We start from the raw sequence: 42,709 nt of genomic DNA on the forward strand, positions 1-42,709 counted from the left end.
ACCCCGGGTGGGGGGAGGGGGGAGAAAAGGGCTACTGATGGGTAGCCGCGCAGCGCCCGGCGCCGTAACCTCACCGGCATGACGGATTCGCCAAAGCCCGCAGCCGCGACCGCCGCGACCGCCGCGACCGCCGCGACCGCGACCCCCGCAGCCGCCGCAGGCGCGACCGCACCGCCCGGCGGGAACCCGGTCGCCCAGGCCGGCACCCGGGGGCCGCAGGACGTCGTCACGCCCGAGGTCCTCGCGCGGCTCACCCGCGGCCTCCGCGGCGAGGGGCGGACCGTGAGCCACACCCCGCTCACCGGCGACAGGCTCGCCGAATATCCCGAGGCCTCGCCCCAGGACGTGGCGGAAGCCTTCCGCGCGGCCCGCACGGCCCAGCGCGCCTGGGCCGCGACGCCGGCCCGCCGGCGGGCCGGCGTACTGCTGAGGTTCCACGACCTGATCGTGGCCCGCCAGAGCGACCTGCTGGACCTCATCCAGGTCGAGACGGGCAAAGCCCGCCTGCACGCGCACGAGGAATTGCAGGTCGTCGCGATGTCGGCCCGGCACTACGGGCGCAAGGCCCCGGCGTATCTGGCGCCGAAGCGCCACCAGGGCGCGATCCCGGCGCTCACCCGGACGGTGGAGCTGCGCCAGCCCCGCGGGGTCGTGGGGCAGATCGCCCCCTGGAACTACCCCTTCGAGCTGTCGGTGGGCGACGCCCTGCCCGCCCTGGCCGCGGGCAACGCCGTCGTGATGAAGCCGGACACCGAGACCGCGCTGACCGCCCTGTGGGCGCGCGAGCAGATGATCGAGGCGGGACTGCCGGAGGGCGTGTGGCAGATCGTGATCGGCGACGGGCCGGTCGTCGGCCCGGCGCTGGTCGACCTCGCCGACTACGTGTCCTTCACCGGCTCGACCCGTACGGGCCGCGAGGTGGCGCAGCGCGCCGCCGCCCGGCTGATCGGCGCGAGCCTGGAACTGGGCGGCAAGAACGCCCTGTTGGTGCTGCGGGACGCCGACCTCGACAAGGCCGCCGAGGGCGCGGTCCGCGCCTGCTTCGCGTCGGCCGGCCAACTGTGCATATCCGTCGAGCGGTTGTACGTGGACGAGTCGGTCGCCGACGCCTTCCTGGCCAGATTCACCGAGAGGACCCGGGCGCTGCGGCTCGGGACGGCGCTGGCTTACGGCGCGGGCATGGGATCCCTGGTGGGGCCGCGGCAGTTGGACGTGGTGACCCGCCATGTGGACGAGGCCAGGGAGAAGGGCGCCCAGGTGCTGGCGGGCGGCCGGGCGCGGCCCGACATCGGGCCCTACGTCTACGAGCCGACCGTCCTGGACGGCGTGGAGCCGCCGATGGCGGTGTGCGCCGAGGAGACCTTCGGCCCTGTCGTGTCGGTCTACCGCTTCCGCGACGAGGAGGAGGCCGTCGAGCGCGCCAACGCCACCGACTACGGCCTCAACTCCAGTGTCTGGACGAAGGACACCCGCCGCGGCGCCCGGATCGCGGCCCGGCTGCGCTCCGGCACGGTGAACGTGAACGAGGGGTACGCCGCCGCGTACGGCAGTGTGCGCGCGCCGATGGGCGGTATGAAGGACTCGGGGCTCGGCCGCAGGCACGGCTCCGAGGGCATCCTCAAGTTCACCGAGGCCCAGACCGTCGCCACCCAGCGGCTGCTTCCGCTGGCGCCGTCCTTCGGCATGGACGACGAGAAGTACGCGGCCTTCATGACCCGTTCGCTGCGGCTGCTGAAGACCCTGCGGATGCGCTGAGCCGGCCGGCCCACCCCACGGAGGACGATGTGTCAGAGGAAGACGGCTACGACTACGACGTCGTGGTGATCGGTTCCGGCTTCGGCGGTGCCGTCTCGGCGCTGCGGCTGACCGAGAAGGGTTACCGGGTCGGCGTGCTGGAGGCCGGCCGCCGCTTCGCCCGGGAGGAACTGCCGAAGAACTCCTGGGACTTCCGCAATTACCTGTGGGCACCCGCCCTCGGCCTCTACGGCATCCAGCGCATCCACGTGCTGGGCAATGTGCTCGTGCTGGCCGGCGCCGGGGTCGGCGGCGGTTCGCTGAACTACGCCAACACCCTCTACGTGCCGCCCGCCGCCTTCTTCCAGGACCCGCAGTGGGGCCGGATCACCGACTGGCAGGCGGAGTTGGCGCCGTACTACGACCAGGCCAAGCGCATGCTCGGGGTGCGGGTCAATCCGACGCTCACGCCCTCCGACGTCCACCTGCGGGACGCGGCCGAGGAGATGGGCGTCGGCGACACCTTCCACCTGGCCCCGGTCGGCGTCTTCTTCGGCGACGGAAAGGACGCGGAGGGCGCGGGATCCGCGGAGGGGGAGGGTACGCACAAGGCCGCGCCCGGCGAAGAGGTCCCCGACCCGTACTTCGGCGGGGCCGGCCCGGCCCGCAGGGCCTGCATCGAGTGCGGGGAGTGCATGACCGGCTGCCGGCACGGCGCCAAGAACACCCTCAACGAGAACTATCTGCACCTCGCGCAGAAGGCCGGCGCGGTGGTCCACCCGATGACCACCGTCGTGGACCTCACCGAGGACGCGCGGGGCGGCTACCAGGTCACCGCCGTCCCCACCGACCAGCGCAGGAAGGGCGGGCGGCAGGTGCTGCGCGCCCGCCAGGTGGTCGTCGCGGCGGGCACGTACGGAACGCAGACGCTGCTGCACGCGATGCGCGACGCGGGCCGGCTGCCCGGCATCTCGGCCCGGCTCGGCGAGCTGACCCGGACGAATTCCGAGGCCCTGGTCGGCGCCCAGACCTCGCCCGGCCGCTACCGCAAGAAGTACCCGGACCGCCCGCTGGACTTCACCCGGGGCGTGGCGATCACCTCGTCGGTGCACCCCAACGACCACACCCACATCGAACCGGTCCGCTACGGCCGCGGCTCCAACTCGATGGGCTCGATGTCGGTGCCGGCCGCGCCCTACGGCGGCAAGGCGCCGCGCTGGCTGGAGATCCTCGGCCACAACCTGCTGCACCCGGTGGTGACCTTCCGGTCGCTGTCGAACTACCGCTGGTCGGAGCGCACCATCATCGGCCTGGTCATGCAGACCAGCGACAATTCGCTGATCACATACCGCAGGACCAAGGGCCTGGGCAAGGGCCTGCTGACGGCGCGGCAAGGCCACGGCGAGCCGAACCCGGTGCACATTCCCGAGGGGGCGCAGGCGGCCCGGCTGATCGCCGCGCAGATCAACGGCTTCGCAGGCACCAACATCGGCGAGGCCACCCAGCGGCCGATGACCGCGCACTTCCTGGGCGGCTGCCCGATCGGCGAGGACGCCGAGCACGGCGTGATCGACCCGTACCACCGGCTGTTCGGGCATCCGGGCATCCATGTGGTGGACGGCGCGGCCGTGTCGGCGAATCTCGGCGTCAATCCGTCGCTGACGATCACCGCGCAGGCGGAGCGGGCGATGTCGCTGTGGCCGAACAAGGGCGAGGCGGACCCGCGGCCGGACCAGGGCGAGGCCTACCGCAGGATCGCCGCGGTCAGGCCGGCCGCCCCGGCGGTCCCGGAGGACGCCTTCGGCGGTCTGCGGCTGCCGCTGCTCCCGATCCCGGCGGTGCCGCCGGTGCGTACCGTTCCCGACGAATCGCTCTGAACAAGCTGTAATGTGTGCTTCGTGGCGCTCTCTTCGCAGAGCGGCCGGTTCCGGGCGTCCCCGGCACCGACCGCCTCATTAGAGTCGTGACCGGGCTGCTGTCCCCTGCTGTCCGGTCACCGGTACCGCTGCGAGGTCCCACGGCGGGCGCATTGCTGCGGCCCGCCTCATCGCACCGGTCACACCCCGCCCAGCTGCGTCTGGGCGGTGTCCTTTTCCACGCGTGGTGTGGGTCGACCGCTCCTGGCTGGCGCGGACACCACCTCCAACGAAAGGGCCGCTGGGCGGTCACGTGCCGTTTGGGTGATCCCCCTCGAAAGGGTCGTACACCCGCGTCACCCGCTGCCCCGGCACAGTTCGAGCAGCGTCATCGCCACCGATGTGCCGGGCCGGCCGAGCGCGTCGCCGTAGGTCATGGGGGCGAGTGCAGCGACGGTAGAATCAGAACTCGACCCCATCGCAGCAACCGCCGGAAGGCAGCCCGTGGCATCAGCGACCCCCGCCGCCCCCGACCGCAGCACCGAGTCGCCCGAGGACGGTACGGACACCGTTCTCGTGGTCGACTTCGGGGCGCAGTATGCCCAGCTCATCGCCCGCAGGGTGCGTGAGGCCCGGGTGTACAGCGAGATCGTGCCCTCGACCATGCCGGTCGCCGAGATGCTGGCGAAGGGCCCGAAGGCGATCATCCTGTCCGGCGGGCCCTCGTCGGTCTACGAGCCGGGCGCGCCGACCCTGGACCGGGCGCTGTTCGAGGCCGGGGTGCCGGTCTTCGGCATGTGCTACGGCTTCCAGCTGATGGCCACCACGCTCGGCGGCACCGTCGACAACACCGGGGCGCGCGAGTACGGCCGCACCGGCCTCACCGTGTCCAAGCCGGGCTCGACGCTCTTCGAGGGCACCCCCGCCGACCAGTCGGTGTGGATGTCGCACGGCGACGCGTGCTCGGCGGCGCCCGAGGGCTTCGCCGTGACCGCGTCCACCGGTGTCGTACCGGTCGCCGCGTTCGAGAACGACGAGCGGCGGCTCTACGGCGTGCAGTACCACCCCGAGGTGCTGCACACCACGCACGGCCAGCAGATCCTTGAGCACTTCCTCTACCGCGGCGCGGGCCTGGCCCCGACCTGGACCACCACCAACGTGGTGGACGAGCAGGTCGCCCTGATCCGCGCCCAGGTCGGCAGCAGCCGGGCGATCTGCGGCCTGTCCGGCGGCGTGGACTCCGCGGTCGCCGCCGCCCTGGTCCAAAAGGCCATCGGCAGCCAGCTGACCTGCGTCTACGTCGACCACGGGCTGATGCGCAAGGGTGAGACCGAGCAGGTCGAGAAGGACTTCGTGGCCGCGACCGGCGTGCAGCTCAAGGTCGTGGACGCCTCCGAGCGCTTCCTGGCCGCGCTGGACGGGGTGTCGGACCCGGAGCAGAAGCGCAAGATCATCGGCCGGGAGTTCATCCGGGTCTTCGAGCAGGCGCAGGCGGAGATCGTCGCCGAGGCCCCCGGCGACCACCCGGTGGAATTCCTGGTGCAGGGCACCCTCTACCCCGACGTGGTCGAGTCCGGCGGCGGCACCGGCACCGCCAACATCAAGTCGCACCACAATGTCGGCGGCCTCCCCGAGGACCTGGAATTCCAGCTGGTCGAGCCGCTGCGCAAGCTCTTCAAGGACGAGGTCCGGATGGTCGGCCAGGAGCTGGGCCTGCCCGAGGAGATCGTCCAGCGCCAGCCCTTCCCCGGCCCCGGTCTGGGCATCCGCATCGTCGGCGCGGTCACCCGCGAGCGCCTCGACCTGCTCCGCGAGGCCGACGCCATCGCCCGCGAGGAGCTGACCGCGGCCGGCCTCGACCGCGAGATCTGGCAGTGCCCGGTGGTCCTGCTCGCCGACGTCCGCTCGGTCGGCGTCCAGGGCGACGGCCGCACCTACGGCCACCCCATCGTGCTGCGCCCGGTCTCCTCCGAGGACGCGATGACGGCCGACTGGTCCCGGCTGCCCTACGACACGCTGGCCCGGATCTCCACCCGGATCACCAACGAGGTCAAGGACGTCAACCGGGTCACCCTGGACATCACGAGCAAGCCCCCGGGCACCATCGAGTGGGAGTGAGCGGTATCGGTCCGCGTCCCGTTGAGTCACAGCGTGCTGGTGTACGTATGACTCGCTGACGCCCGCGCACCGGAAGACAGCTTCCACCCCTCGACGCGCGCGGCGGGAGAGGCGGGAGACGATGCGCGACACGCTCGACATCTGGCGGGAGACCGCTCGGCGCCATGCGCTGCTGCCGTTGCGGATCTTTCTCGGCGTGACCTTCACCTACGCCGGGCTGGACAAGCTGACCAGCGACACCTTCTTCACCGACAGCGCCAACGGGTCGCTGGTGCAGATCCTGCACGGGTCGCACGACACGGCCGCGATCCCGGCGATGATCGACCTGGCGCTCAAGGCACCGCACCCGTTCGGGTACGCGATCGCGCTGGGCGAGCTGGCGGCCGGGCTCGGGACGCTGTTCGGGCTGCTGGGGCGGGTGGCGGCGGCCGGCGGCGCGGCGATCTCGCTGAGCCTGTGGCTGACGGTGAGCTGGTCCACGACGCCGTACTACTACGGCAACGACCTGGCGTATCTGATGGCGTGGCTGCCCCTGGTGCTGGCCGGGGCGCCCTCGCTGTCGCTGGACCGGTGGCTCAGGCGGCGCCGGGAGCCCGCCGCGGACGTGCCCGCCGCACGGACCGCCGCGGCTACGGGCGCCGCCGCGCACGGCGGGCCCGTGCGCTCCGTACCGCCTGCGTGACGATGCCCGCCGCGGCGGCCAGCACCAGGCCGCCGCCGGCCAGCGGCACCGAGCGGGACGGGCGCAGGTCCCACACACCGCCGGCGTCCAGCAGGAAGAAGACGGTCAGGGTGATCAGCACCAGGCCCATCACCAGGGCCGCGGGTTCGAAGCGGTGCCGCCTCATCGGACCACCTTCAGCTGGCCGACGCCGACTTCGACCCGCAGGTCGATGGTGCCCGCCGGCGAAGTGCCGGGGGCCGGGGCCAGGGTCACCGTGCGGTGCTGGCCGGTCTTGACGTCCACGCCGTCGTTCACCTTTCCCGGCAGCACGGTCTCGCCGACGCCGAGGTCGTAGTCGAGCACCACCGTGGCGCCCGGGGGCAGCAGCACCTCCGCCTGGCCCGCGCCCACCTTGAGGTGGGTGCGCACGGTGCCGCCGTCCAGCGTCAGCCCGCTCAGGTCGAGCAGGCCGCGGCCCGCGCCGCGTTCGTACAGCTGCTGCACGCCCGGCGCGCTCACCGGCCGCCAGGTGGTGCTGCCGAAGCCGTGGCCGGTCCTGGGCAGGGCGGTGGTGCCGACCAGGGCGGCCAGCGTCAGCACCGAGAAGAAGACCGTGCCGCCCTTGGCGCGCCCGGCGAAGGACGCGATCACGAAGGCGGTGCCGAGCACGCCGAGCACCGCGGCGAGCCCGATCTCCAGGCTGGCGCCCGCCGGTTGGTACGGCCAGGACATCCCGGTGCCGACCCCGAGCCCGGTCAGCGCCAGCAGGAGGACAGCGAGCGAGAAGGGCCACGACCGCTCCTGCCCCGCCTTGACCGCCTTCTTGCGCGCCCGCCACGCCTGCCGTTCGGGCTCGCCGTACGGGCCGTCGTCCGGACCCCACAGATACGCCGGCTCCTTCGACAGCGGGTCCCGCCACCAGGACGGCGAACCGCCCGGCTCGGGCGGCGCCTGGACCGCGGGCGGCGCGTCCGCGACCGCCGCGGCCGTGGCGGACGCGGCGGCCTCGCCCGGCGCCCGCCGGCGCTGCTGCGACCAGTAGACGGCGCCGGCCGTGGCGAACAGCAGGATCAGCGAGAAGGCCTGGTTGGCGCCGTTGCCGAGCATCGAGGCGTACAGGCCGCAGCCGACCAGGGCCATCAGCACCGCGGTCAGCGGCGCGCCCTCGATCCGCCCCGACATCAGCCGGTGCGCCTCGCTCTGGTCCTCGCCCTCCTGCGGGATGACCAGCCAGCCCATGCCGTAGATGATCAGACCGATGCCGCCGGTCAGCGACAGCACCGCCAGCACGATACGGAAGATCACCGGGTCGACGCCGAAGTAGCGGCCGGCGCCGTCGCAGACGCCGGCCAGCACCTTGTACTCCCGGCCCCGGGCGATACGCGGCCTCGCCACGTCGCCCCGGCCCCCCTCGCCGGGTGAGGGGGCGCGGGTCGCACCGGTCGGCGGCGGCTCGTCGTGCGGGTCTTCCGTCATACCCACCATGGTGGCCGCTCCCGGCGGCGCCCGGCACCCGCCCCGACCCTGGTCCGACCCTGATCCGACCCTGGGCCGTCACCCGGGGCAACCCTTGGGGGGCCGACCCTGATGCCTGCCCGGGGCCGTACGTGTGACGATCGGGGTATGTCAGCGAGCAGTGCCCCGCCCGGTGCGCCCCCGGGTGCCTCCACAGGCGCGTCCACCGGGGTGTCCACCGGTGCGTCCTTCCTCAAGCCGCCCGACCCCGCGCAGGCCGGTGTGCGCAAGCTCTACCGCAGCTCCGAGGGCCGGATGGTCGGCGGCGCGGCCCGCGGGCTGGCCGGGCACCTCGGACTGCCCGTGCTGTGGGTACGGGTGCTCTTCCTGGTGCTGGCCGCCTTCAACGGCATCGGCCTGCTGCTCTACGCCGTCTTCTGGTTCTTCGTGCCGCTGGGCATCGGCGGTGTCGCCGAGGCGAAGGAGCCGCGCGACGCCCGCTCCTGGCTGGCCGGGCGGCGGCCCGACAAGGGCCAGGTCATGGCGCTGATCGCGCTCGCGATCGGCACCGGCATCCTGATCGACAACCTCAACCTCGGCGCCGCCAACCGCGCGGTCTGGCCGCTGCTGGTCATCGCGCTCGGCGTGTCCCTGGTGTGGCGGCAGGCCGACAACGCCCGCAAGGCCCGCTGGGTCGAGATGAGCCACGGCAAGCGCTTCTGGCCGCTGGTACGGGCGGCCGGCGGCGTCGCGCTGGTCATCGCGGGCGTCACCGGCTTCATCGTGGTGCGCGGCACCGGCAGCCACCTCGGCGGCATCCTCCAGGCCGCGCTCGCCGTCCTGGTCGGGGTCGCGCTGATCGCCGGCCCCTACCTGGTGCGGATGACGCAGGACCTGTCGGCGGAGCGGCTGATGCGGATCCGCGCGCAGGAGCGGGCCGAGGTCGCCGCGCACGTGCACGACTCGGTGCTGCACACCTTGACCCTGATCCAGCGCAACGCGGACGACCCGCGCGAGGTCTCCCGGCTGGCCCGCGCCCAGGAACGCGAGCTGCGCGCCTGGCTCTACCGCCCCGAGGGCACCGGCCGCGACGATGAGCCGACGACGCTGGCCGCCGCCGTACGCGCCGCCGCCGCCGAGGTCGAGGACGCGCACGGGGTGCCGGTCGAGGTGGTCTGCGTCGGCGACTGCCCGCTCGACGACCCCCTCGTGGCGACGATGCAGGCCGCGCGGGAGGCCATGGTGAACGGCGCCAAGTACGGTGGCGGCGGGGCCGTCCAGGTCTACGCCGAGGTCGAGGACGGCAGGATCTTCGTGTCGGTACGCGACCACGGCCCCGGCTTCGACCTCGACGCGGTGCCGGACGACCGGATGGGCGTCAGAGAATCGATCATCGGCCGGATGCGGCGCAACGGCGGCGAGGCCAGGCTGCGCCCCGCGCCCGGCGGCGGCACGGAAGTCGAACTTGAGATGGAGAGGGCCACGACATGACGGACACAGGTTCGGCTTCGCCGGATTCGCCGAGGTTCACGGACCCGGCGCAGTCCCCCGAGAGCGGGCGGCGGGTACGGGTGGTGCTGGTGGACGACCACCGGATGTTCCGCACCGGAGTGCAGGCCGAGATCGGCACCACCGCGGAGACCGGCGTCGAGGTGGTCGGCGAGGCGGCCGATGTCGACCAGGCGGTCAGCGTCGTCACCGCGACCCGCCCCGAGGTCGTCCTGCTCGACGTCCACCTGCCCGGCGGCGGCGGTGTCGAGGTCCTGCGCCGCTGCGCGACCCTGGCCGCCGACCCCGACCAGCCGGTGCGCTTCCTCGCGCTGTCCGTCTCCGACGCGGCCGACGACGTCATCGGCGTCATCCGCGGCGGCGCCCGCGGCTATGTGACCAAGACCATCACGGGCCCGGACCTGATCAACTCCATCTTCCGGGTCCGCGACGGCGACGCCGTCTTCTCCCCCCGCCTGGCCGGCTTCGTCCTCGACGCCTTCGCCTCCACCGACGCCCCGCCGGTGGACGAGGACCTGGACCGCCTCACCCAGCGCGAGCGCGAGGTCCTGCGGCTGATCGCCCGCGGCTACGCGTACAAGGAGATCGCCAAGCAGCTCTTCATCTCGGTGAAGACCGTCGAGTCCCACGTCTCGGCGGTGCTGCGCAAGCTCCAGCTCTCCAACCGCCACGAACTCACCCGCTGGGCGACGGCCCGCCGCCTGGTGTAGCCGCGCTGCCCGGGACGGTCTCCGCGGTGGCCGCGCTGTCGGCGGAGTGCGTTGGGCGCAGGCTCTCGGCGTCGCTCCGGCGTCCGGTGGCGATGATGCGGTCCGAGCCGGCCGTCGGCTCCTCGGGGCGATGCCCCGCAGCCGGCCCGTCCGTCACCGTCCCAGGCCCCGCGATGACCGGTGCAGGAGGCCATTCAGGCAGGGAAAACGCAACTTCGACATGGCCCGCAGGGGCAGCTACCTTCACCTGGTCCTCGGCGATCGCCCACGGTCGCACGGGAGTTCTTTCATGCTGAGCCACCCACCAGGGAGAGACGCATGCCCCGACTCGCGCTGTACACATTCGGCGTCCTGAAATCACCTCTCGCCGATCCCGCACCCCTCACGCGCGAATTCCAGGACAGCGGCGGGCCCGTCTACCGGAAGATCAGCGGGCACCCCGGGTACCTCGGCCGTGCTGAACCGGCGGACGGCGGCCGGGGCACACTCTTCGACCTGGACTGGGGCGCGTGGGGGGAGTTCGCCGTACCGACCTGGTACGACAAGGGCCGTACGGTGGAGACCATCGCCCTGGCCGCGACCCTCTCGCTCTGGACCGACCTGCGCCCGGCCTTCGACGCCGTCTACACCGGTCTGCACCGTGAGGCGCTGAACAGGCGTCACGACTGGTTCGAGAGGACAGGACACCCCAGTCACGTGCTCTGGTGGGTCTCCGACAGCGCGATACCCACCTGGCAGGACGGGGTCTCCAGGCTGGAACACCTCCACGACCACGGCTCCACGCCGCACGCCTTCACCTTCCACCGGTCCTTCGACCCCGGTGGGGACTCCGACCAGGATTAACGACCCCGGGCGCGCGGCTCAGAGCCGTGGGGCTCCCGCACGCCCCTTGCGGCCTCACATATGACGTGCTGTCATCAAAACCACAGCAGTCACCTGGGCTCAGGGGGAAGCCATGGCCGGACGCCGCCGTCTCCGAGAAGAGATCCGTCAGGCCGAGCGGATGGCCCGCGCCATCCCGAACGCGCGGCAGAGGGCAGCCGCCCTGACCGACCTTGCCGTTCAGGTGGCCATAGGACCTGGCGACATCGCGGAGGCCGAACGCATCGCCAACTCCGTCACCTACGAGGACCAGGTCGTACGCAACGGCCGGGACTTCTCGGTCCGCGTCCTGGCTGAGCAGCTGGTCGCCGCCAACGCCGGTGAAGCCGAGCGCATCGCGCTGACCATCAGGACGGATTATGAACGGGACGGGGCGTTCGCCAACATGGCGAGGACGCTGGCGACGACGGACAAGCGCACCGCGAAGCGCCTGATCAAGCACATCGGCATGGCCCCTGTGAAGGAGAGCATGCTGGACGATCTCGCAAAGGGCCGCCTTTGAGCCTTCGCAACGAACGGGGAACTCATGGAGGACCAGACGGAACAGCTGTACTACGAAGCCGCCGAGGGCGGCGATCCGGACGCGATGATCCAGCTGGGGTGGCTGCTTAAGAAGCGGGAGGACCGCTCCGAAGCCGAGCGGTGGTATCGGCGGGCCGCCGACGCCGGGCACGCCGAGGGCATGGCCCGCCTCGGCGGGATGTTGCAGGAGCGCGGGGAGTCCGCCGAGGCCGAGCGCTGGAGTCGTCAGGCCGCCGATGCGGGGAACGTGCCCGCGATGGGCAACGTGGGATCCGTCCTGGAGAAGCGCGGCGAACTCGCCGGCGCCCAGGAGTGGTACCGCAAGGGGGCGGACCTTGGTGACGTCTTCTCGATGTGGCGCGGTGGGCTTCTGCTGGAGCGCAGCGGTCGTTTGGACGATGCGCGGGTCTGGTTGCGCAGAGCGGCGGACGCTACCGACGCGGGCCAGGTTCTGGCGCAGTGTGACGCGATGAGGGATCTCGCGCGCCTCGCGGTCCAGGGCGGTGACCCGGCGGAGGCGGAGCGGCTGCTGCGCAAAGGCGCCGCGATATTGACGAAGGCGGACGACCTGCCCGTGAAGCAGGGGTACGCGCTCATGGCCGATCTGCTGACCCTGCTCGCCTCGCTGCTGCGCGAGCGCGGAGAGCTGGCCGAGGCCGAGAGGTTCTTGCGATGGGGCGCGGACAACGGACACGTCCCCGCGATGCTCGAACTGGGCAGGTCGTTCGATGAGCAGGAACGGCTCGCTGAAGCCGAGGAATGGTACCGGCGGGGAGCCGAGACCGGACATCTCCGCTCCGCGCTGATGCTGGCGTCGCTGCTGGCGGAGCAGCGGCGTCCGGCCGAGGCGGAGCCGTGGTTCCGGCAGGCGGCCGAGGCGGGGGTGCCGACGGCAATGCACTTTCTGGGCACTCTGCTGGAAGAGCGGGGTGACGCGGCCGAGGCGGAACAGTGGTATCGGGAGGCCGCCGAGGCCCGGATCGACGATTCGATGCCCCGGCTGGCCTACCTGCTCGAAAAGCGCGGCGCCCTGGCCGACGCGCTGCACTGGTACCAGAAGTCCGCCGCCACCGGAAATGACTTGGCCATGGTCAGAGCGGGGGCGCTGGCCGCGCGGCAGGGTGACATGGACACAGCCGACCAGTGGTACGAACAAGCCGCCCGGGCAGGGAACGAATTCGGCATGTATCTGGTGGCTGCGTCGCGAATGAACCGCGGCGAGATGGAGGATGCCGAGATGTGGCTCCGTAGGGGATCCGCCGCAGGAAACGGCAGCTGTATGGCAATGCTCGGGATTCTCCTGGCCACGCAGGGGGACGTGGCGGCCGGGACGCAGTGGTGCAAGCGGGCGGTCGCCGCCGGGGTGGCCAACGCCGTGACAGACATGAAGGCCGTACTGGAAGCACAGCGTGGGCCCTCGGTCTGAACCGCGGATGTCCTGAATGGGAGAACGATGCAGGCACACATTCGGCTGAACGGCGAAACGGCCCAGACGGAGCTGAGCGCGCTGGCCGACTGGCTCTCGCGCGAGGATGAATTCCGCGGCCGCTCTGCCATGGAGCGGCCCGAGGCGCGCCCCGGCCACATGGGCGGGATCTCCGAAGTCGTGATCGTGGCACTCGGCGCACAGGGGGCCGGCACCGCACTGGCGGCCTCGCTGTCCGTGTGGATCAGGCACCGCCGCCCGTCGGCGGACATCGAGGTGACCGGCCCTGGCGGGGAGACGGTCAAGATCTCCTTGCGCAACGTCCCGGAGGCGGACCTGGAAACCGTGCTGCGACGCGTCCTGGAGCGATGAATGCGCCTCCCCGACCCGCTGCGGTCCCGGGCGGTGCTGCTGGGCTTCGATAAGTACACCGATCCCGACCTGCCCGGCCTGCCCGCTGTGGCACGGAACATCGATGACCTCGCCACGGCGCTCACCAGCCCGTGGGGGACAGCCCTCCCGGACAAACACTGCGTAAGGCGGCGCGAGGCGGCTCCCACCGTCGGCCTCGCTGACGCGCTGTCCATCGGAGCCCACTTGGGCGCTGCCGCCGAGGAGGCCGAGGACCTCTTGCTCGTCTACTACGCCGGTCACGGCCTCATCGGCCCGGACGGTGAGCTGTATCTGTCCCTACCCGGGACCTCTAGCAAACCGGATCTGGTCGCGTGGACGGGAATACCGTTCTCTCTGGTGCGCCGGACGCTGGCGAACGCGCGTGCGGGCAGCCGAGTTCTCATCCTGGACTGCTGTTTCTCCGGACTGGCCATCGACGCGATGGCCACCACTGCCTCCGTGGTGGCCGGCCAACTGGCTGTGGCCGGCACCTGCACTCTGGCGTCCTCGCCGGCGAATCGCCCTTCCAGCGCGCCTGTTGACGCAAGCTATACGGCCTACACCGGCGAACTGCTCGATCTCCTGCGGTACGGGACTGCCGACGCCGCGGAGTTCCTCACCCTGCAGACCATCCACGAGCACCTTTCCAGGGTCTTGCCCGGCAAGGGGCATCCGCGCCCCGAGCTGCGCAACACCCACACGGTCGGCCACCTCGCACTGGCCAGGAACCGGGTGCACTCGGGCATCTCCGATCCGGTCGCGATGGTGAGGGAGGCCGCGCGTCTGGATCGGCTCGGTGACAGTGCGGGCGCGGTGCGCTGGTATCGGGAGGCGGCTGGATCCGGGCGACCCGACGCCATGAGAGAGCTGGGCCGGTTGCTGGAACGGGACGGAAGCCGCGTGGAGGCGGGAATGTGGCGGCTCAGGGCCGCAGAATCCGGCGATCTCGCGGCCATGCACGAGCTGGGAGTCAGCTCATGGCACACCGGGAACCTCGCCCAGGCCGAGAGCTGGCTCAGCAGGGCCGCGGCTGCCGGACTGCCGGAGGCGGCAGAGGATCTGAAGAGGCTGCTGCGGCGCCGGAAGTGAGTACGGGCGCTCATGACGCCGGGCCTGGGGGCCGGGGAGGATGGGGGGATGGGGATGATCAGGTCGGGTGGGGTACGGGTCGTGGTGCTGGCCGTCGTCGCGCTGGCCCTCGCGGGGTGCGGGACGCGGCACGCGGGGGACGGCGCCGGCGGGCCCGGGGCCTCCGTGGTGACGCCGGGCAAGCCGGTGGACTTTCCGTGCCCGGGGGAGAGCGCGACCCCTGCGCCGCCGCCGACGACCGCGGACAGCACCGTGCCGCCCACCGACCACTACGCCGAGAACCACGGCTTCATGGTCCCCCTCCCGCTGCACGGCCAGAGCCGCTGCGACGGGCTCGCGGCCGTCGACCGCGTCACCTCCGCGCTCGAACCGCTGCGCCGGCGCGGCGACTTCGACCCCGCCAGCGCCCTCACCGCGCTCACCGCCCTCGGGTACGCCCCCGAGAAGGTGGGCGCCTACCAGAACGGCCCCACCGGGGTCAGCTTCCTCATCGACGCCACCCCCTTGTGCCTGGAGGGCACGATGGACCGCGACAGCACCGCCGCCGACGCCTTCGCCGGCTACCCCGACCACACCGGCTGCGACCGCCCCACCGGCGGCCACTGACGCGGCGGCGCGCCACCTTCTCGTCATCCTTTGCGTAGGAGTTTCGTAGTTCGCACTCATAATGCGTAGGTAAGCCCTTATCGTCGGTAGCTACGACGGGGTACGCCATCCTGCGTACCCCGCTCCACCACGAAGGGCGGTCCACGCTGATGACGTCGGACAATTCCCAGCCGCCGATCGGCTGGCGCTACTGCGGCAGTCAGTGCAAGTTGTGGCGCGAACGCGCCGGGGTGACGCGCGACGCGCTCGCCAAGGAAGCGAACTACGAGTACGAGACCGTCAAGTCCATGGAGCTGGGCCGCCGCAAGCCCAGCCAGCGGCTCCTTGAGATCGCCGACGACATGTGCGGCGCCAAAGGCATGCTGCTGGCGGCGGTGCCGTTCCTCAAGCCCGAGCCGTTCCCCTCGTACTCCCAGAACTTCATGCAGTACGAGGCCGAGGCAGTGGTGCTCAACTCCTACGAGCCGATGCTGGTACCCGGACTGCTCCAGACCGAGGAGACGGCCCGGGCACTGATCGGCGGCTCGTGGCCGCATCTCGACGACGAGACGGTCGAGGAGCGGGTAAGCGCGCGGATGGACCGCAAGGAACTGCTCGACATCCAGAACAAGCTGCTGAACTTCGTCGTCAACGAGGCCGCGCTGCGGATCGTGCTGGCGGACCGGGGTACGCACAAGCGGCAGCTGCTGGAACTCCTGGAGCAGGGCAGGCGGCGGAATGTCGCCATCCAGGTACTCCGGCAGCGCGGTCCGCAGGCGGCTTTGAACGGCCCCTTCGTCTTGCTCCAGATGCCCGACCACGAGAACCTGACGTACGAAGAGGGTCAGTCGTACGGCGTGCTCTCCGGCGACGCGGCGAAGGTCACCGCTGTCTCCCAGCGCTATGCGATGATCCTCCGAGCGGCCCTCAGCACCGAGGACTCCGCGGAATTCATCCGGAAGTTGGCGGAGGAACTATGAGCACCGGCCTGGCGTGGTTCAAGTCCAGCTACAGCAACGGCGAGGGTGGCGACTGCATCGAGGTCGCCGCCTCGTGGCACAAGTCGAGCTACAGCAACGGCGAGGGCGGCAACTGCGTCGAGGTCGCCGCGTGCCCCGGCACGGTCCACGTGCGGGACTCCAAGGACAAGTCCGGGCCGCAGCTCGCTTTCGAGCCCGCCGCGTGGGCGACCTTCGTGGAGTTCGCCGCAGCGCAGCCGCTGTCGGCCTGAGCACCGGGACGACGGTAGCGGACGACGGCAGCGGCGTGGTCCTCCACTGGTGGCCGCGCCGCGCCGTCGCGGCCTAAGCCCCGCACCTGCTGGCCGTGGCCTGACCTCGTACCACCCGGTCCGGGCCGTGGACCCAGACGAACTGCTCGGTGGCGGTCACCGTCATGCCGTGGTCGTAGACGTCGGGGCGGTCGGCGGCGAGCCACTGGTCCCAGGCGAGTTCCAGCTCGTCGGTCAGGCTGCGCGGGCCGCCCTCGTACGCCGTCGTGCGGCCCGTGTCGTGGACGGAGAACGCGGCCCAGGACGATCTGCCGTCGTGGAGCCAGGCGTTGACGCCGTCCGCGTCGGTCGCCGAGGAGACGCGCAGGTCCGGGAGCGCGACCCGGAGGGCGAACAGCAGATGCGTATCGTCCCGCAGCACGGTCAGATCGCGGGTGAACTCCCGCTGCCGTGTGGCCGGTTCCCGGCCGCGGACCGCCGCATAGCCGCTCTCGGCATACCCGGGCACGCCACGCGCGGGCATGAACTGCCCGAGCCCCTGCATCCAGCCCGAGGCGCTGCGGCCATCGGCGGCGACGGTGAGCGCGACATGGCCGAGCCTGCCCCACGGGGTGACGATCCGGCCGCCGGGCCGGGTCTGCTCGACCCAGGCCCAGGGGACCCGCTCCACGGCATAGGTCGCGATCACACGGTCATAGGCGGCGCCCGCGGGCCAGCCCTTCGTGCCGTCGCCGACCTCGACGTCCACGGCGGCGCCGACCGCCGCGAGCCGCGCCCGCGCCCGGTCGGCCAGCTCCGCGTCGACCTCGACGCTCACCACCCGCCCGGGGGCCGCGCGGCGGGCGAGCAGTGCCGCGTTCCAGCCGGTGCCGGCACCCAACTCGAGTACGGCATGGCCGGGTTCGAGCAGCAGCGAGTCGAGCATGTCGACCACCACACCCTGTGACGACAGGCTGGACGTCGCCACTCCGTCGCCGATCTGGGTGACGGCCGCCGCGTCGGGGTCCGCGTACACCTCGTCGGCCCACTGCTCCGCATCCGTGGCGCGGTCGACGGGCGTGTACGCGCCCCCGTCCCAGCGCCACAGCCGGTCCGGCGCGAACGCGTGGCGCGGCAGGGTGTCGACGGCCTCCCGAATCCACGGCGAACGCGCAGGCCAGGCCCCGCGTTTGTCCATGGTGTCGGCAAGCCGCTCCCGCTCTCTTTCGAACTCGGCCATGACGTCGCCTACTTCTTGTGCTTCCCGTCGGACGGCGGCGGTGGCGGCACCTGTCCGTCCGTGTTCCCGGGCGGCGGCTCGCCCTGTCCGGGATCCGCGGGCGGCTTCTCGTGCTCCCCCATCGGGTGCTCCTTTCCTCGTGACTCTCTGGAGTCATGCTGGCGCAAACTGTGAGGATTGTCCAGGCGCGCATGGAGGCGCCGCCCGCGCGGGAACCTGCCAGGGGCGGCGCCCCGGCTTGTCAGTGCCGGGTGGCATGCTCAGTGCCGCGGTGGCGGCTGATCCGGCCGCCGATCCAGTCGGCTGATCAAGGACTCACGCGGCGGAAGATCCTCGGTGTCGAACAACGTCCGCATCAATAACCCCCCCTGACGCAAGCACTACCTCGGGTGATAGTGCGAGGCTCCGCCTCCGCCCGGGCCGGGGCGCGCACTGCTGACCGCCGTCAGAGGCCCTGCGGACCGGCTCGGGGACCTTCCGGATCCGCGGCGGCGCGCCCGCTCCACCGCCGGGCCTCGCTCAGCCACTCCTCGGCGTCGGCGTCCCGGCCCTGGCGGCGGTAGAGGTCGGCGAGGGCGAGCATCGCCCGCCTCCTGGCCTCGTCGCGGACGTCGGTGGTCTCGATGACGTTCATGATGGCCAGCAGCGCGGTCTCGGCCCCGGCGAGGTCGCCGGACTCAAGGAGGGCGGCGCCGAGATGGAGCTGCCCGCGCGGGTCGAGCCCGTCCGCGGCCTTGCGGTACCAGGTGATCGCGGCCGGAAGATCGCCGCGCAGGCGGTGGACGTCGCCGAGGCGGGACATCGCGTCCGCGCGGCCGAGCCCGGCGGCGCGTTCGTACCAGCGTGCCGCGGCCGGGAGGTCGGCCACGTCGACGAGGCGGTCGGCGAACTCGCGCACGGTCTCGCCGCCGTCGCGGGTCTCCCGCACCCGCTCCCACCACTCGGCGAGGCCGACCGCGTCATGGCGCAGGTGCGCCATGAGCGCCGCCTCGGCCTCCGCCGGCCGCCAACCGCCCGCCGCGGCCCGGCGGAAGCAGTCCAGGGCCTCCTGCCAGCGGCCGACCAGCGGGCGCAACTGGACGCCCAGGTGGTACGCGCCCAGCGGATCGCCCGCGTCGTCGGCGGCGCGGAGGAGCGACTCGGCCCGCTCCCAGTCCCGGCCCTGCCGGCACAGCAGGACGCCCAGTTCGACCTGGGACGTCGGATCGCCGAGCGCGACGCCCCGTTCGTACCACCGCGCCGCCGCCCCGGTGTCGCCCTTCTGCGCGGCGAGCGACGCCAGGCCGGTGACCGCCGCGGCGCTGCCCGCCGCCGCGGCCCGCAGCAACAGGCGCTCGGCTTCCGCCGGCTGGCCGCGCCGGATCAGCTCGCCTGCGAAGCAGGTGATCACCGCTCCGCGGTCGGCGGCGATCGCGGCGTCCAGCCAGGTGCGCAGGTCGTCCGTCCTGCCCGCCTCGTGGAGCACCTGCGCGAGGTCGGCCGCCGCGCTGTCGTCACCGGCCGCCGCGGCCCGGCGCAGCCAGGCCTCGCCCTCCTCGGGGCGGTCGGTGCCGAGGAGCAGGGCCACGCCGAGGGCGGCCATCGCGCGCGTGTTTCCCGCCTCGACGTGCGGCCGGAGCCAGTGCTCGAAACGGGTTGACCAGTCCCAGCCGTCCTGCGCGCTGCCGGTGAACACGAAACTGTGGTTGGCCAGTTGCGCGATCTTGTCGAAGTCGGCCTCGCCGTCGGCTTCCCTGCCCAGGTGGGCGAGTGCGGCATCCATGACCGCGGGCCTGCCGGTGGTGATCGCGTCGCTCCAGGAAGCCCCGATGACGCTGGTGAGGTCGTCACCACTGGCGTGGACCAGCAGGCGGTCCCATACGTCCTCGGGCACCGGCGGCGCGGCCTCGTCCCGCTGGACGTGGTCGACCAGGTAGTCGAACGCCCCGAAGGTGTCGTCCCCGTAAGGGATCAGGCAGGAACTGGCGCCGCTGACCGGTTCCGCCGCCCACGCCGTGCTCGCGGCGAGGTCCGCGGCGCGGTGGACGTCCCGGGGGTCCAGGTAGTGCGCGCACAGCTCGCGCAGCAGGGCCAGCGGGACCGGGCGGTGGTAGCCGGCCCGGTGGCAGTCGACCGCGGCGGACACCAGCGCCGCCCCGACCAGGTCCTGGCCGTCCCGCCCGGCCAGCCAGCGGTCGACGGCGGCCGGGCCCGCCGCCAGATACTCGGCCAGTCCCGAGTCCCCGCCCCGGTCCAGCCACTGGGCGATACGGGGGTCGGCGCGCTGCTCCTCGGCCCGCTGCCTTTCCGCTGCACTCGGGTGGAAGGCGGGGCGTACGACGGTGGCCAGCCGCAGCAGGTCGCCGAACGCGCCCAGCCTCCCCAACTGGCGGCGCTCCTCGGACCGCAGGGTGGCCAGCACGACGACGTCGGAACGGCCGGGTGGCGCCAGCCGGTTGAACAGATGGGCGGTCAAGCCGCGCTCCGCCCAGAAGCGTTCGAGGTCGTCGAGCCACACGACGGCGTCGCGCAGGGCACCGGGCGGCCGGCGCGCGAGCGCGGCGAGCGAGGCGTTGTCCTCGGGGACGAGCAACTGGCGCCCTGCGGCGGTCCGTTGCATCGACTCGGCCGCAGCCCGCGACTTGCCCGCGGCGGACCTGCCCTCCACGATCACCAGACCGCCGGCGGCCACCGCCCGGTCCAGCTCGGCGTCGCAGTCCCGCGGTACGTACACCGGGAAGGCGCCGGTCGCGACGGTCCCGCCGTCGGCGGGCGCCTCGGGCACGGCGGCGGGATGCACCCGTAACGAGGCCAGGCCCAACTGCCCGACCCGCGGGACGCTCCCGTCGGGCATGAGCAGCAGGACGGCCGCGGCCGGCATGTCGCCGCCGGGCACGACGAAGGTGGCGTTGAGCTGTACGCCGATGCCGTCGCCCGTGACGGCGACGCCGATGTCGCCGCCGGCGGCGACGGCTCCGTCCCCGGAGGCGGCGATCCCGGGCGCGGTGGGCTCGACGGGGGAGGGCGGGTCCCGTGGCGCTTCGGAATGCGGCTTGCGGCGGCTGCGGGGCACGGGGCTCACGGCTCGGCCGGACCGGCGCCGGGCTCGCCCGTCACCGCGTAGCCGATGTGGCCGGCCGAGGCGACGGACCCGGCACCCGACGCGTCGACCGTCGTCTCCCGCGCGGCCGTGAAGGGCGGCATGGGGCCGGGCGCGGCCGGTACGGGGGCGCCGCCGGTCGAGACCACGCCGATGCCGCCGCCCGAGGCGATGGCGCCGCGCCCCGACGCCGTGACGGAGGCCCGCGCGGCGGCGGGCGGTACGGGTGGCGGGGACGCCGGGGGCGCAGTCCTTGGGCCGGCGAGCGCGTACATCGACGCGGAGAACGTACCCAGTGCCACGACGGCCCCCGCGATCCCGGACCACTGCCCTGCGGTGTCGAGGCCGGCGGTGAAGGCCGCCACCACGAGCGCGACCGATGCCGCCGCTCCCAGGCCGACCCCGCACCAGGCCACCGTTCTCGTCAGCGCCGCCATGGCGTCTCACCCCCTGTCGACCCACCCATCGTAGAAGCCGCATCCGACCGGACCAAGGGACTTCCCCGTGCGCCCGGGGCCGCGGGCGGCCGTCACCGCGGGCCTGGCCGCGCCTGTGGGCGTACGGGCTGTTCGGCGCCAGGGCGCAGGCCGCGGCGACCGGCAAGTACCGGGCGGCGGTGCCGGGCTCCGGCACCGCCCGAGGCGGGGTGACGCCGGAGCCGCCGCCGGGCTCCGGCTCAACAGGTCCGCCGCCGCGCCCCGGCTCAACCGGGACGTACCGCCCCCGCGAAAGGCATCTCGCTGATCGGGGCGATACGGACCGGGGAGCCGGGGTGCGGCGCGTGGATCATGTTGCCGCCGCCGATGTAGAGGCCGACATGGCTCACACCCGAGTAGAAGAACACCAGGTCGCCGGGCTGGAGTTCGGACCGGGAGACCCGGGTGCCGGCGTTGATCTGGGTGTAGGTGGTGCGGGGCAGTGACACCCCGGCGGACCGCCAGGCCGCCTGCGTCAGACCCGAGCAGTCGTACGCGTTCGGTCCCGTCGAGCCCCACACGTACGGCAGGCCGAGCGCGCGGTAGGCGAACGCCACCGCCTGGGCGGCGCGCGGGGACGGCGCCCCGATCGCGGCGAGCGGGACCCGTACGGTGTCCCGGGCGGCGGACGCGCCCGCCGGTGAGCCGGGGCCGTCGGAGGCCGCGACCGCCGCGCGCTGGGCCGTGGTCAGCCGGGCCAGCAGCGCCTGGGCGGCGGCGAGTTTCGCCTGGAGGGTGCGCTTGTGGTCGGCGACTTTGGCCTGCGCGGCCCGCAGGTCGGCGAGTCTGTCCGTGGCCTGGGCCCGGGTGCGGGCGATGTCCTGCTGCTGCGCGGCCAGTTGGGCCAGCGCGGCGCTCTGCTGGGTGCCCGCCTGGTTGAGGTACGACGCCCGCGCGAGATAGCTGTCGGGGTCGGAGCTGAGCGCGAGTTGCAGCAGCGGGTCGATGCCGCCCGAGCGGTACTGCGCGGCGGCGATACCGCCCAGCGCGTCCCTGGTGCTGTTCAGCGTCGCGGTCTTGCGGGCGAGTTCGTTTTGGAGGGCGGCGACCGCCGCGCTCGCGGTGTCGGCCTGCACCTTGGCTCCGTCGTAGTCCTCCGTGGCCTGCTCCGCCTGCTGGTAGAGCGCTGCCACCTTCGTACCGACCTGCGCCGGGGTGAGCTGCGGGTCGGCGTACCCGGTCTCGCCGAACAGCGAGACGGAGGCGGCGGACGCGAGCGCGAGCGTGACGCTGATCCGGACGGTCGTGCGGGCGCCGCGGGTGGCGCGGGTACTGCGGGTACTGCTGGTGGTGCTGGTGGTGCGCGTGCTGCCGGTGGTGCTGTCGCTTTCGGCCGGGCCGGTGGCTGAGCCGGTGCGCTTCTTGCGGTGGGCGGGAGTGCGGGCGGGACTGTGTGAGGCCATTGCGGGGCCGTCACTCCTTCCAGGGGACGGCCCGGCGGCGCCTGCACGGGGGAGCAGGACACCGCCGGGCCTTCGGCGGGGGTGACCGGTGCCGTCCTGACCGGGACGGCAAGGGGTGTCGGCCACCTGGGGAGCGACGCTAAACCTGCCGGGGGGCGCGCCGGGCGGCACTGACCGGGACTGCCCCCTATCGGCCGACCCCTGCAAGGAAACGACCGCCGTTCGACCGGTGACCGGGCCCTGGTGCGACCCAACCTGACCGATCGGCCGTTTTTCCGGCTGCCGGCCCGGCTGGCGGCCCCGCTGCCGCGACCCGTGGAAGCGGGCCGCGGTCAGGCCACGCGGCGGGCGGTGGCGAAGGGCATCCAGCTGAGCGGGGCGACCTCGACGAACGCGCCGGTGTGCGGGGCGTGCACGATCTGGCCGTTGCCCAGGTAGATGCCCACATGGGACAGCCCGGAGTAGAAGAAGACCAGGTCACCGGGCCGCAGGTCGGCCTTCGAGACGGCGACGCCCTGCTTGGCCTGGTCGTACGTGGTCCGCCCGAGGGTGACGCCCGCGGCGCGGTAGGCCGCCCCGGTCAGGCCCGAGCAGTCGTACGAGCCGGGACCCGTGGCGCCGTAGACGTACGGCTTGCCGCGCTGGGCGAGCGCGAAGCTGATCGCGGCGGCGGCGCGGCCGGAGGCGGGCCCGCTGTAGGTGTAACTCGTGGTCGAGGTCGAGCCCTTGTGGATGGTCGCGACCTTGGCGCGCTGCTCGGCGGTGAGGCTGTTCAGCAGCTTCTGAGCGGCGGCGAGCTTGGTCTGCACCGTGTTCTTCTGGGTGGTCAGCTGCTTTTGCGCGGTGGTGAGCTGGGTCAGGCTCGCGGTGGCCTGCGCCCGCTGGATCGAGGCCTGCTCCTGCTGGATCTGGAAGTTCTTGAGCGCGTCGGCCTGGGTCGCGGACAGCTGGCTGACCATGTGCGACTGGTTCAGGAACTGCTCGGGGTCGGCGGCGAGCAGCAGCTGCACGGTCTGGTCGATACCGCCGTCGCGGTACTGCTCGCTGGCGAACTGGCCCAGAACCCGGCGCGACTCGTTCATCTGCTGGGTCTTCTGGGCGACCTGCGCGAGCAGCTGGTTGGTCTTGTCGCGCTGGGTCTCGGTCTTTTCCTTGGCCTGGTCGTAATTCTGCGTGGCGACCTCGGCCTGCTGGTTCAGGGTGTCGATCTGCGCCTTGACCTCGGTGATCGAGGGCTTGGGCTTCGCGGGAGCCGCGCTCGCGCTTTCGCTGAGCAGGGTGACCGAGGCGATGGCCGCCGCGGTGACGCCGACCGCCGCACGGGGGGCGGTCGAGGCGAGTATCCGCGGACGCGGCTTGCGGTGCGACGCCACGAAGGCGACTCCTTCCGTGAACCGCCGACCGGGTTAGCTGACGGGTTCGGGCTGGGAAGGTAGCCCTACGGGTCGAACGCTTTCCGGCGTCTGTCCCGATTCACCCCAATGGCGCGTGGTGGGTCCCCGGTTCCGGCCTGGGCCGGATTGAGCGGAGGCGGCGCGGTGCCGGCATTTTCACCGGCGGGGAACGCACCACCTAGCGGGATACCGTACTCAACTTCTCCGAAAGTTGGGACGTTTGGATTGCAACGTGACCGAAATCGCTTTGTGATCTTACGGTTTGTGATCGGCCGGTACGGATTCCGTGCGGGATCAGTACGGACGAACCGCCGCATAGATCGGCATTTCGGTGATCGGGGCGACCTTGACGACCGTTCCCGTGTGCGGAGCGTGGATCATGTTGCCGCCGCCGATGTAGAGGCCGACGTGGCTGGCGTCGCTGTAGAAGAAGATCAGGTCGCCCGGCTCCAGGTCCGACTGCGACACCCGGGTGCCGACGTCCACCTGCTCGCCCGTGGTCCGCGGCAGCCGGATGCCGGCCGCCCTGTACGCCGCCTGCGTCAGGCCCGAGCAGTCGAAGGAGTCGGGCCCCGTCGCGCCCCACACGTACGGCTTGCCCAACTGGCCGCGCGCGAAGGCGATGGCCTTGGCCGACACCGACGCGTTCGCCGGGACGGTGTGCGCGGTCGTGCCCGCGGTCGTACCGGCCTTCTCCGCCGTCTCCGCCTTGGCCTTCTCCTGCGCCGCGATGGCGGCGGCCTTCCTCCTGGCCTCCGCCTCCTGCTGGGCCTGGAGCGCCGCGAGCCGGGCCTTCTCCTGCGCGGTGAGGCTGTTCAGCAGCGTCTGGGCCGCGCCCAGCTTGGTCTGCACATCGGCCTTGGCGGTACGCAGCTGCGCCTGCTGGGTGGTCAGCGTCGCCAGGCTCTTGGCCGCCTCGATGCGCTGCTGGGTGGCCGCCGCCTGCTGCACCCGGTAGGACTCGACGGCCGACTTCTGCCGCTTGCCCAGCAGGCTCGTCAGATGCGCCTGGTCCAGCAGGTCCTGCGGGTCGTCGGCCAGCAGGAAGCGCCCGGTCGAGTCGTCACCGCCCGAGCGGTACTGCGCGGCGGCGTACTGCCCGAGCAGCCGGCGCGAGTCGTTCAGCGCCTGCGTCTTCTGCGCCGCCTGCGCCAGCAGCTTGTTGACGGTGGCGTTCTGCTGGCTCGCCTTCTCCTTGGCGCCGTTGTAGTGCTCGGTCGCCACCTCCGCCTGGTGCGTCAGCGCGTCGACCTTCGCCTTCACCTGGGCGATCGACGGCTGCGGCGCGGGGGTCGCGGGCGCGGCGCCCGCGGTCTCGGAGAACAGGGTCACGGTGGCCAGGGCGGCCGTCGTCAGCCCCACGGCGGTGCGCGGGGCGGTGAGTATCGCGGTGCGGGCCTTACGGTGCGTCGCCATTGCCGGGCGGACTCCTTCCGGATGCTGCCTGGTGCGGCACCGTAGCCGCACGTCGGCGCCGCTGGGAAGAGCGGTGTCCGATAGGCCCGATACCTTTTCGTAATCAAGTCCGGATGTCACGGAGGGTGTAAAAGGTGCTACCGGCGGGGAAGCGGGCGCCACTGTCGGTGCGGGCCTCTAGACTCGGGAGGCGATGAGCAGCCTCTTTGACGACGACTTCCTGCCCGGTCTGCACGTGGCGCCGGAACCCGCCGACCCCGACGCACCGCCGCCCCCGGAGGACTGGGGCGCTGGCGGCGGCGGGCGCGACGCGTACTACCGCAACGGCGCCCCGCGCCCGGCCACCGACCCCGCCCAGCTGCTCGAAGGGCTCAACGAGCAGCAGCGCGCGGCCGTCGAGCACTCCGGCGGGCCGCTGCTCATCGTCGCCGGCGCCGGCTCGGGCAAGACCCGGGTCCTCACCCACCGCATCGCCCACCTGCTCGCCGCCCGCGACGCCCACCCCGGCTCGATCCTCGCGATCACCTTCACCAACAAGGCCGCGGGCGAGATGAAGGAGCGGGTCGAGGAGCTGGTGGGCCCGCGCGCGAAGGTGATGTGGGTCTCCACCTTCCACAGCGCCTGCGTGCGCATCCTGCGCCGCGAGTCGAAGGTGCTCGGCTTCACCTCGTCCTTCTCGATCTACGACGCCGCCGACTCCAAGCGGCTGATGGCCCTGGTCTGCCGGGACCTCGACCTCGACCCGAAGCAGTATCCGCCGAAGTCCTTCAGCGCGAAGGTCTCCAACCTCAAGAACGAGCTGATCGACGAGGAGACCTTCGCCGGACAGGCGGAGAACAGCTTCGAGAAGAAGCTCGCCGAGGCCTACGCGCTCTACCAGGCCCGGCTGCGCGAGGCCAACGCGCTGGACTTCGACGACATCATCATGACCACCGTCAACCTGCTCCAGGCCTTCCCGGACGTGGCCGAGCACTACCGGCGGCGCTTCCGGCACGTCCTGGTCGACGAGTACCAGGACACCAACCACGCCCAGTACACCCTGGTGCGCGAGCTGGTGGGCACCGGCGAGGACACGGCGGAGCTGTGCGTCGTCGGTGACGCCGACCAGTCCATCTACGCCTTCCGCGGCGCCACCATCCGCAACATCCTCCAGTTCGAGGAGGACTACCCGGACGCCCGCACCATCCTGCTGGAGCAGAACTACCGCTCCACGCAGACCATCCTGTCCGCCGCCAACGCCGTCATCGAGCGCAACGCCGGGCGGCGCGCGAAGAACCTGTGGACCGAGTCCGGCGACGGCCCGGTCATCATCGGCTACGCCGCCGACCAGGAGCACGACGAGGCGCAGTTCGTCGCCGACGAGATAGACCGCCTCACCGACGCCGGCGACGCCCGCCCCGGCGACGTCGCCGTCTTCTACCGCACCAACGCGCAGTCCCGTGTCTTCGAAGAGGTCTTCATCCGGGTCGGCCTGCCGTACAAGGTCGTCGGCGGCGTCCGCTTCTACGAGCGGCGCGAGGTCCGAGACGTGCTCGCGTACTTGCGGGTGCTGTCCAACCCCGAGGACGGCGTACCCCTGCGGCGGATCCTCAACGTGCCCAAGCGCGGCATCGGCGACCGGGCCGAGGCGATGATCGACGCCCTCGCGCTGCGCGAGAAGATCTCCTTCGCCGCCGCCCTGCGCCGGGTGGACGAGGCCTACGGCACGGCGGCGCGCTCGGCGAACGCGGTCCGGCGGTTCAACACCCTGATGGACGAGCTGCGCACGATCGTGGAGTCGGGCGCGGGTCCCGCGGTCGTCCTGGAGGCGGTGCTCGAACGCACCGGCTATCTGGCCGAGTTGCAGGCCTCCACCGACCCGCAGGACGAGACCCGGGTGGAGAACTTGCAGGAACTCGCGGCGGTGGCGATGGAATTCGAGCAGGAGCGCGGCGACGACGAGCCAGGCACCCTGTCCGACTTCCTGGAGCGCGTCGCCCTCGTGGCCGACTCCGACCAGATCCCCGACGACGACGCGGAGGCGAACGGCGTCATCACCCTGATGACCCTGCACACCGCCAAGGGCCTGGAATTCCCGGTCGTCTTCCTCACCGGCATGGAGGACGGCGTCTTCCCGCACATGCGGGCGCTGGGCGAGGTCAAGGAGCTGGAGGAGGAGCGGCGGCTGGCCTACGTCGGCATCACCCGCGCCCGCGAACGGCTCTATCTGACCCGCTCGATGATGCGCAGCGCCTGGGGCCAGCCCGCGTACAACCCGCCGTCGCGCTTCCTTGAGGAGATCCCGGCGACGCTGATCGAGTGGAAGCGCACCGGTTCGGCCGCCGGACCGGGCGGCGGCCCGGTGTCGAAGGCGGCGGCGTCACTGTCCACGACGCTGGGCGGCGGCGGGCGGCGGGGCGGTGCCTCCGGCGGCTTCGCGACCCGGCGGTCGGCCGGCGACCGGCCGGTCATCACGCTCAAGGTGGGCGACCGCGTCACCCACGACCAGTTCGGCCTGGGCACAGTCGTCTCGGTCACCGGGCAGCCGGGCGACGAGAAGGCGACGATCGACTTCGGTGACGAGCGGCCCAAGCAGTTGCTGCTGCGCTACGCGCCGGTGCAGAAGCTGTAGGCCGGTGCCGGTGCCGGTGCCGGCTTGGGCGCAGGACCGTGGCGCTGCGGGCTTTCGGGCTCGCCGGTGCTGCGGCCCACGTGCTTACCGCGGGTCGCAGGCGTGCTTATGGCGGGTGGGGAGCGGGCTTATCGCGGGTCGAGGCCGTGCTTGAGCAGCCATGACAGCGGGTCGATCGGTGAACCGCCGTGGGGCCGTACCTCAAGGTGGAGGTGCGGGCCTGTGGTGTTGCCGGTGTTGCCCGAGTAGGCGATGACCGTACCGGCCTTCACCGAACCGCTGCGGATCTTCGTACTGCTCAGATGGCAGTACCAGGTCTCGGTGCCGTCCGGGGCGGTGACGATCGCCATGTTGCCGTAGGAGCTGTTCCACTGCGTGCGGACGGTGCCGTCCGTCACCGCCATCACCGGGGTGCCGACCATGACCGGGAAATCGATACCGGTGTGTACGGCCATCCAGTTGACGCCGGCCTGCCCGAAGTAGGCGCTCAGCCCCTTGTGCTTGACCGGCAGCACGAACTTCGGCCGCAGCGCCTCCTTGCGCGCCGCCGCCGCTGCCGCCGCGGCCTTCGCCGCCGCCTGCCGGTCCTTGAGGTCGATCCGCTCCTGCGTACGGCTGGCGCGGTCCGCGAAGTCGGTGGCGTCCTGGCTCACCCCGGCGAGCTGCCGGTCGAGCTGGGTCGTCGGCGCCTTGCCGGTGGCGGCCTGGGCATCGGTGTGCGCGCTGCCCGAGTCCCCCTGTGCCACGCCCACCCCGGTCACGGCCGCCGCGCCGACCGCCGCCACGCCCATCACGGCGACCGAGGGCACGGCGACGGTGAGCAGCGCGGAGCGCTTGGCGGGCTTGCGGCGCCTGCTGCGGGCCGCCGGGGCGCCGGGCTCGAAGCCGTCGGCGGCGTAGTCGTGCCTCTCGGCGGCGGCTTCGGGCTCCGCGGGCTCGTACGGCTCGTACGTGTACGGGTCGGGCTCGGCTGCCGCCTCGGCGCGGCCGTGGACCTCGGCCGCGAACGGCTCGGGCTCGGCGGCGTACGACACCGGGGCCTCGCGGTACGGGTCGGGCTCGGGCATCGGCGTCTGCTGCGCGTACTGGTGCTGGTCGTGCTCGTACTGCTGCTGCTCGTACGCCTGCGGCGGAAGCTGCTCGTAGACGCCGGTGTCGCCGCTGGCGTCGTAGCCGTAGCCGTACGCCGGGTACGCGCCCGAGTCCCAGTCCTGCTGCGGGTAGCTGCTCTGCTGCTGCGGCTGCTGGTACGACGCGAACTGCTGGGCGTCGTAGGTGCCGGTGTCGTAGTACGTCGCACCGGTCGGGTAGCCGTACGGGTCGTAGCTCTGCTGCGGCTGCTGCGGCTGGGCGTGCTGCTGGCCCTGGCCGTAGTCGTAGCTGTAGCCGGTGCCGTAGGCGTACTCCTGGCCCTGGCCCTGCTGCTCGGCCTGCGGCTGGCCGTAGCCGTACTGCGGAGTCTGCTGCGGGATGTACCCGTACGTCCCGGTCATGGTGTCGTCGGCGAAGACGGTGCCGACAGCTTGGTGCACGCCCGTGGAATAGGCGTCGTACGCGTAAGCGTCGTAGTCGGGGACGTGCCCCGACGGGTGACGTTTGTTCACCGCCAGCTTCTCTTTCGCCTCGGCAGCAGGAGAATTAGCGGTGACTGTAGCCGCCTCCGGGGAAGGCCACAATCTCTGCCCGTAACGTCACGTCCGGCTTGCCCGGCGTTCGGTCGATATCCGACCGTTATGTGTCCGTTATGCCGCCTCGATCGCGGGACGCAGCGGACCGGCGCCCGCGAGGGCCCGGCGGATCTCGGCCACCACCGTGCCGTGCACGGGCAGCGCGAGGTGTCCCACCCCGCTGACCTTGATGTTTTCCACCGGAAGGTCCGGGTGGACCAGGCGCGCGGTCTCCACCGGGATCATCACCTGGTCCAGGTCGCTCCAGAACGCCACGAACCGCGTACGGCACCCGGGCGCGGGCTGCGCCAGCTCGACCAGGACCTCGGAACCCGGCCGCATCTGCCGGATGATCGGATGCGGCGCCAGCACGGGCACCGCCCGGGTGCCGGCATGCGGCGTACCCAGCGTGACCAGCGTACGTACCCGCAGGTCACCGCCCAGTCGCTGAACGTAGTAGCGCGCGATCAGCCCGCCCAGGCTGTGCGCGACGATGTCCACCCGGCGGCGCCCGCTCTGCGCGCAGACCTGCTCCACGTGGCGGCCCAGCAGCTCGGCGGCGGCGCGAATGTCACCGATGAGCGGGGAGTAGTTGAACGCCTGCACCTGCGTCCATCCGTGGTGGTGCAGCGAGTGGCGCAGCACGGCGAAGGCCGAGCGGTTGTCCACGAAGCCGTGCAGCAGGAGAACCGGTGGATGCGCCCTGCCGGTGTCCCGCGCGTGGCCGCGCTCCGGGAGCATCCCGGTCGGATACAGCACCAGGTGCCCCGCCAGGACCGCCAGGTCCATCGCGGTCGCCCTGGCCAGCCCCACCCCGTGCCACAGGCGGCTTCCGGTGCCGTCCGGCTCCTCCTCCCGGCCTGCGTCCGTTCTGGCGCCGTGACCTGCGCCTTTGCCGGTGCCCTGACCTGAGCCCTGCTTCGCCCCCGACGACTGGCCGGCCATGGCCCACCTCCCGTCGCGGCCCCGGAATCCGCACTGACCCCGGTGCCATCGGAGGAACCGGCGCCCGCGGACGGGCCCGCGGATGCCGCGTCACCGCGCTCTGCGGCTGGCGAGAGCGGCAACGCGGCGTCCTGGCGGCGGCTCCTCGGAATCTCGACGGGTCGCCGGTCGGCCCGGGCGTGTCCCTCGCCCGTATGGGCCACCGTCGGCCCGACTTCTGGGGAATGTGTCCCACTGTGTGATTTCCCCCTCGGAGCCGTCCGTAAAACTGACGGGCACTGGACACGGGAGATAACGTTCGTTCACACAGGGCGGTCCGCGGCAAGCGAGGCATACACATGGAGGCAGAGATGGGTGTGTCCGGTCCGATCCGGGTAGTCGTCGCCAAACCGGGACTCGACGGCCACGACCGAGGGGCGAAGGTCATCGCCCGGGCCCTCAGGGACGCGGGCATGGAGGTCATCTACACCGGCCTCCACCAGACCCCCGAGCAGGTCGTGGACACCGCCATCCAGGAGGACGCGGACGCCATCGGCATGTCCATCCTCTCCGGCGCCCACATGACGCTCTTCGCGAAGGTCATCGAGCTGCTCAAGGACCGCGACGCGGAGGACATCAAGGTCTTCGGCGGCGGCATCATCCCCGAGGCGGACATCGCCCCGCTCAAGGCACTCGGCGTCGCCGCGATCTTCACCCCCGGCACCTCCACGGGCGACATCGTGGCCTGGGTCAACGCGAACGTCTCCTCCGCGGCAGCCTGACCCCGCGCGGATGCCCCCGCCGCCAGCCCCGACAAGGCAGCAGGGCGACGGCCCACGGCAAGCGGCACCCACCCAGGGGCGCGAGGAACTGCACGCCCAGCCTCGACGGGGCAGCAGGGCCACGGCCCACCGCAAGTGGCACCCACTTAGGGGCGCGGGGAACTGCGCGACGAGCCCACCACCGGGAGAAGGTCCCGGAGCCGGCCAGCGGGTGCAGCCCGCAGGGTCACCCAGCGCCGCCCGCAGGGCGAAGCTCATCCCACATCGCGGCTCGAAGCCTCAACGTGCTGCCCAGCCGCTGAAACGCCTCCCCCCAGTACGCGGCAGCGCCCGGCGCCCCATCAGCCGGCTCCTCCCCGGCCGAGGCCAGCGCAGCGACCTGCTCCGCGCTCGCAGGGTCGAGGCAGCGCTCGGCCAGCCCCATCACCCCGCTGAAACTCCACGGATAGCTGCCCGCGTCCCGCGCGATGTCGAGCGCGTCGGTCACCGCCCGCCCCAGCGGCGCGGCCCACGGCACCGCGCACACTCCGAGCATCTGGAACGCCTCGGACAGCCCGTGCGAGGCGATGAACGCCGCGACCCATTCCGCCCGCTCCTCCCCGGGCAGTATCGACAGCAGCTTCGCCGGGTCGCCGACCGCCCCGAGCGGTCCTGACGGTGCCGGCGGCGGCCCGAGCAGCGCCCGCGCCCACTCGGTATCCCGCTGCCGGACGGCGGCCCTGCACCAGGCCGCGTGCAGATCGGGCTGCCAGTCGTCCAGCACGGGCAGCCCGATGATCTGCTCGGGGGTGCGGCCCCCGAACCGCGCCCGCCAGGTCGCCAACGGCGCCGCGTCGACCAACTGGCCCAGCCACCACGCCCGCTCCCCGCGCCCGTTGGGCGGTCGCGGGGCGACCCCGTCCCGTTCCATCGCCGCGTCGCACTCGTAGGGCGCCTCCACCGAAATGCCGTCGGGGCCGAGGGATATGCAACTGCGCGCGCGGGCCGCCATCCGCGCGGCCAGCGCGGATTCCGGCAGCGCGGAGAGCAGTTCGGCCGCGGTCGCCCGTACGTTGCGGCTGCGGTCGCTCAGCGCCTGGTCGAGGAACGGCTCGTCCGCCGCGGACAGCCCGGTCCGCAGCGAGTCGACGAACATCAGCCGGTCCTCGGCGCGCTCGCTCTTCCACGTCGCGGCCAGCAGCGCGAGCGCGGTCGCGGGCCCGGTCAGCCGCAGTCGGCTCAGCAGGGCGATCCGCTCGGCGAACAGCCCTTCCTCCCACAGCCGTTCCGCCTGCTCGCGCCCTTCCGGGTCGGGTCCCGGAACCGCTCCCGCGCCGGCCCGCAACGCGTACTTCCAGTCCGGGTTCAGCCCGGCGAGCCAGCGCCCGCGGGGGCCGGCGAAGGCCAGCGCGTCCGCCCGCAGATCCGTCCGCGCCCGGGCCGCGTCCAGCAACGCCGGCAGTGTCTCCGGCGGGGCCGCGTAGCCCTCGCGGTGTGCCGCCGCCAGCCACTGCGGCAGCAGTTCGGCCAGATTCGGCGCCGAGCCGCGCCGGTTTCCGCTGGTGCCGCCGGCGCGGTCGGTCAGCAGCGTCTCCAGCCGGCGGCGTGCCGCGGGCGGCAACTCCGCGCGCCGGTCCTCCGGCGCCACCGTCGGCCGCTGCCCGGCCACGGCGGGCCGCAGCCCGGCCCGCCGCCGTACCGCCCCGGCCGCCGCGGCGTCCAGCAGCCCCGCGGCGGTCTCCGCCGCGTCCCCCACCACCCCGCCCGGGCGCCGCCGCTCCGTCCAGAGCAACGCGCTTCCGACGAGGTCGTCCCACCCGATGTCCATTCGAGTCCCTCCTCGTTCAGTCCCGACGATCGCGCCGCGGCTGAGCGTATGTACGTGCCCGTACCCCCGCGACCCCCTGTCGTGCCGGGTCGCCCCAGCCCGGCCCCGAGGAAATTGCCGGGTACCCCCCAGCACCTCCCAGGGCCCTGCCTCTTGTGGTGTGTCCTCCGGCCGAAGAACCGCCAGGATGCGTCACCCCCTACAGAGCGATCGGTATCGGCGACGCCCGCGTCCACCCAGCAAGGGGGCGCAGGCCGGTGGGGCCGGCCTCGGCGAACAGGGTGACGGGGCGCCCCCCGGATATGGCGGCGAGCCGCCAGTGATCGGCCCCGAGCAGCGGCACCGCCGCATCCGCGCTGTCGGCCACGTGCCAACGGTCCTGCCCGGGCAGGGGGACGACGTCGGTGAGGAGGACGGGCCACGCGTCGAGCCAGGGATCGTCGGCCAGGGCGGTGCCGTAGGAGTCGAGCGCGGGGCCGACCGCCGTGCCGGGCGGCACCTCCTCGGGCAGGCCCATGCCGTAGCGCGTGCCGAGGACCGCGCGGAGCGGCACCGCGGCCGGGTGGAAGGCCAACTCGGCATCGAGCACCGTGCCGACGCGCAGGGCGAGTTCGGGGGCCCGGCCTGCCGCACCGAAGGAGAGGACAAGAGCGAAGCGTCCCGACGCGCCGTCGTACAGCCAGATCCGCCGGGTCGTCAGCCGCTCGTCCGCCGTGTCGTACTGCGCGAGGACCAGCCACTGCCCTCTGACCAGCGGCCCCGCCAGCAATTCGGCGGAGTCGACGGTGAAGCCGATCCTGGTCCGCACCGTCTCGGCCAGCGGCGCCGGGAGCCGCTGGCGCCCGAGGAAGCCGCGGGCCAGCAGATGCAGCAGGCCCGTCTCCTCCAGCATGCGGGACGGCCAGTCACCCCCGGAGCCGGCCACCGTGCTCAGCTCGCGCACCCGGGCGGCGAGCCCGGGGGCCTGCGCGTCCACCATCCGGGCTGCGATCTCGTCCCACTGCTGATATCCGGCGCGGTCGGACCCCGCGAGACCGCTTCTCAGCAGATCGGTGAGCCGCTGCTCCAGTTCGACCGCGCCGCCCTCCACCCGGACCGCCCGGCGCTCCGCCCGCTTCTTCGCCGCTTCCTGGCCGCCCGGCGCGGCCCCGGGACCTGGCACGGCGGCGGCAGCCGCTTCCGCTTTCCTGTGGCGTGCCGCCGTCCACTGCTCGGCCCACTCCGGCTCGGCCGCCCCCGCGGCCACCGGCCCGCCATCTCCGGCCGCCCACAGCAGCAGCAGGCCCAGCGCGTGCTTGCACGGGAACTTCCGGCTCGGGCACGAGCACGCGAAAGCGGGGCCGCTCAGATCGACGACCGTCTGATAGGGCCTGCTGCCGCTGCCCGCGCACAGCCCCCACACCGCCGTGCCCGCCGCGCCCGTGCCGGACCACGGCGCGGGCGCCGCGAGCCGCGCGCCCGCCGTGCGTGATGCTGCGTCAGGTGCGAGCGCGAGCACCTGGTCCGCTGTCCACCGAGCTTCCGTGTCCTCCATGCAGACCACGCTAGGACCGACCACTGACAATCCCTCTGACCTGCGTGGATAGCGGGCTGTGACGGATTGTCAGTGGTCGGGTGCAAAGTGGGAACAGCACGGACCGAAGGGGGTCCGTTCGACGAGTGGGGGACAGCCATGACCGCTACGACGAGCGCCGCGGCCGGCGCCGAGCAGGCCCTGCGGCCGCACGCCGAGGAGGCCTTCGCGGCCGAGCTCGTCGCGCTCGCCGCCGTCGACGACCGCCCGCGCCCGGCGCGCTGGAATCTGTCCCCGTGGGCGGTCGCCACGTATCTGCTGGGAGGGACGCTGCCGGACGGCACGGTCGTCACACCCAAGTACGTGGGTCCGCGGCGGATCGTCGAGGTGGCCGTCACCACCCTGGCGACCGACCGGGCGCTGCTGCTGCTCGGGGTGCCCGGCACCGCGAAGACCTGGGTGTCGGAGCATCTGGCCGCCGCGATCAGCGGCGACTCGACCCTGCTCGTCCAGGGCACCGCGGGCACCCCCGAGGAGGCGATCCGCTACGGGTGGAATTACGCCCAGCTGCTCACCCACGGCCCGAGCACTGCCGCGCTGGTGCACAGTCCGGTGATGCGGGCGATGGCCGAGGGCCGGATCGCCCGGGTGGAGGAGCTGACCCGTATCCCGGCCGATGTGCAGGACGCGCTGATCACGATCCTGTCGGAGAAGACGCTGCCGATCCCCGAGCTGGGCACGGAGACACAGGCCGTCCGCGGCTTCAACCTCATCGCGACCGCCAACAACCGCGACCGCGGGGTCAACGACCTGTCGAGCGCGCTGCGCCGCCGGTTCAACACGGTGGTGCTGCCGCTGCCCGCGAGCGCGGAGGACGAGGTGGAGATCGTGTCGCGCCGGGTCGAGCAGATCGGCCGCGGCCTCGACCTGCCGGCCGCGCCCCGGGGCGCCGACGAGATCCGCCGGGTCGTCACGGTCTTCCGTGAACTCCGCGGCGGCGTCACGGAGGACGGCCGTACCAAGATCAAGTCCCCCTCGGGCACGCTGTCGACGGCCGAGGCGATCTCGGTGGTGACCAACGGCCTCGCGCTGGCGGCGCATTTCGGCGACGGGGTGCTGCGCGCGGGCGACATCGCGGCCGGCGTCCTCGGCGCCGTCGTGCGCGACCCGGCGGCGGACCGCCTGGTGTGGCTGGAGTATCTGGAGACGGTGATCAGGGAGCGGGACGGCTGGAAGGACTTCTACCGTGCCTGCCGCGAGGTGACGTCATGACGCCGCCGACCGCCCCGGGTCCGGCCGTGTCGGACGCCGCCGACCGCGCGGCGGCCACTGCGGCGGCGCATACGGCCGGCGCCGACGTCCCGGAGGGCGTCGTCCTGCTGGGGGTGCGGCATCACGGGCCGGGGTCCGCGCGGGCGGTGCTGGCCGCGTTGGACGCGTACCGGCCGCAGGCGGTCCTGATCGAGGGGCCGCCGGAGGCCGACGTGCTGGTCGCGCTGGCCGCCGACCCCGCGATGCGCCCGCCGGTGGCGCTGCTGGCCCATGTGGTGGACGACGCGGCGCGGGCCGCCTTCTGGCCGTTCGCCGAGTTCTCGCCCGAGTGGGTCGCGCTGCGCTGGGCCGCGAAGGCGGGCGCCGAGGTCCGCTTCATCGACCTGCCGGCCGCCCACAGCCTGGCCCTGCGCGCGCCGACCGGCGAGGAGCCCGCACCGCCCGCCGTCCCCGAGGGTGTCCCGGCGGCGCCCGGCGCGGGTCCTGGCGGCATCGACGTGCGGGTCGACCCGCTGGCGGTGCTGGCGGAGACGGCCGGGTACGACGACCCGGAGCGCTGGTGGGAGGACGCGGTCGAGCACCGGGGCGGGGCGGACGAGGGTGATCCGCTGGCGCCGTTCGCCGCGCTCGCCGAGGCGATGGCCGCGATCCGCGCGCTCCACGGGGACGGCGGGCACGACCAGGACCCGGTGCGGGAGGCGCATATGCGGCTCCGGCTGCGCGAGGCACGGCGGGCGTACGAACGGACGGCTGTGGTGTGCGGGGCGTGGCATGTGCCCGCGCTCGCCGGGCGTACGGCGGTGGCCGCGGACCGACAGCTGCTCAAAGGGCTGCCGAAGGCGAAGGTCGAGACGACGTGGGTGCCGTGGACGCACCGCAGGCTGGCCCGGGCGAGCGGATACGGCGCGGGGATCGACTCGCCGGGCTGGTATCGGCATCTGTTCACCGCCGCCGACCGGCCGGTCACCCGGTGGATGACCAAGGTCGCGGGGCTGCTGCGGGAGGAGGACCTGCCGGTCTCGTCGGCGCATGTCATCGAGGCGGTGCGGCTCGCCGAGACGCTCGCGGCGATGCGCGGCCGTCCGCTGGCCGGGCTCGGCGAGACGACGGACGCGATCCGGGCCGTGATGTGCGACGGCTCCGATGTGCCGCTGGCGCTGATAAGGGACCGGCTGGTGGTCGGCGATGTGCTCGGCGAGGTGCCGCCGGACGCGCCCGCGGTGCCGCTGGCCCGCGACCTGGCCAGGGAGCAGCGTACTTTGCGGTTGAAGCCCGAGGCGCTGGACCGCGAGCTGGATCTGGACCTGCGCAAGGACATTGACGCGGCCCGCAGCCGGCTGCTGCACCGGCTGGCGCTGCTCGGCGTCGGCTGGGGCGAGCCGGCCAGGGGCCGGGACGGCAAGGGCACCTTCCGGGAGACCTGGCGGCTGCGCTGGGAGCCGGAGTTGGCGGTGCGGGTCGCCGAGGCCGGGATATGGGGGACGACGGTGGCGTCGGCGGCCACGGCGAAGGCGGAGGACGCAGCGGCGCATTCCGCCACGCTCGCCGAGGTCACCGCCGCAGCCGAGGCGTGCCTGCTGGCCGGGCTGCCGGACGCGCTGCCCGTGGTGATGCGGGTGCTGGCCGACCGGGCGGCCCTGGACACCGATGTCGCGCACCTGGCGGCGGCGCTGCCCGCGCTGGTGCGGGCGGTGCGTTACGGGGATGTGCGCGGCACGGACTCGGCAGCGCTCGGCGAGGTCGCGGAGGGCCTGGCGCTGCGGATCTGCGTCGGGCTGCCGCCGGCCTGCACGGGTCTGGACGCGGACAGTGCCGCGGCCGTGCGCGCGCAGGTGGACGAGGTGCACCGGGCGGTCGCCCTGCTCCCGGACCCGGCGCTGCGGGACCGCTGGGCCGCCGCCCTGCGCACCCTGGCCGACCGCGACGAGGCGATACCGGGGCTGCTGCGCGGAGCCGCCGCCCGGCTGCTGCTGGACGACGGGCGGCTGGACGCGGAGCAGGCCGCCCGGCTGATGGGCCTGGCGCTGTCCGCGGGGACGGGACCGGCGGAGTCGGCGGGCTGGATCGAGGGCTTCCTCGCAGGCGGCGGAATGCTGCTGGTGCACGACGAGAAGCTGCTGGCGCTGGTGGACGGCTGGCTCGGCGGGGTGACGGCGGAGGCGTTCAGCGATGTGCTGCCGCTGCTGCGGCGGACGTTCGCCGAGTTCGAGCCGGGGGTGCGGCGCACGGTCGGCGAGCTGGCGCGGCGCGGGCCGTCGGCGGTACGGCGGCGGGGCGGAGAGGCGGCGGAGCCGGGGCTGCCCGGTTTCGGCACCACCCTCGACCCGGCCCGCGCGGAGGCGGCGGCGCACACCGTACGGCTGCTGCTGGGCACGACGACGACGACCGATCTGGGCACGCACGGGGATGGGGGAGCGGACGATGACTGACACGGGGGGCGCCGCGAGCGCCGAGTACGCCGACGAGCGGCTGCGGCGCTGGCGGCTGGTGCTGGGCGGCGGTCCGGCGTCCGACGGCACGGGTTACGAGCTGGCGGGGCGTGACGCGGCGATGGACCGCACGCTCACCGCGCTGTACGGCTCGGGTGGCGCGGGCGGGCAGCCGGGCCGGGCCGGCGAGCGTACGGCCGGGCTCGGCGGGTCGGCGCCGCAGGTCGCCCGCTGGCTCGGCGATATCCGCCGGTATTTCCCCAGTTCCGTCGTCCAGGTCATGCAGCGGGACGCCATCGACCGGCTCGGGCTGTCGGCGCTGCTGCTGGAGCCCGAGATGCTGGAGGCGGTGGAGGCCGACGTCCACCTGGTCGGCACCCTGCTGTCGCTGAACAAGGCGATGCCCGAGACGACCCGGGAGACCGCGCGGGCCGTGGTCAGGAAGGTGGTCGACGACCTGGAGTCACGGCTCGCGACCCGCACCCGGGCCACGCTGACCGGGGCGCTCGACCGGTCGGCGAAGGTCAGCAGGCCCCGGCACGGCGACATCGACTGGGACCGCACCATCTGCGCCAACCTCCAGCACTATCTGCCCGAGCACGGCACGGTCGTCCCGCAGCGGCTGATCGGCTACGGTCGCGCGGACCGGTCGGTGAAGAAGGACGTGGTGCTGTGCGTCGACCAGTCCGGATCGATGGCCGCGTCCGTCGTCTACGCGTCGGTCTTCGGCGCGGTCCTCGCCTCGATGCGGTCCATCAACACCCGCCTCGTGGTCTTCGACACCGCGGTGGTGGACCTGACCGAGCAACTGGACGACCCGGTCGACGTGCTGTTCGGCACCCAGCTGGGCGGCGGCACCGACATCAACCGGGCGCTGGCGTACTGCCAGTCGCTCATCACCCGTCCGGCGGAAAGCGTGGTCGTACTGATCAGCGACCTCTACGAGGGCGGCATCCGGGACGAGATGCTGAAAAGGGTGGCCGCGATGAAGGCGTCGGGGGTGCAGTTCGTGGCGCTGCTCGCACTGTCCGACGAGGGCGCCCCCGCCTACGACCGGGAGCACGCGGCAGCGCTGGCCGCGCTCGGCGCCCCCGCCTTCGCCTGCACGCCCGACCTCTTCCCCGAGGTGATGGCCGCCGCCATCGAGAAGCGCCGGATCCCGATACCCGAGGCGTGACCCCCGGGAAGCGCACGGCGATCTGTGACCGTTCTCACCGCTCGCAACCGATCAGCGATTTAGGACGCGCCCGTGCACGGCGATAACCTGCAAGACGGACATGCCGCGTACTCGGACACCGCGTGCGCTTCCCTGGTGACAGCTGGTGACGTGCGGTCGCCCTGCCCGTAGCGGCACGCCCAGCCGGCAGGCGGCGCTGCACTCATGGCGGCAGCCTCCTGCCGACGCCGGAGTGACATCCAGCCTTACTTCCAGCGGATTCCAGGGAAAAGGGAGACGGACGCGCGTGGACCTGTTCGAGTATCAGGCGAGGGATCTCTTCGCCAAGCACGGTGTACCGGTGCTGGCCGGTGAAGTCATCGACAAGCCTGAAGCGGCACGCGCGGCGGCGGAGCGACTCGGCGGCCGAGCGGTCGTCAAGGCGCAGGTCAAGGTAGGCGGCCGCGGCAAGGCCGGCGGCGTGAAGCTGGCCGCTGACCCGGCCGACGCGGTGGCCAAGGCCGAGGCCATCCTCGGTATGGACATCAAGGGCCACACCGTCCAGAAGGTGATGCTCGCCGAGACCGCGGACATCAAGGAGGAGTACTACGTCTCCTTCCTGCTGGACCGCACCAACCGCACCTTCCTGGCCATGGCGTCGGTCGAGGGCGGCGTCGAGATCGAGGTCGTCGCCGAGGAGAACCCTGACGCGCTCGCCAAGGTCGCGGTGGACGCCCTGGAGGGCGTGACCCCGCAGAAGGCCGCCGAGATCGTCGCCGCGGCGAAGTTCCCGGCCGACATCGCCGACCAGGTCGCCGATGTGCTCCAGCAGCTGTGGACCGTCTTCATCAAGGAAGACGCCCTGCTGGTCGAGGTCAACCCGCTGGTCAAGACCGGCGAGGGCAGGATCGTCGCGCTCGACGGCAAGGTCTCGCTCGACGAGAACGCCGCCTTCCGGCAGCCCGAGCACGAGGCGCTGGAGGACAAGGCCGCCGCCAACCCGCTGGAGGCCAAGGCCAAGGCCAAGGGCCTCAACTACGTCAAGCTCGACGGCCAGGTCGGCATCATCGGCAATGGCGCGGGCCTGGTCATGTCCACCCTCGACGTCGTCGCCTACGCCGGTGAGGCGCACGGCGGCGTCAAGCCCGCCAACTTCCTGGACATCGGCGGCGGCGCCTCCGCCGAGGTCATGGCCAACGGCCTGGAGATCATCCTCGGCGACCCGGACGTGCGGTCGGTGTTCGTCAACGTCTTCGGCGGCATCACCGCCTGCGACGAGGTCGCCAACGGCATCGTGCAGGCGCTGGAACTGCTCAAGTCCAAGGGCGAGGAAGTCACCAAGCCGCTGGTCGTGCGTCTGGACGGCAACAACGCGGAGCTGGGTCGGAAGATCCTTTCCGACGCGAACCACCCCCTGGTCCAGCGGGTGGACACCATGGACGGCGCGGCCGACAAGGCCGCCGAGCTGGCCGCGAAGTAAGGGACGAGGACACAAGACAACCATGGCTATCTTCCTCACCAAGGACAGCAAGGTCATCGTCCAGGGCATGACCGGCGCCACCGGCATGAAGCACACCACGCTGATGCTCGGCGACGGCACGAACATCGTCGGCGGTGTCAACCCGCGCAAGGCCGGCACCACCGTCACCTTCGACCAGGGCCGCGAGGTCCCGGTCTTCGGCAGCGTCAAGGAGGCCATCGAGGCCACCGGCGCGGACGTGACGGTCATCTTCGTCCCGGAGAAGTTCACCAAGGACGCCGTGGTCGAGGCCATCGAGGCCGAGATCCCGCTGGCCGTCGTCATCACCGAGGGCGTCGCGGTGCACGACTCCGCCGCGTTCTGGGCGCTGGCCCAGCAGAAGGGCAACAAGACCCGCATCATCGGCCCGAACTGCCCCGGCCTGATCACCCCCGGCCAGTCCAACGCCGGCATCATCCCGGGCGACATCACCAAGCCCGGACGCATCGGCCTGGTGTCGAAGTCCGGCACTCTGACGTACCAGATGATGTACGAGCTGCGGGACATCGGCTTCTCGTCCGCGGTCGGCATCGGCGGCGACCCGGTCATCGGCACCACGCACATCGACGCGCTCGCCGCGTTCGAGGCCGACCCCGACACCGACCTGATCGTGATGATCGGTGAGATCGGCGGCGACGCCGAGGAGCGGGCCGCGGCCTACATCGAGAAGAACGTGACGAAGCCGGTCGTCGGCTACGTCGCCGGGTTCACCGCGCCCGAGGGCAAGACCATGGGCCACGCCGGCGCCATCGTCTCCGGCTCCTCCGGCACGGCGCAGGCCAAGAAGGAGGCCCTGGAGGCCGCGGGCGTCAAGGTCGGCAAGACCCCGTCCGAGACCGCCCGGCTGGCCCGCGAGATCCTCGTCGGCTGACGTCAGGCTGCTTGCCAGGCCGTTCGTCCGGCCTACGACGGCGTGGACCCGGAGCGGGTCCACGCCGTCGTCGTGCCGTACGTCAGGTGCCCGCCGGCTGCTCGGCCCGCTGCTGGTGCGCGGGGCCGCGCGGGGGCGGGGCGGCCTGCTGCGGCCCCGCGACCATGCACACGAGGGTGGCCAGCACGAGCCCGCCGGCCATCGCGAGGACCCCGGCCGTACGCCGCCGCGTCCCGCGCTCGCTCGCGGCCCGTACGCCCGACGGCGCATCATCGGGGACGTCCGGCTCCGCCGCCAGCAGGGCGGCCAGGAGGGCCGTCGCGTCGCCGCCGTCGTAGTCGTCGGGCGCCGCCGCGGCCAACTCCCGCCGAGCGCCGATGATCCGGGACGCGGCGGCCGTCGTGCTCGACTCGGCCTCGGCGGCCGTTTCCGCCAGGGTCAGCCCCAGCCCGTCGTGCAGCAGCAGCGCCCGCCGCCGCTCCGGCCGCAGCCGCACCAGCGCCTGCGGCAGCCCGGCCCCGGCTGTCGGCCGGGCCTTGCGCCGCCCCGGCAGCCGCTGCTGCCAGGGTGCCAGCGCGTACGTGTGCGCGGCTGCCCGCACCCATCCCACCGGGTCGCTGTCCCGCGCCACCTCGGGCCACTGCTGCCAGGCCGCGTCGAACGCCCGCTGCACGGCGCGCCCGGCCAGTGCCCGGTCCCCGGTCAGCACGGCGACCTGCCGCCGCAGGTCGGCGGCGCTGCGCCGGTAGAGCGCGTCGAACGCGTCCGCGGGGGCGGCGGTGTCGGCTGGTGTTCGCGCTTGTGCTGGCGCGAGGACGGTCGCGCCGACCGGCCGGTAGACGATCCGCACGCGTACGGGACCGGGCGCGGGCCTCCGCGGACGGTCGGTCAGGGGACCCGGCTTGCGCGGACGGGAGGTCTTGGGGCCGGGCGGGGGAGCGGGAGGCGTGACGTTCGCGAACCCGTGCGGGTGCGCTGCGCCGGCTCGGGTGGAGGG

35 protein-coding genes and 1 riboswitch are annotated in these 42,709 nt (G+C 72.7%); of the genes, 21 read left to right on the plus strand and 14 right to left on the minus strand.

What is annotated here, in order from left to right; all coding sequences use genetic code 11:
• Positions 1 to 78: 78 nt before the first annotated feature.
• Both V7E46_RS08595 and V7E46_RS08600 read left to right on the plus strand, forming a co-directional pair.
• On the plus strand, positions 79 to 1,755 hold the full coding sequence (locus V7E46_RS08595; RefSeq protein ID WP_333767861.1) for a succinic semialdehyde dehydrogenase: 1,677 nt from the start codon (positions 79 to 81) through the stop codon (positions 1,753 to 1,755).
• Complete coding sequence (locus V7E46_RS08600; RefSeq protein WP_333767889.1) at positions 1,752 to 3,611, plus strand: GMC family oxidoreductase; 1,860 nt, start codon at positions 1,752 to 1,754, stop codon at positions 3,609 to 3,611. The genes V7E46_RS08595 and V7E46_RS08600 overlap by 4 nt, the downstream gene beginning before the upstream one ends.
• A gap of 335 nt (positions 3,612 to 3,946) precedes the next feature.
• On the opposite strand, the gene V7E46_RS08605 is transcribed toward V7E46_RS08600, so the two are convergent.
• Entirely contained in the window at positions 3,947 to 4,069 is a 123-nt protein-coding gene (locus tag V7E46_RS08605; RefSeq protein ID WP_333767862.1) for a hypothetical protein, read from the minus strand.
• 25 nt (positions 4,070 to 4,094) lie between these two features.
• Between V7E46_RS08605 and guaA the strand changes: the two genes are divergently transcribed.
• Both guaA and V7E46_RS08615 read left to right on the plus strand, forming a co-directional pair.
• The gene (guaA, locus tag V7E46_RS08610) at positions 4,095 to 5,708 is read left to right on the plus strand and encodes a glutamine-hydrolyzing GMP synthase (protein WP_333767863.1); all 1,614 of its coding nucleotides are present in this window, start codon (positions 4,095 to 4,097) and stop codon (positions 5,706 to 5,708) included.
• 121 nt (positions 5,709 to 5,829) lie between these two features.
• A complete protein-coding gene (locus tag V7E46_RS08615) occupies positions 5,830 to 6,390 on the plus strand; it encodes a DoxX family membrane protein (RefSeq protein ID WP_333767864.1) in 561 nt (186 codons plus the stop codon).
• Here the strand turns inward: V7E46_RS08615 and V7E46_RS08620 are convergent.
• Positions 6,338 to 6,556 (minus strand): hypothetical protein, encoded by a 219-nt coding sequence (locus V7E46_RS08620; protein ID WP_329175476.1) that lies wholly within the window; start codon positions 6,554 to 6,556, stop codon positions 6,338 to 6,340. The genes V7E46_RS08615 and V7E46_RS08620 overlap by 53 nt on opposite strands.
• Positions 6,553 to 7,848 carry a PspC domain-containing protein gene (locus V7E46_RS08625; RefSeq protein ID WP_333767865.1) on the minus strand — a complete coding sequence of 432 codons (1,296 nt, stop codon included), beginning with the start codon at positions 7,846 to 7,848 and terminating at the stop codon, positions 6,553 to 6,555. The genes V7E46_RS08620 and V7E46_RS08625 overlap by 4 nt, the downstream gene beginning before the upstream one ends.
• Positions 7,849 to 7,995: 147 nt before the next feature.
• Between V7E46_RS08625 and V7E46_RS08630 the strand changes: the two genes are divergently transcribed.
• From V7E46_RS08630 to V7E46_RS08675, 10 genes are all read left to right on the plus strand, one after another.
• The gene (locus V7E46_RS08630) at positions 7,996 to 9,318 is read left to right on the plus strand and encodes a PspC domain-containing protein (RefSeq protein WP_333767866.1); all 1,323 of its coding nucleotides are present in this window, start codon (positions 7,996 to 7,998) and stop codon (positions 9,316 to 9,318) included.
• Complete coding sequence (locus V7E46_RS08635; protein WP_329175470.1) at positions 9,315 to 10,046, plus strand: response regulator transcription factor; 732 nt, start codon at positions 9,315 to 9,317, stop codon at positions 10,044 to 10,046. Before V7E46_RS08630 ends, V7E46_RS08635 begins: the two co-directional genes overlap by 4 nt.
• Before the next feature lie 318 nt (positions 10,047 to 10,364).
• Positions 10,365 to 10,889, plus strand: coding sequence for a DUF3291 domain-containing protein (locus V7E46_RS08640; RefSeq protein ID WP_333767867.1), 525 nt, complete (start codon positions 10,365 to 10,367; stop codon positions 10,887 to 10,889).
• A gap of 112 nt (positions 10,890 to 11,001) precedes the next feature.
• Complete coding sequence (locus tag V7E46_RS08645; protein ID WP_333767868.1) at positions 11,002 to 11,430, plus strand: hypothetical protein; 429 nt, start codon at positions 11,002 to 11,004, stop codon at positions 11,428 to 11,430.
• A 24-nt stretch (positions 11,431 to 11,454) separates the two neighbouring features.
• Positions 11,455 to 12,876 carry a tetratricopeptide repeat protein gene (locus V7E46_RS08650; RefSeq protein WP_333767869.1) on the plus strand — a complete coding sequence of 474 codons (1,422 nt, stop codon included), beginning with the start codon at positions 11,455 to 11,457 and terminating at the stop codon, positions 12,874 to 12,876.
• A 27-nt stretch (positions 12,877 to 12,903) separates the two neighbouring features.
• The gene (locus tag V7E46_RS08655; RefSeq protein ID WP_333767870.1) at positions 12,904 to 13,248 is read left to right on the plus strand and encodes an effector-associated constant component EACC1; all 345 of its coding nucleotides are present in this window, start codon (positions 12,904 to 12,906) and stop codon (positions 13,246 to 13,248) included.
• Positions 13,249 to 14,358: a caspase, EACC1-associated type gene (locus V7E46_RS08660; RefSeq protein WP_333767871.1), complete on the plus strand. Its 1,110-nt coding sequence runs from the start codon at positions 13,249 to 13,251 to the stop codon at positions 14,356 to 14,358.
• A 48-nt stretch (positions 14,359 to 14,406) separates the two neighbouring features.
• A complete protein-coding gene (locus tag V7E46_RS08665; RefSeq protein ID WP_333767872.1) occupies positions 14,407 to 14,964 on the plus strand; it encodes a hypothetical protein in 558 nt (185 codons plus the stop codon).
• 149 nt (positions 14,965 to 15,113) lie between these two features.
• Positions 15,114 to 15,923 carry a helix-turn-helix transcriptional regulator gene (locus tag V7E46_RS08670; RefSeq protein ID WP_333767873.1) on the plus strand — a complete coding sequence of 270 codons (810 nt, stop codon included), beginning with the start codon at positions 15,114 to 15,116 and terminating at the stop codon, positions 15,921 to 15,923.
• Positions 15,920 to 16,174 (plus strand): DUF397 domain-containing protein, encoded by a 255-nt coding sequence (locus tag V7E46_RS08675; RefSeq protein WP_333767874.1) that lies wholly within the window; start codon positions 15,920 to 15,922, stop codon positions 16,172 to 16,174. Before V7E46_RS08670 ends, V7E46_RS08675 begins: the two co-directional genes overlap by 4 nt.
• Before the next feature lie 73 nt (positions 16,175 to 16,247).
• On the opposite strand, the gene V7E46_RS08680 is transcribed toward V7E46_RS08675, so the two are convergent.
• The 6 genes from V7E46_RS08680 to V7E46_RS08705 all read right to left on the minus strand — a co-directional run bounded on the left by V7E46_RS08680 (position 16,248) and on the right by V7E46_RS08705 (position 25,161).
• The gene (locus V7E46_RS08680) at positions 16,248 to 17,393 is read right to left on the minus strand and encodes a methyltransferase domain-containing protein (RefSeq protein ID WP_333767875.1); all 1,146 of its coding nucleotides are present in this window, start codon (positions 17,391 to 17,393) and stop codon (positions 16,248 to 16,250) included.
• 445 nt (positions 17,394 to 17,838) lie between these two features.
• Positions 17,839 to 20,454: a tetratricopeptide repeat protein gene (locus tag V7E46_RS08685; RefSeq protein ID WP_333767876.1), complete on the minus strand. Its 2,616-nt coding sequence runs from the start codon at positions 20,452 to 20,454 to the stop codon at positions 17,839 to 17,841.
• Positions 20,451 to 20,909 (minus strand): hypothetical protein, encoded by a 459-nt coding sequence (locus tag V7E46_RS08690; protein ID WP_333767877.1) that lies wholly within the window; start codon positions 20,907 to 20,909, stop codon positions 20,451 to 20,453. Before V7E46_RS08690 ends, V7E46_RS08685 begins: the two co-directional genes overlap by 4 nt.
• A 266-nt stretch (positions 20,910 to 21,175) precedes the next feature.
• Complete coding sequence (locus V7E46_RS08695) at positions 21,176 to 22,351, minus strand: C40 family peptidase (RefSeq protein WP_333767878.1); 1,176 nt, start codon at positions 22,349 to 22,351, stop codon at positions 21,176 to 21,178.
• Between the two features lie 332 nt (positions 22,352 to 22,683).
• Positions 22,684 to 23,724: a C40 family peptidase gene (locus tag V7E46_RS08700; RefSeq protein WP_333767879.1), complete on the minus strand. Its 1,041-nt coding sequence runs from the start codon at positions 23,722 to 23,724 to the stop codon at positions 22,684 to 22,686.
• Between the two features lie 7 nt (positions 23,725 to 23,731).
• Positions 23,732 to 23,888, minus strand: a riboswitch (cyclic di-AMP (ydaO/yuaA leader).
• 151 nt (positions 23,889 to 24,039) lie between these two features.
• A complete protein-coding gene (locus V7E46_RS08705; protein ID WP_333767880.1) occupies positions 24,040 to 25,161 on the minus strand; it encodes a C40 family peptidase in 1,122 nt (373 codons plus the stop codon).
• Positions 25,162 to 25,354: 193 nt separating this feature from the next.
• Between V7E46_RS08705 and pcrA the strand changes: the two genes are divergently transcribed.
• Complete coding sequence (pcrA, locus tag V7E46_RS08710; protein WP_333767881.1) at positions 25,355 to 27,772, plus strand: DNA helicase PcrA; 2,418 nt, start codon at positions 25,355 to 25,357, stop codon at positions 27,770 to 27,772.
• Positions 27,773 to 27,900: 128 nt separating this feature from the next.
• On the opposite strand, the gene V7E46_RS08715 is transcribed toward pcrA, so the two are convergent.
• Together V7E46_RS08715 and V7E46_RS08720 are read right to left on the minus strand one after the other, a co-directional pair.
• Positions 27,901 to 29,376, minus strand: a complete 1,476-nt coding sequence (locus V7E46_RS08715; RefSeq protein ID WP_333767882.1) for a M23 family metallopeptidase — start codon at positions 29,374 to 29,376, stop codon at positions 27,901 to 27,903.
• A 138-nt stretch (positions 29,377 to 29,514) separates the two neighbouring features.
• Entirely contained in the window at positions 29,515 to 30,228 is a 714-nt protein-coding gene (locus tag V7E46_RS08720) for an esterase/lipase family protein (RefSeq protein ID WP_333767890.1), read from the minus strand.
• 506 nt (positions 30,229 to 30,734) lie between these two features.
• Between V7E46_RS08720 and V7E46_RS08725 the strand changes: the two genes are divergently transcribed.
• A complete protein-coding gene (locus V7E46_RS08725; RefSeq protein WP_329175440.1) occupies positions 30,735 to 31,145 on the plus strand; it encodes a cobalamin B12-binding domain-containing protein in 411 nt (136 codons plus the stop codon).
• Positions 31,146 to 31,371: 226 nt separating this feature from the next.
• Here V7E46_RS08725 and V7E46_RS08730 read toward each other — a convergent pair whose 3' ends face one another.
• Positions 31,372 to 32,952 carry a DUF5691 domain-containing protein gene (locus V7E46_RS08730; RefSeq protein WP_333767883.1) on the minus strand — a complete coding sequence of 527 codons (1,581 nt, stop codon included), beginning with the start codon at positions 32,950 to 32,952 and terminating at the stop codon, positions 31,372 to 31,374.
• Between the two features lie 199 nt (positions 32,953 to 33,151).
• Positions 33,152 to 34,486: an SWIM zinc finger family protein gene (locus V7E46_RS08735; protein ID WP_333767884.1), complete on the minus strand. Its 1,335-nt coding sequence runs from the start codon at positions 34,484 to 34,486 to the stop codon at positions 33,152 to 33,154.
• A 138-nt stretch (positions 34,487 to 34,624) separates the two neighbouring features.
• On the opposite strand from V7E46_RS08735, the gene V7E46_RS08740 reads away from it, so the two are divergent.
• From V7E46_RS08740 to sucD, 5 genes are all read left to right on the plus strand, one after another.
• The gene (locus V7E46_RS08740) at positions 34,625 to 35,737 is read left to right on the plus strand and encodes an ATP-binding protein (protein ID WP_333767885.1); all 1,113 of its coding nucleotides are present in this window, start codon (positions 34,625 to 34,627) and stop codon (positions 35,735 to 35,737) included.
• On the plus strand, positions 35,734 to 38,166 hold the full coding sequence (locus V7E46_RS08745) for a DUF5682 family protein (protein ID WP_333767886.1): 2,433 nt from the start codon (positions 35,734 to 35,736) through the stop codon (positions 38,164 to 38,166). The genes V7E46_RS08740 and V7E46_RS08745 overlap by 4 nt, the downstream gene beginning before the upstream one ends.
• The gene (locus tag V7E46_RS08750; RefSeq protein WP_333767887.1) at positions 38,159 to 39,343 is read left to right on the plus strand and encodes a VWA domain-containing protein; all 1,185 of its coding nucleotides are present in this window, start codon (positions 38,159 to 38,161) and stop codon (positions 39,341 to 39,343) included. The genes V7E46_RS08745 and V7E46_RS08750 overlap by 8 nt, the downstream gene beginning before the upstream one ends.
• A 286-nt stretch (positions 39,344 to 39,629) precedes the next feature.
• Positions 39,630 to 40,802, plus strand: a complete 1,173-nt coding sequence (gene sucC / locus V7E46_RS08755; RefSeq protein WP_333767888.1) for an ADP-forming succinate--CoA ligase subunit beta — start codon at positions 39,630 to 39,632, stop codon at positions 40,800 to 40,802.
• Positions 40,803 to 40,824: 22 nt separating this feature from the next.
• Positions 40,825 to 41,712 (plus strand): succinate--CoA ligase subunit alpha, encoded by an 888-nt coding sequence (sucD, locus tag V7E46_RS08760; RefSeq protein ID WP_329175427.1) that lies wholly within the window; start codon positions 40,825 to 40,827, stop codon positions 41,710 to 41,712.
• Between the two features lie 82 nt (positions 41,713 to 41,794).
• Here the strand turns inward: sucD and V7E46_RS08765 are convergent.
• Positions 41,795 to 42,709 (minus strand): RNA polymerase sigma factor (locus V7E46_RS08765; RefSeq protein WP_443054090.1); only part of this gene is annotated, 915 nt, incomplete at its 5' end.

It is taken from the genome of Streptomyces sp. IBSBF 2435, from assembly GCF_036815005.1.
Taxonomy (GTDB): Bacteria; Actinomycetota; Actinomycetes; order Streptomycetales; family Streptomycetaceae; genus Actinacidiphila.

Bases quoted from the DNA above. Each gene is read 5' to 3' on its own strand.
- V7E46_RS08595 (WP_333767861.1), top strand. From the start codon at position 79: ATGACGGATTCGCCAAAGCCCGCAGCCGCGACCGCCGCGACCGCCGCG.
- V7E46_RS08605 (WP_333767862.1), bottom strand. From the start codon at position 4,069: ATGGGGTCGAGTTCTGATTCTACCGTCGCTGCACTCGCCCCCATGACC.
- V7E46_RS08615 (WP_333767864.1), top strand. From the start codon at position 5,830: ATGCGCGACACGCTCGACATCTGGCGGGAGACCGCTCGGCGCCATGCG.
- V7E46_RS08620 (WP_329175476.1), bottom strand. From the start codon at position 6,556: ATGAGGCGGCACCGCTTCGAACCCGCGGCCCTGGTGATGGGCCTGGTG.
- V7E46_RS08625 (WP_333767865.1), bottom strand. From the start codon at position 7,848: ATGACGGAAGACCCGCACGACGAGCCGCCGCCGACCGGTGCGACCCGC.
- V7E46_RS08630 (WP_333767866.1), top strand. From the start codon at position 7,996: ATGTCAGCGAGCAGTGCCCCGCCCGGTGCGCCCCCGGGTGCCTCCACA.
- V7E46_RS08635 (WP_329175470.1), top strand. From the start codon at position 9,315: ATGACGGACACAGGTTCGGCTTCGCCGGATTCGCCGAGGTTCACGGAC.
- V7E46_RS08640 (WP_333767867.1), top strand. From the start codon at position 10,365: ATGCCCCGACTCGCGCTGTACACATTCGGCGTCCTGAAATCACCTCTC.
- V7E46_RS08645 (WP_333767868.1), top strand. From the start codon at position 11,002: ATGGCCGGACGCCGCCGTCTCCGAGAAGAGATCCGTCAGGCCGAGCGG.
- V7E46_RS08650 (WP_333767869.1), top strand. From the start codon at position 11,455: ATGGAGGACCAGACGGAACAGCTGTACTACGAAGCCGCCGAGGGCGGC.
- V7E46_RS08655 (WP_333767870.1), top strand. From the start codon at position 12,904: ATGCAGGCACACATTCGGCTGAACGGCGAAACGGCCCAGACGGAGCTG.
- V7E46_RS08660 (WP_333767871.1), top strand. From the start codon at position 13,249: ATGCGCCTCCCCGACCCGCTGCGGTCCCGGGCGGTGCTGCTGGGCTTC.
- V7E46_RS08665 (WP_333767872.1), top strand. From the start codon at position 14,407: ATGGGGATGATCAGGTCGGGTGGGGTACGGGTCGTGGTGCTGGCCGTC.
- V7E46_RS08670 (WP_333767873.1), top strand. From the start codon at position 15,114: ATGACGTCGGACAATTCCCAGCCGCCGATCGGCTGGCGCTACTGCGGC.
- V7E46_RS08675 (WP_333767874.1), top strand. From the start codon at position 15,920: ATGAGCACCGGCCTGGCGTGGTTCAAGTCCAGCTACAGCAACGGCGAG.
- V7E46_RS08680 (WP_333767875.1), bottom strand. From the start codon at position 17,393: ATGGCCGAGTTCGAAAGAGAGCGGGAGCGGCTTGCCGACACCATGGAC.
- V7E46_RS08690 (WP_333767877.1), bottom strand. From the start codon at position 20,909: ATGGCGGCGCTGACGAGAACGGTGGCCTGGTGCGGGGTCGGCCTGGGA.
- V7E46_RS08695 (WP_333767878.1), bottom strand. From the start codon at position 22,351: ATGGCCTCACACAGTCCCGCCCGCACTCCCGCCCACCGCAAGAAGCGC.
- V7E46_RS08705 (WP_333767880.1), bottom strand. From the start codon at position 25,161: ATGGCGACGCACCGTAAGGCCCGCACCGCGATACTCACCGCCCCGCGC.
- pcrA (WP_333767881.1), top strand. From the start codon at position 25,355: ATGAGCAGCCTCTTTGACGACGACTTCCTGCCCGGTCTGCACGTGGCG.
- V7E46_RS08720 (WP_333767890.1), bottom strand. From the start codon at position 30,228: ATGGACCTGGCGGTCCTGGCGGGGCACCTGGTGCTGTATCCGACCGGG.
- V7E46_RS08725 (WP_329175440.1), top strand. From the start codon at position 30,735: ATGGGTGTGTCCGGTCCGATCCGGGTAGTCGTCGCCAAACCGGGACTC.
- V7E46_RS08730 (WP_333767883.1), bottom strand. From the start codon at position 32,952: ATGGACATCGGGTGGGACGACCTCGTCGGAAGCGCGTTGCTCTGGACG.
- V7E46_RS08735 (WP_333767884.1), bottom strand. From the start codon at position 34,486: ATGGAGGACACGGAAGCTCGGTGGACAGCGGACCAGGTGCTCGCGCTC.
- V7E46_RS08740 (WP_333767885.1), top strand. From the start codon at position 34,625: ATGACCGCTACGACGAGCGCCGCGGCCGGCGCCGAGCAGGCCCTGCGG.
- V7E46_RS08745 (WP_333767886.1), top strand. From the start codon at position 35,734: ATGACGCCGCCGACCGCCCCGGGTCCGGCCGTGTCGGACGCCGCCGAC.
- V7E46_RS08750 (WP_333767887.1), top strand. From the start codon at position 38,159: ATGACTGACACGGGGGGCGCCGCGAGCGCCGAGTACGCCGACGAGCGG.
- sucD (WP_329175427.1), top strand. From the start codon at position 40,825: ATGGCTATCTTCCTCACCAAGGACAGCAAGGTCATCGTCCAGGGCATG.